This is a genomic window from Arsenophonus nasoniae DSM 15247 (assembly GCF_000429565.1).
GTDB lineage: Bacteria > Pseudomonadota > Gammaproteobacteria > Enterobacterales > Enterobacteriaceae > Arsenophonus > Arsenophonus nasoniae.
Genome location: NZ_AUCC01000008.1, coordinates 1 through 57,052 on the forward strand (window position 1 = coordinate 1; position 57,052 = coordinate 57,052).

63 protein-coding genes (1 of these 63 cut by a window edge) are annotated in these 57,052 nt (G+C 39.2%); 42 read left to right on the forward strand and 21 right to left on the reverse strand.

The genetic code is table 11. From position 1 onward, the window contains the following. Positions 1 to 371: 371 nt before the first annotated feature. A complete protein-coding gene (locus G468_RS0103215; RefSeq protein WP_026821882.1) occupies positions 372 to 1,139 on the forward strand; it encodes a DNA adenine methylase in 768 nt (255 codons plus the stop codon). Between the two features lie 32 nt (positions 1,140 to 1,171). Here G468_RS0103215 and G468_RS24435 read toward each other — a convergent pair whose 3' ends face one another. After that, positions 1,172 to 2,302: a helix-turn-helix domain-containing protein gene (locus tag G468_RS24435; protein ID WP_051296930.1), complete on the reverse strand. Its 1,131-nt coding sequence runs from the start codon at positions 2,300 to 2,302 to the stop codon at positions 1,172 to 1,174. Between the two features lie 45 nt (positions 2,303 to 2,347). Here G468_RS24435 and G468_RS0103230 point away from each other — a divergent pair, with 45 nt between their 5' ends. The 13 genes from G468_RS0103230 to G468_RS0103290 all read left to right on the forward strand — a co-directional run bounded on the left by G468_RS0103230 (position 2,348) and on the right by G468_RS0103290 (position 9,507). After that, complete coding sequence (locus G468_RS0103230) at positions 2,348 to 2,581, forward strand: helix-turn-helix domain-containing protein (RefSeq protein WP_026821883.1); 234 nt, start codon at positions 2,348 to 2,350, stop codon at positions 2,579 to 2,581. A gap of 57 nt (positions 2,582 to 2,638) precedes the next feature. Next, complete coding sequence (locus tag G468_RS0103235) at positions 2,639 to 2,959, forward strand: helix-turn-helix domain-containing protein (RefSeq protein WP_026821884.1); 321 nt, start codon at positions 2,639 to 2,641, stop codon at positions 2,957 to 2,959. Between the two features lie 12 nt (positions 2,960 to 2,971). Continuing rightward, on the forward strand, positions 2,972 to 3,925 hold the full coding sequence (locus tag G468_RS19575) for a hypothetical protein (protein ID WP_051296931.1): 954 nt from the start codon (positions 2,972 to 2,974) through the stop codon (positions 3,923 to 3,925). Then, positions 3,922 to 5,709, forward strand: a complete 1,788-nt coding sequence (locus G468_RS0103245) for an integrase catalytic domain-containing protein (RefSeq protein WP_026821885.1) — start codon at positions 3,922 to 3,924, stop codon at positions 5,707 to 5,709. The genes G468_RS19575 and G468_RS0103245 overlap by 4 nt, the downstream gene beginning before the upstream one ends. A 12-nt stretch (positions 5,710 to 5,721) precedes the next feature. Next, positions 5,722 to 6,876 (forward strand): AAA family ATPase, encoded by a 1,155-nt coding sequence (locus G468_RS0103250; protein ID WP_026821886.1) that lies wholly within the window; start codon positions 5,722 to 5,724, stop codon positions 6,874 to 6,876. 11 nt (positions 6,877 to 6,887) lie between these two features. After that, positions 6,888 to 7,190, forward strand: a complete 303-nt coding sequence (locus G468_RS0103255; protein WP_246067330.1) for a hypothetical protein — start codon at positions 6,888 to 6,890, stop codon at positions 7,188 to 7,190. Between the two features lie 2 nt (positions 7,191 to 7,192). Then, a complete protein-coding gene (locus G468_RS0103260; RefSeq protein WP_026821888.1) occupies positions 7,193 to 7,423 on the forward strand; it encodes a hypothetical protein in 231 nt (76 codons plus the stop codon). Positions 7,424 to 7,456: 33 nt separating this feature from the next. Then, the gene (locus G468_RS0103265; protein WP_026821889.1) at positions 7,457 to 7,987 is read left to right on the forward strand and encodes a host-nuclease inhibitor Gam family protein; all 531 of its coding nucleotides are present in this window, start codon (positions 7,457 to 7,459) and stop codon (positions 7,985 to 7,987) included. Then, positions 7,984 to 8,154, forward strand: a complete 171-nt coding sequence (locus G468_RS24380) for a hypothetical protein (RefSeq protein ID WP_167876654.1) — start codon at positions 7,984 to 7,986, stop codon at positions 8,152 to 8,154. The genes G468_RS0103265 and G468_RS24380 overlap by 4 nt, the downstream gene beginning before the upstream one ends. Then, the gene (locus G468_RS0103275; protein WP_026821890.1) at positions 8,151 to 8,384 is read left to right on the forward strand and encodes a hypothetical protein; all 234 of its coding nucleotides are present in this window, start codon (positions 8,151 to 8,153) and stop codon (positions 8,382 to 8,384) included. The genes G468_RS24380 and G468_RS0103275 overlap by 4 nt, the downstream gene beginning before the upstream one ends. A 16-nt stretch (positions 8,385 to 8,400) precedes the next feature. After that, the gene (locus G468_RS0103280; protein WP_026821891.1) at positions 8,401 to 8,580 is read left to right on the forward strand and encodes a hypothetical protein; all 180 of its coding nucleotides are present in this window, start codon (positions 8,401 to 8,403) and stop codon (positions 8,578 to 8,580) included. Between the two features lie 136 nt (positions 8,581 to 8,716). Next, positions 8,717 to 9,139, forward strand: a complete 423-nt coding sequence (locus G468_RS0103285; protein ID WP_026821892.1) for a gp16 family protein — start codon at positions 8,717 to 8,719, stop codon at positions 9,137 to 9,139. Further along, positions 9,133 to 9,507: a Mor transcription activator family protein gene (locus G468_RS0103290; protein ID WP_026821893.1), complete on the forward strand. Its 375-nt coding sequence runs from the start codon at positions 9,133 to 9,135 to the stop codon at positions 9,505 to 9,507. Before G468_RS0103285 ends, G468_RS0103290 begins: the two co-directional genes overlap by 7 nt. Before the next feature lie 117 nt (positions 9,508 to 9,624). On the opposite strand, the gene G468_RS24440 is transcribed toward G468_RS0103290, so the two are convergent. From G468_RS24440 to greB, 5 genes are all read right to left on the reverse strand, one after another. Continuing rightward, entirely contained in the window at positions 9,625 to 9,843 is a 219-nt protein-coding gene (locus G468_RS24440) for a hypothetical protein (RefSeq protein WP_155846971.1), read from the reverse strand. After that, positions 9,795 to 10,304 carry a DUF2441 domain-containing protein gene (locus G468_RS0103300; protein ID WP_248604871.1) on the reverse strand — a complete coding sequence of 170 codons (510 nt, stop codon included), beginning with the start codon at positions 10,302 to 10,304 and terminating at the stop codon, positions 9,795 to 9,797. Before G468_RS0103300 ends, G468_RS24440 begins: the two co-directional genes overlap by 49 nt. 617 nt (positions 10,305 to 10,921) lie before the next feature. Beyond that, positions 10,922 to 12,247, reverse strand: coding sequence for a two-component system sensor histidine kinase EnvZ (gene envZ / locus G468_RS0103310; RefSeq protein ID WP_026821895.1), 1,326 nt, complete (start codon positions 12,245 to 12,247; stop codon positions 10,922 to 10,924). Further along, positions 12,244 to 12,963, reverse strand: a complete 720-nt coding sequence (ompR, locus tag G468_RS0103315; RefSeq protein WP_026821896.1) for an osmolarity response regulator transcription factor OmpR — start codon at positions 12,961 to 12,963, stop codon at positions 12,244 to 12,246. The genes envZ and ompR overlap by 4 nt, the downstream gene beginning before the upstream one ends. A 142-nt stretch (positions 12,964 to 13,105) precedes the next feature. Continuing rightward, positions 13,106 to 13,591: a transcription elongation factor GreB gene (gene greB / locus G468_RS0103320; protein ID WP_026821897.1), complete on the reverse strand. Its 486-nt coding sequence runs from the start codon at positions 13,589 to 13,591 to the stop codon at positions 13,106 to 13,108. Between the two features lie 188 nt (positions 13,592 to 13,779). On the opposite strand from greB, the gene G468_RS0103325 reads away from it, so the two are divergent. The 4 genes from G468_RS0103325 (at position 13,780) to G468_RS0103340 (ending at position 19,273) form a co-directional block, all read left to right on the forward strand. Continuing rightward, positions 13,780 to 16,101, forward strand: a complete 2,322-nt coding sequence (locus tag G468_RS0103325) for a Tex family protein (RefSeq protein WP_026821898.1) — start codon at positions 13,780 to 13,782, stop codon at positions 16,099 to 16,101. Between the two features lie 311 nt (positions 16,102 to 16,412). Beyond that, positions 16,413 to 16,640 carry a ferrous iron transporter A gene (gene feoA, locus G468_RS0103330; protein ID WP_026821899.1) on the forward strand — a complete coding sequence of 76 codons (228 nt, stop codon included), beginning with the start codon at positions 16,413 to 16,415 and terminating at the stop codon, positions 16,638 to 16,640. 67 nt (positions 16,641 to 16,707) lie between these two features. Continuing rightward, complete coding sequence (feoB, locus tag G468_RS0103335) at positions 16,708 to 19,023, forward strand: Fe(2+) transporter permease subunit FeoB (RefSeq protein ID WP_026821900.1); 2,316 nt, start codon at positions 16,708 to 16,710, stop codon at positions 19,021 to 19,023. A 10-nt stretch (positions 19,024 to 19,033) separates the two neighbouring features. Beyond that, the gene (locus tag G468_RS0103340) at positions 19,034 to 19,273 is read left to right on the forward strand and encodes a FeoC-like transcriptional regulator (RefSeq protein WP_026821901.1); all 240 of its coding nucleotides are present in this window, start codon (positions 19,034 to 19,036) and stop codon (positions 19,271 to 19,273) included. A 90-nt stretch (positions 19,274 to 19,363) separates the two neighbouring features. Here G468_RS0103340 and bioH read toward each other — a convergent pair whose 3' ends face one another. Next, positions 19,364 to 20,140, reverse strand: coding sequence for a pimeloyl-ACP methyl ester esterase BioH (gene bioH / locus G468_RS0103345; protein WP_026821902.1), 777 nt, complete (start codon positions 20,138 to 20,140; stop codon positions 19,364 to 19,366). A gap of 39 nt (positions 20,141 to 20,179) precedes the next feature. On the opposite strand from bioH, the gene gntX reads away from it, so the two are divergent. From gntX to glpD, 6 genes are all read left to right on the forward strand, one after another. Next, positions 20,180 to 20,863 (forward strand): DNA utilization protein GntX, encoded by a 684-nt coding sequence (gntX, locus tag G468_RS0103350; protein ID WP_026821903.1) that lies wholly within the window; start codon positions 20,180 to 20,182, stop codon positions 20,861 to 20,863. Between the two features lie 58 nt (positions 20,864 to 20,921). Then, positions 20,922 to 21,500, forward strand: coding sequence for a Fe-S biogenesis protein NfuA (gene nfuA, locus G468_RS0103355; protein WP_026821904.1), 579 nt, complete (start codon positions 20,922 to 20,924; stop codon positions 21,498 to 21,500). 94 nt (positions 21,501 to 21,594) lie between these two features. Continuing rightward, on the forward strand, positions 21,595 to 21,921 hold the full coding sequence (gene glpE / locus G468_RS0103360; protein ID WP_026821905.1) for a thiosulfate sulfurtransferase GlpE: 327 nt from the start codon (positions 21,595 to 21,597) through the stop codon (positions 21,919 to 21,921). Positions 21,922 to 21,936: 15 nt separating this feature from the next. Then, the gene (gene glpG / locus G468_RS0103365; protein WP_026821906.1) at positions 21,937 to 22,791 is read left to right on the forward strand and encodes a rhomboid family intramembrane serine protease GlpG; all 855 of its coding nucleotides are present in this window, start codon (positions 21,937 to 21,939) and stop codon (positions 22,789 to 22,791) included. 17 nt (positions 22,792 to 22,808) lie between these two features. Continuing rightward, entirely contained in the window at positions 22,809 to 23,567 is a 759-nt protein-coding gene (locus tag G468_RS0103370; RefSeq protein ID WP_026821907.1) for a DeoR/GlpR family transcriptional regulator, read from the forward strand. A 259-nt stretch (positions 23,568 to 23,826) separates the two neighbouring features. Continuing rightward, on the forward strand, positions 23,827 to 25,323 hold the full coding sequence (gene glpD, locus G468_RS0103375) for a glycerol-3-phosphate dehydrogenase (protein ID WP_026821908.1): 1,497 nt from the start codon (positions 23,827 to 23,829) through the stop codon (positions 25,321 to 25,323). Positions 25,324 to 25,398: 75 nt separating this feature from the next. Here the strand turns inward: glpD and pfkA are convergent, their stop codons facing one another. After that, positions 25,399 to 26,376, reverse strand: a complete 978-nt coding sequence (gene pfkA, locus G468_RS0103380; protein WP_026821909.1) for a 6-phosphofructokinase — start codon at positions 26,374 to 26,376, stop codon at positions 25,399 to 25,401. A gap of 637 nt (positions 26,377 to 27,013) precedes the next feature. On the opposite strand from pfkA, the gene G468_RS0103385 reads away from it, so the two are divergent. After that, positions 27,014 to 27,676 carry an acyl-homoserine-lactone synthase gene (locus tag G468_RS0103385; RefSeq protein WP_026821910.1) on the forward strand — a complete coding sequence of 221 codons (663 nt, stop codon included), beginning with the start codon at positions 27,014 to 27,016 and terminating at the stop codon, positions 27,674 to 27,676. Here the strand turns inward: G468_RS0103385 and G468_RS0103390 are convergent. The 3 genes from G468_RS0103390 to G468_RS0103400 form a co-directional block, all read right to left on the reverse strand. After that, entirely contained in the window at positions 27,647 to 28,384 is a 738-nt protein-coding gene (locus tag G468_RS0103390; RefSeq protein ID WP_026821911.1) for a helix-turn-helix transcriptional regulator, read from the reverse strand. The two genes, G468_RS0103385 and G468_RS0103390, sit on opposite strands and share 30 nt — an antisense overlap. Positions 28,385 to 29,268: 884 nt before the next feature. Beyond that, the gene (locus tag G468_RS25045; protein WP_276324655.1) at positions 29,269 to 29,394 is read right to left on the reverse strand and encodes a hypothetical protein; all 126 of its coding nucleotides are present in this window, start codon (positions 29,392 to 29,394) and stop codon (positions 29,269 to 29,271) included. A gap of 513 nt (positions 29,395 to 29,907) precedes the next feature. Beyond that, on the reverse strand, positions 29,908 to 30,771 hold the full coding sequence (locus tag G468_RS0103400; RefSeq protein WP_026821913.1) for a YicC/YloC family endoribonuclease: 864 nt from the start codon (positions 30,769 to 30,771) through the stop codon (positions 29,908 to 29,910). Positions 30,772 to 30,889: 118 nt separating this feature from the next. Here G468_RS0103400 and rph point away from each other — a divergent pair, with 118 nt between their 5' ends. Next, positions 30,890 to 31,603, forward strand: coding sequence for a ribonuclease PH (gene rph / locus G468_RS0103405; RefSeq protein WP_026821914.1), 714 nt, complete (start codon positions 30,890 to 30,892; stop codon positions 31,601 to 31,603). A gap of 72 nt (positions 31,604 to 31,675) precedes the next feature. Then, positions 31,676 to 32,332 carry an orotate phosphoribosyltransferase gene (pyrE, locus tag G468_RS0103410; RefSeq protein WP_026821915.1) on the forward strand — a complete coding sequence of 219 codons (657 nt, stop codon included), beginning with the start codon at positions 31,676 to 31,678 and terminating at the stop codon, positions 32,330 to 32,332. A gap of 77 nt (positions 32,333 to 32,409) precedes the next feature. Here the strand turns inward: pyrE and slmA are convergent, their stop codons facing one another. The 3 genes from slmA to coaBC all read right to left on the reverse strand — a co-directional run bounded on the left by slmA (position 32,410) and on the right by coaBC (position 34,773). After that, a complete protein-coding gene (gene slmA, locus G468_RS0103415) occupies positions 32,410 to 33,009 on the reverse strand; it encodes a nucleoid occlusion factor SlmA (RefSeq protein ID WP_026821916.1) in 600 nt (199 codons plus the stop codon). A gap of 113 nt (positions 33,010 to 33,122) precedes the next feature. Continuing rightward, a complete protein-coding gene (dut, locus tag G468_RS0103420) occupies positions 33,123 to 33,581 on the reverse strand; it encodes a dUTP diphosphatase (protein ID WP_026821917.1) in 459 nt (152 codons plus the stop codon). Next, complete coding sequence (gene coaBC, locus G468_RS0103425; protein WP_026821918.1) at positions 33,559 to 34,773, reverse strand: bifunctional phosphopantothenoylcysteine decarboxylase/phosphopantothenate--cysteine ligase CoaBC; 1,215 nt, start codon at positions 34,771 to 34,773, stop codon at positions 33,559 to 33,561. Before coaBC ends, dut begins: the two co-directional genes overlap by 23 nt. 193 nt (positions 34,774 to 34,966) lie before the next feature. Here coaBC and radC point away from each other — a divergent pair, with 193 nt between their 5' ends. The 8 genes from radC (at position 34,967) to G468_RS0103465 (ending at position 42,824) form a co-directional block, all read left to right on the forward strand. Continuing rightward, complete coding sequence (gene radC / locus G468_RS0103430; RefSeq protein WP_026821919.1) at positions 34,967 to 35,635, forward strand: RadC family protein; 669 nt, start codon at positions 34,967 to 34,969, stop codon at positions 35,633 to 35,635. A gap of 246 nt (positions 35,636 to 35,881) precedes the next feature. Then, complete coding sequence (gene rpmB / locus G468_RS0103435; RefSeq protein WP_026821920.1) at positions 35,882 to 36,118, forward strand: 50S ribosomal protein L28; 237 nt, start codon at positions 35,882 to 35,884, stop codon at positions 36,116 to 36,118. An 11-nt stretch (positions 36,119 to 36,129) separates the two neighbouring features. Next, a complete protein-coding gene (gene rpmG, locus G468_RS0103440) occupies positions 36,130 to 36,297 on the forward strand; it encodes a 50S ribosomal protein L33 (protein WP_026821921.1) in 168 nt (55 codons plus the stop codon). A 1,442-nt stretch (positions 36,298 to 37,739) separates the two neighbouring features. After that, on the forward strand, positions 37,740 to 38,810 hold the full coding sequence (gene rfaQ, locus G468_RS0103445; protein ID WP_026821922.1) for a lipopolysaccharide core heptosyltransferase RfaQ: 1,071 nt from the start codon (positions 37,740 to 37,742) through the stop codon (positions 38,808 to 38,810). 4 nt (positions 38,811 to 38,814) lie between these two features. Next, on the forward strand, positions 38,815 to 39,939 hold the full coding sequence (locus G468_RS0103450) for a glycosyltransferase family 4 protein (RefSeq protein WP_026821923.1): 1,125 nt from the start codon (positions 38,815 to 38,817) through the stop codon (positions 39,937 to 39,939). Next, complete coding sequence (rfaP, locus tag G468_RS0103455) at positions 39,932 to 40,729, forward strand: lipopolysaccharide core heptose(I) kinase RfaP (RefSeq protein ID WP_026821924.1); 798 nt, start codon at positions 39,932 to 39,934, stop codon at positions 40,727 to 40,729. Before G468_RS0103450 ends, rfaP begins: the two co-directional genes overlap by 8 nt. Before the next feature lie 50 nt (positions 40,730 to 40,779). Next, positions 40,780 to 41,823, forward strand: a complete 1,044-nt coding sequence (gene waaO, locus G468_RS19580) for a lipopolysaccharide 3-alpha-galactosyltransferase (RefSeq protein ID WP_051296932.1) — start codon at positions 40,780 to 40,782, stop codon at positions 41,821 to 41,823. Continuing rightward, positions 41,820 to 42,824, forward strand: coding sequence for a glycosyltransferase family 8 protein (locus G468_RS0103465; RefSeq protein WP_026821925.1), 1,005 nt, complete (start codon positions 41,820 to 41,822; stop codon positions 42,822 to 42,824). The genes waaO and G468_RS0103465 overlap by 4 nt, the downstream gene beginning before the upstream one ends. A gap of 36 nt (positions 42,825 to 42,860) precedes the next feature. Here G468_RS0103465 and rfaL read toward each other — a convergent pair whose 3' ends face one another. Next, positions 42,861 to 44,075, reverse strand: coding sequence for an O-antigen ligase RfaL (gene rfaL, locus G468_RS0103470; protein WP_034249249.1), 1,215 nt, complete (start codon positions 44,073 to 44,075; stop codon positions 42,861 to 42,863). A 106-nt stretch (positions 44,076 to 44,181) separates the two neighbouring features. Here rfaL and mutM point away from each other — a divergent pair, with 106 nt between their 5' ends. After that, positions 44,182 to 44,991 carry a bifunctional DNA-formamidopyrimidine glycosylase/DNA-(apurinic or apyrimidinic site) lyase gene (gene mutM, locus G468_RS0103475; RefSeq protein WP_026821927.1) on the forward strand — a complete coding sequence of 270 codons (810 nt, stop codon included), beginning with the start codon at positions 44,182 to 44,184 and terminating at the stop codon, positions 44,989 to 44,991. A gap of 19 nt (positions 44,992 to 45,010) precedes the next feature. Here mutM and coaD read toward each other — a convergent pair whose 3' ends face one another. Continuing rightward, positions 45,011 to 45,493, reverse strand: a complete 483-nt coding sequence (gene coaD, locus G468_RS0103480) for a pantetheine-phosphate adenylyltransferase (RefSeq protein ID WP_026821928.1) — start codon at positions 45,491 to 45,493, stop codon at positions 45,011 to 45,013. A 302-nt stretch (positions 45,494 to 45,795) separates the two neighbouring features. Between coaD and waaA the strand changes: the two genes are divergently transcribed. Both waaA and G468_RS0103490 read left to right on the forward strand, forming a co-directional pair. After that, positions 45,796 to 47,073 carry a lipid IV(A) 3-deoxy-D-manno-octulosonic acid transferase gene (gene waaA, locus G468_RS0103485; RefSeq protein WP_026821929.1) on the forward strand — a complete coding sequence of 426 codons (1,278 nt, stop codon included), beginning with the start codon at positions 45,796 to 45,798 and terminating at the stop codon, positions 47,071 to 47,073. 192 nt (positions 47,074 to 47,265) lie between these two features. Beyond that, positions 47,266 to 48,732 (forward strand): ArnT family glycosyltransferase, encoded by a 1,467-nt coding sequence (locus G468_RS0103490; RefSeq protein ID WP_026821930.1) that lies wholly within the window; start codon positions 47,266 to 47,268, stop codon positions 48,730 to 48,732. Between the two features lie 164 nt (positions 48,733 to 48,896). On the opposite strand, the gene rfaC is transcribed toward G468_RS0103490, so the two are convergent. From rfaC to envC, 5 genes are all read right to left on the reverse strand, one after another. Further along, entirely contained in the window at positions 48,897 to 49,871 is a 975-nt protein-coding gene (rfaC, locus tag G468_RS0103495; RefSeq protein ID WP_026821931.1) for a lipopolysaccharide heptosyltransferase RfaC, read from the reverse strand. A 2-nt stretch (positions 49,872 to 49,873) separates the two neighbouring features. Continuing rightward, a complete protein-coding gene (gene rfaF, locus G468_RS0103500; RefSeq protein WP_026821932.1) occupies positions 49,874 to 50,920 on the reverse strand; it encodes an ADP-heptose--LPS heptosyltransferase RfaF in 1,047 nt (348 codons plus the stop codon). An 11-nt stretch (positions 50,921 to 50,931) separates the two neighbouring features. Continuing rightward, a complete protein-coding gene (rfaD, locus tag G468_RS0103505) occupies positions 50,932 to 51,870 on the reverse strand; it encodes an ADP-glyceromanno-heptose 6-epimerase (protein WP_026821933.1) in 939 nt (312 codons plus the stop codon). A gap of 301 nt (positions 51,871 to 52,171) precedes the next feature. Further along, the gene (locus G468_RS0103510) at positions 52,172 to 53,104 is read right to left on the reverse strand and encodes a divergent polysaccharide deacetylase family protein (protein WP_071846846.1); all 933 of its coding nucleotides are present in this window, start codon (positions 53,102 to 53,104) and stop codon (positions 52,172 to 52,174) included. Positions 53,105 to 53,133: 29 nt separating this feature from the next. After that, positions 53,134 to 54,423: a murein hydrolase activator EnvC gene (envC, locus tag G468_RS0103515; protein WP_026821935.1), complete on the reverse strand. Its 1,290-nt coding sequence runs from the start codon at positions 54,421 to 54,423 to the stop codon at positions 53,134 to 53,136. Between the two features lie 341 nt (positions 54,424 to 54,764). On the opposite strand from envC, the gene G468_RS0103520 reads away from it, so the two are divergent. From G468_RS0103520 to cysE, 4 genes are all read left to right on the forward strand, one after another. Further along, positions 54,765 to 55,202 (forward strand): rhodanese-like domain-containing protein, encoded by a 438-nt coding sequence (locus G468_RS0103520; RefSeq protein WP_026821936.1) that lies wholly within the window; start codon positions 54,765 to 54,767, stop codon positions 55,200 to 55,202. Between the two features lie 72 nt (positions 55,203 to 55,274). Beyond that, the gene (gene secB, locus G468_RS0103525) at positions 55,275 to 55,751 is read left to right on the forward strand and encodes a protein-export chaperone SecB (RefSeq protein WP_026821937.1); all 477 of its coding nucleotides are present in this window, start codon (positions 55,275 to 55,277) and stop codon (positions 55,749 to 55,751) included. Further along, a complete protein-coding gene (gene gpsA / locus G468_RS0103530; protein WP_026821938.1) occupies positions 55,751 to 56,773 on the forward strand; it encodes an NAD(P)H-dependent glycerol-3-phosphate dehydrogenase in 1,023 nt (340 codons plus the stop codon). Before secB ends, gpsA begins: the two co-directional genes overlap by 1 nt. 24 nt (positions 56,774 to 56,797) lie before the next feature. After that, positions 56,798 to 57,052 carry the 5' end (the start) of a serine O-acetyltransferase gene (gene cysE, locus G468_RS0103535; RefSeq protein WP_026821939.1) on the forward strand. It continues 561 nt past the right edge of the window, so the window shows 255 of its 816 coding nt (coding positions 1–255); the start codon lies at positions 56,798 to 56,800; its stop codon lies beyond the right edge, outside the window.

Consider the following 57,052-nt stretch of genomic DNA (forward strand, 5'->3'; position numbering starts at 1 on the left):
CAATCACCAGCAACAGACCAGCAGCGGTGAGCAACCAGCCGCTTAATCGCGGGGTTTTAAATGGGGGCAAGGTCAATTTTTTTCGCGTTTTCATCACCATCTCCCTGAGAATCAGGCAGACAGTGTGACAAGGCAGGGCGCTAAACGCTTTTAAAGCGGTTTACTAGTGGGAGGATGGGTGAACGGTTAGGTTAGGCGCAGTGATTAGCCCCGAGCGGGGCAAGGGAAAAAGCGCGACCTACCCAGTGCACGAACACCGGACAGGCCGTCAACACACAGAGTTCGCCTGTGAGTCAACCGTGGCGCTTTCCGTTCTCGAGAACAGGAAAGAGTCTACACGAATTTCCATTAGTGAAAAAGGCTTACAGACAATGCAGCAACATTTTTTACCCATACTGCCCTGGATAGGCGGTAAACGGCGGCTGGCCAAACAGATTTTACCGCGCTTCCCGGCGCATATCTGCTACGTGGAACCGTTTTGTGGCGCGGCGGCGCTCTTTTTTATGAAGTCACCCAGCAAAGCAGAAGTGATTAACGATATCAACGGCGAGCTGGTCAATCTCTATCGGGTGCTGAAACACCATCTGGAAGAGTTTATGCGCCAGTTTAAATGGGCGCTGGTCAGCCGGGCGATGTATCAATGGTTAAACATCACGCCGACCGAGACCTTAACCGATATCCAGCGCGCAGCCCGTTTCTATTACCTGCAAAAGCAGGCGTTCGGCGGCAAGGTGGCGGAGCACACCTTTGGCGTGACCACTACCAGTGGGCCACGCTTGAACCTGCTACGCATGGAAGAAGAGCTGTCGCTCGCCCATCTGCGATTATCACGCACCACCATTGAACACCTGGATTGGGCCAGCTGTATTGCCCGTTATGACCGTCCGCACACGCTGTTTTACTGCGACCCGCCGTATTGGGGAACGGAAGGCTATGGGGTGGATTTTGGTCTGGATCAATATGAAAAACTGGCGGGAATGGGACGAGACCTGACGGGGATGATGATTATTTCGGTCAATGATATTCCTGAAATGCGGGAAGTGTTTCAGGGGTTCGAGATGGAGAGCGTCCCGATTCGTTATAGCCTCAATAGCAATCAGCCCACCCAACGGCGTGAGCTGATTATCACTGTCAAATAACCCTCTTTCGCGGCAACGAATGCAGGGAAGACTTAAGCGCGGTGACGAGTGGCTTTTTTCTCTGCCATTGCCGTCAAGGTACGTTTGGCCACTTCGCGTGTTTCGCCGGGAATATGGCGAAAGGCCGTTAACACCTCAGCCTCTTCTTCATCCCTCACCACATCGAGCGCACTGGCTTCATCGTGGCGCTCACCGGTCATCACATAATTAAGATCGACTCCTAACGCTTTCGCGGCGATTAAGTAGCCCGCATCAGGATGCCGCTCACTTTTTTCATAGTTGTACTGAGTGAGCTTTTTAACCCCGCACCGTTCGGCAAAGATCTCCTGGCTAAGTCCCAATCGCAGTCGCTCAGATTTGAGACGGTCTCCCACTCCTTCTAGTGTTAGTGTCACCCACTGCTGGGTATCGAGTGAGGCCTGTTCATTGCTTGTAGTCGCTGTAGAGGTCTTTCCAGTCAGTTGCTGGCTTAACTGTTGTAACTGCTTCTCTTTTTCGGCTACCAGTTGCTGGCTGCGTTTAAGCGCCGCTTCATCTTTACGTAATGCTGCCCGTAATTCCCGTACCGACATCCGGTCAACTTCGTCGAGGGTCAGACCTGCGATAGTGCCGCCTTCGGCGAGTTCAGCGAGGTCTTCATCGTCTTCCAACATCAGCTCATAGAGTTTTGCCTTGCCGAGAGCCGCAAACGTCTGCGCTTTTCCACCTAATTGAGGTGATAAATATTTTAGAGATGCCTTCATCATAATTTGAGCGGTTCTTTCAGCTAGCCCTAACTGGCTTGTTACGATATTTACAAACTCTCCATGCGGCTCATTCTCTTTCAGAATAATCAACCGCTTTCCCGCCTCCAGCATGGCTTCGGCACTCTGTGCCATATAGAAGCGCGCTTCATGCACAATCCTCTCCCGTTCATAGGGCAGCCCATCGCCAAAACGTGCCATCACCTCCTGCTGGGCACTGTTTGCTGCATTTTTTTCAGGATATGCAATTGCCTCCCCCCCCCCGCAATCGTGATATTGTCCGCGGTAGTTACAGGCAGGCTGGTTGCCGCTTTTTTCTTTGCCATACAGGTCTCCTTTAGGCCGATAACAGCCCGTGCTTTTTAATAGTGATAAGGAATATACAAAAACAAACAAAAAAGACTTTACATCATTTTGCATATCAATGTATATTTATTTTTAACTTTTTATGACGGAGATAAAACAATGTCACTGCAACATCCAGCCGACTTTAAGCGCAATTTTTATGACCGTGTCTATCAGAACTACCCGACGGTGGCGGCGTGGGCGCGCCAATCCGGCTTCAAACCCTATCAGGTTTATATGTTGCTTGATGGCTCCTGCCAGGGCTGGCGCGGGGAAGCACGCAAAATCAAACAGGCGATTGAACAGATAATGGGTTCCCCCATGCCATCGGGCAAAAAGCGCCATAAAAAATAACATTCGCCTGTTTCGCTGACGGTATCACAATTTCCATTAATGAAAAAGAGGCATCCGATGAAAAACACCTTATTACTGCACCCATCTTCACGTACACGACGGGCGCTGCGTATTTTAAAAGCCATGAAGGGGCATTACCGAGACGGCTTGTCCAATAAAGCCCTGGCGGCGCTTATCAATGACTCCCCGGCCAATATCAGTCGTACTCTGCCATTTTTAGTCGAAGAGGGCATGGTTGAGCAGCGCTTCAATGGGAACTACGCCCTCAGCGAGGAATTGATACAGATTGCGCTAGCCTTTTTCGATGAAACCGAACGGGCGCAAATCAAGATGGCAGAAAAACGTGGCCGCTGCATAGCCTCACCGTCAAAATTGTAAGAGAGAAAAATAATGGGTAGAAAAGCGTTACCGATGACGGCTGAAATCACCCCCGAACAGCCTTTGGCACCGGATTTAATGAATAACCTTAACGCGCTAGCTGAACATCAGCAGGCCATTATGGACAAGTACGGCGAGGGCCTACCCTATGAACGGGAAAGGATTGTGCATGAGGCACGTTTCTATATGGCACAAAGTGCGGAAGCCATGCTGGAGGCGGGAAAGCGGTTGATTATTCTGAAAGAGAATGAGCCGCATGGAGAGTTTGTAAATATCGTAACAAGCCAGTTAGGGCTAGCTGAAAGAACCACTCAAATTATGATGAAGGCATCTCTAAAATATTTATCACCTCAATTAGGTGGAAAAGCGCAGACGTTTGCGGCTCTCGGCAAGGCAAAACTCTATGAACTGATGTTAGAAGACGATGAAGACCTCGCCGAACTCGCCGAAGGCGGCACCATCGCGGGCTTGACGCTCGATGAGGTTGATCGCATGTCGGTACGTGAACTAAAGGCAAAACTGCGCGAAACCCGTGATAGCTTGGAAGCCAGCCGCCGCCTAGCCAACGAAAAAGACCAAAAAATCAATGAGCTGAGTGAAAACCGCCTGCTTAATCAGCATCGCCCGTTAGGGGAAGAAGGCATACGCCAGCTCCGTGAAGAAATCGGCCTGGTGGGCTTTGATGTTAAAGCCATATTGATGGGGCGCTTTCGGGAAGGGTTGGAAAAATTGCATAGCCACAGTGGCGATATGACGTCTCACGCCGACTATTTAGCAGGCTTGCTTAATGATATTGAGTTTGAAATCAATGTCTTACGTAACGACTTTGCGTTACCCTACCACGCGGTGTCAGAGGCGGTACCTGACTGGGTAAAGGCGGATGCCGAGGCCGAAGACGCGGATTTTCAGTTACCTGAACATTTACGCGGTACCGGACAGGATAGCGGCGAGGAGGGGGTGTTATGAACGCCATCCTGACCGAACGCGTACTGGCGATTGCCCAGGCCGCCGAAAAAGCCGGACATGGCGGCAAAGACGCGGTTTATCAAACAGGTTGCCAGGCACTCGGCATTTCCAAAGCCACGCTACTGCGAAAAATCAAACAGGTAAGCTATAAACCGCCGCGCAAGCAACGGGTGGATTGTGGCACCAGCGCCCTGACCCGTGAGGAAGCGCTGCAAATATCCGGCGTGATGATGGCCTCGCATCGCAAGAACGGCAAGCGCCTTTACAGCCTGGAGCAGGCGGTTAATGACCTGCGGGTGAACAACCTAATTAATGCTGGGTATATTGATAACGAGACCGGCGAGTGGTTCCCCCTGTCGGTCGATGCCATCAGTCGGGCGTTGTACCAATATCGCCTGCACCCCAACCAGTTACGGGCACCAGCCCCGTGCGTCCAGTTAAAAACCGAGCATCCCAATCATGTCTGGCAACTGGATGCGTCGCTGTGTGTACTCTATTACCTGAAAAATCCCGCCCAAGGGCACACCACGCGCGATAGTGGCCTGCGCATGATGAGTGAGGCGGAGTTTAACAAGAACAAGCCAAAAAATCTGGCGCGGGTGATTAACGACCGCGTCTGGTCATTTGAGCTGACCGACCATACCAGCGGCTGGATTTATGCCGAGTACCGCTTTGGCGGCGAAACGACACAAAACTTTACCGATGTGCTGATTAACGCCATGCAAGAACGCGGTGGGGCCGACGTCCTGCATGGCGTGCCGCGCATCCTTTATACCGACCCCGGTTGCGCGCTGGTCTCGTCCACCCTGCGCAACCTGTGTAAAACCCTTGGTATTCAACTTATCGCACACAAAGCCCGTAATGCCCGCGCCACCGGCTCAGTGGAAAAAGCGCGCGACATTCTCGAGTGCCATTTTGAATCCGGGCTGCGGTTTGTGCAAGTCAATCATATTGATGAACTGAACCGCCTGGTTGGATTGTGGCGTAAAAAGTATAACCGCACCGCGCTGCATCGCCGTACCGGCATGACTCGCACCGACTGCTGGCTGCATATTACCCCTGGACAGTTAATCAAGGCACCGCCTGTTGACGTATGCCGTGAGCTGGCGGTGAGCCAGCCGGAAAACCGTAAGGTTAGCACCCACCTTCGCGTGTCGTTCAGGGGGAGTGAATACGATGTACGGCAAGTCCCCGGCGTTTGCGTGGGCGACACCGTACAGATAGTGCGTAACCCCTGGCGTGACAGTGAGGCGCAGGTGGTCGTGATTAATGAGGACGGACTGGAAGTCTTTTGCCGGGTGCCGGAAGTGGCGAAAGACGACTACGGTTTTGCCCTCAACAGCCCGACACTCGGCGAATCGTTCAAGGCATTACCCCACACCCCGGCGCAACACCATCTGTCGGAAGTCGAGCAGACCCTGTATGGCACCACCACGCCGGGGGAAACCGCCGCCGCGCAAAAAGCCAATGCCTTACCCTTTGGTGGGCGCTTTAACCCTTATCTGGAAAATGAACGCGATACCCCACCGATTTATCTCCCTAAACAAGGGCAGGCCTCCCCGGTTTGCGCGCCGCGTTTTGAAGAGCGCTTAAACCCGGTCGTGGTGGTGCAACAGTTGCGGGCGCGTTTTCAGGCGGCGGGTAAGACCTGGCGCAGTGAATTTTACACCACACTAACCCAGCGCTTCCCGGACGGCATTCCCGCCGACCAGGTCGACGCGCTGGGTGATGAATTAATGGCGCAGACGGGCGATGTGGTGGTCAGCCTGGCCAGTCACGGTTAACGGGAGGCCATCATGCTGAAACTGAAAACCCTGTTACAACAACACAACCTGACGCAAGCGGCACTGGCCCGCGCGCTTGACCTTTCCGAGGCGACGCTGGCGCAGATAGTCAATCACCACCAGTGGCCAAAACAGGACACCGACACGCTAAAACACCGTATCCGTGCCTGGTTACGTGACCAGGGTATCGCGGCGGACGACTGTTTTGACGGGGTCACGTCCGGCGGAAAGGAAAAACGCCCACTACCTAGCAATGAGGAAGACACCATGTTACTGAAAAAACAGGTATTACTGCCTGCCACCAAAAAACATTTTGGGCTGTTTCGCGCTCCATTTGATGACAACGCAGTACAAGGTCATGACGATGTGTTTTTAACCCCGGAAAGCCGTTATGTGCGTGAGGCGTTGTACCAGACCGCCCGCTATGGTGGCTTTATCGCCGTTATCGGTGAATCCGGCTCGGGTAAAAGCACGCTGCGACGTGACCTGACGGACCGCATTTATCGGGAAAACGCCCCCGTGGTGGTGATTGAACCCTACGTGCTGGCGATGGAAGACAACGACCATCAGGGCAAGACCCTGAAAGCCGCCAGCCTTGCCGAGGCTATTGTCCATACCCTAGCCCCACTGGAAAAGCTCAAACGCTCGCCGGAGGCCCGCTTCCGTCAGTTACACCGACTATTAAAAGACAGCAGCCGCGCCGGGTACAGCCATGTGCTGGTGATTGAAGAAGCCCATTCTCTGCCCATCCCGACCTTAAAGCACCTCAAACGCTTCTTTGAGTTGGAAGACGGCTTTAAAAAACTGCTGTCCATCGTCCTGCTGGGACAACCCGAACTGGGTGACAAGTTATCTGAACGCCTGCTGGCGGTCAGGGAAGTGGTGCAGCGCTGCGAGGTGATTGACCTGCCGCCGCTGGATGACCACCTGGCTGACTTTCTTGATTTCAAGTTTAAACGCGTCGGCGGCGACCTTGGCAACGTCCTCGGCCCGGATGCGATACCGGCACTGCGTCAACGCCTAAGCTGGCTGCGCCCGAAAAAAGACACCCCGGTCAGCCTGCTTTATCCCCTGGCTATCGGCAATCTGGTGACCGCTGCCATGAACCTGGCCGCACAAAACGCCATCCCGGTTATCGATGCCAATATTATTCACAGTGTGCATTAAAGGAGGCTTTTATGCTCAACCCCGCCGTGACCATTAAAAACCCGTCAGCGATGACCTACCAGGCCATCCAGCAGCAGTTCAGGCAATGTCTGTCGGTGATGGAGAAACTCAACCAGGAAGGTTTTATCGTCAGTCAGTTTACTGTTGATGGCTATAGCCGTCCGACCCTTACCCTGCTGCATGACCGACGGTGTGATGCGTTACATAAAAAGGGGCATGCCGTTCGCTATGCCCTGGGTACCGACCGTCAGGGCCGCTGGGAAAAATACCAGTTCCTGCAAGATAACTGCCGAATCACCTGGGAGGTACGTTAATCATGACAACACGACCTGTCCGTATTACCGCTCGCCAATCGGTTTATCTGGAAAAAACCGTCGATATTACCGAGCAGGACTATGAAACCTATTTATCGATTTGCGAAAACTGCCGTGATGTTGATGAACAAGACCAGCGTCTTGGTGAAATCGCGGCCCGATATAACATGAATTTATTTGAGCATATTCAACACAGTGACGCCCTTGAAGACATTATTTTCGAGCGCGTTTAATTCCCGACGTTGTTAATTAAAAGGTAAAAAAAGATGGCAAAGAAAATAACGCGGCTTAAAGCCGCGGCGGGTGCCTGCACGCCGCAAACCCGTGAACAGGTGATGGACGATATAAAACGGATGGGTGATATCCAGCGGGAAATGACCCGACTAGAGACACAGATTAATGATGAAATCGCACGGTTAACGCATCAGCATGCGGCTGATATTGAGGCCATGAAAGCCCGGATAACCCTGTTACAAAAAGGTATCCAGACCTGGTGCGACGCCAACCGAGAGGGGCTGACCCAAAACGGAAAAACCAAAACCGTTAACCTGATAACCGGCGAGGTGTCGTGGCGAAACCGCCCGCCGTCCGTGTCCCTCAAAGGGATGGACGATATCTTGCAGGCACTGGAAGAAAACGGGCAACACCACTGCATTATTCGCAAGGCGCAGGTGGATAAAAATGCCCTGCTAAAAAATCAGGATACCATCAGGCACCTTAATATTCGCGGCATTACCTTTCATCACCAGCTTGAGGATTTCATTATTACGCCCTTCGAGCAGGAGGTGACCTCATGAGCTATCAGGAAATAAAACCTCTGCGCCGTCAGATTGAAAGGCACATAAACCGCGCCATGCATCACCTGCGGGCAGACCATTCCGCCGCTGCGTATTGTGAATTTCAAAATGCCTTCGAGATATTGGCCGAACTCATCGTCGACTTAGATAAGGAAAACCCGTTATGAGTATTACCTGCATCAGCTGCCATCAGGCAACCCGACGCCTGAATCCTACCCAGGCAGACATTATCCAACAACCGGAAAGCGGCGAGTGGGGAATTGACCTGCTACTGGCCTGCCCACACTGCGGACAGTCGTATAGCGCCTGGGTACTTAACTGGGATGTCGTGCCACTAAAAGGTATCACGGCAAATTCGCCATCAACGCCACACACTCACCATAAACCCGCCGATTAACGAGGAGGACATCACCATGTGGATATTAATTTTGGCCATGTACGCCAGTCCTTATAGCGATAATGCCTTTTCCACTCTGCATACACAGGAATTTGACACGGAAACCGCCTGTCAACAGGCCGCCAGACTGTTTGCGAAAAAATTTGAAACCTTCAAGGATATTGATGCCAGGGCAATTTGCGTGAAGAAGTCATAGCGGAAAAGCGGCATGTAAATCATTCAATTGTATAATAACGCTATTCATTTTATAATCCTTCAAAACCCGAAGGATTATTTTTTGCTCACTGCATAAGGAACCCTGACCCCGACCACAACGATAAAGGAAGCCTCCGATGACCCGACAAAAGTACCTGCAGTTAATCCATATTGGCGCCCACAATCTCAAGCTGGACGACACGACTTACCGCCAGATGCTGCACAGGCTAACCGGGAAAACATCGGCAAAAGCCCTGAATATCGGTCAACTGGCTCAGGTGTTAAACGCCCTGAAAGCCAAAGGCTTCCGCATCCAACCCCATCACGCCAATACAAAAAAGCAGACTGACCGTCCGCAAATCCAAAAAATACAGGCCCTGTGGCAGGCAATGGCTCACGAGGGCATTGTCCGTGATGGGTCAGCAACAGCCCTGGCCCACTTTGTTAAACGGGAAACCGTCTGTGATTCGCCTTACTGGCTAGATAACCAACAGGCCAGCCAGGTTATCGAGAAACTCAAGCAGTGGCAAAAACGCGTGGCGAGGGCAACATCATGCTAGAGAATACCTTTCGTAGCAAAGGGCCGGAGTTACTGGTTGAGCTGGCCGAACACACCGCCCAGACCGTCAGGCAGATTATCGACGTTGACCCCGCCGTTGCCAGCCAGATAGGCGATGCCGTCGCCAGTCAGATGATGGCGGTCTGGGGTGGGCAAAACGTCTATTTTCCGATGGGCCTGATATGGAAAGTCAGCCAGCGTGACCGGGAGATATTTGCCGACTTCAACGGTCATAACCACCACGCGCTGGCGCGTAAATACAAAGTCTCGCTACAGTGGATTTATTCCGTGGTGAAGCGGGTAAAAAAAGAAGAACTGGCCCGCATCCAGGGCAATCTGTTTGAAGATGAAGATAAGCCGCCTCGATGACTGTTTCTTGTTTCACACAATGAAACATGAGGAAAGCAGAATGACTAACACGATATCATCCACCTGTAAACCAGGTTTTCTTTTTGGGATTGATGACGTCGGAGAGAAAAACATAATCTATACACTGAGCGTGTATGCCGGCAGCCCCTCTGAAGCGATAACAGATTTAAAAGTGGCACTGCTTGCTTTGGAAGAGAGGAGAAGCCATTTCTCTGAAGGCGAAAATAATACGATGATGATCGGCAATGTGGCCGCAACATCACGATACAAACGCCGCCAAAAGCGTGCTACCATGGCATCTGCTGACCAATCAAGGCTGGAAGGGGAATTAGACATTCCCAGAACGGTTTTTCCCCTTTCTTAAGAGGACTGGCCTCTCCAGACCAGTAAAGATGTGCCCGGCGATACAGCTCCAGAACCGGGCAATTACTGTTCAATAGTCTCATATCACCACGATGAACTATTCCCTCAGTAATAACCTCATATATTGATGCTGTTCTTATTTCATCATCATCTTTCTCATCTGCCAGTAATTCCCTGAATTGCTTAACCTCACTGATTTGCTGACAAGCAAATAATGATTGATAGCGGGGTGGTTTCTCTGGAAAATAGCTGCGTCGCACCAGTTCAAATACCAAGCCAATCAGAAAAGTTTGGCTCAGATCGGTGTGAGCTCCCATCATGATGCTAGGGTTACAGAGATTGATGTAGCCGTGTTTTGACAGGCCTTCGGGATGTATTTGATTGAGAAAAGCGGCTAGTTCAGCTTCTTTAGGCGTATAGTGATATAACTCCACCTCGCAAAACTGAAACAGACCCTTTGCAGAATCAACAGTGTAATACACTTCCATTCAGGGAAGCGTCTTTATGAATAGTAACGCGCAACCACATACTTTGATTGTTCTTTTTTGCATACGAAACATAGCAGTCTCCAACAGTGGTAGTCATAGTGATTGAGAGGTGGATTGTAATTCAGGCGAGGAGATTATTGCAACAACAGAGGATTTGAGTACTGATTTCTGTTTCACTATGTGTAACTTAATCACCCTGACTTGTCCCAGATAGATCCAGTTTGTCCCAGGTAGATCCACATTTATCGCACGTTTCCCTTTTAAATATCTCACGTCCTATCAGCATCAATTTCATAATCCCTCCTATTTGGGATGAAAGAGAAACAAATTACTCTGTTAATTGTAGCGAGTTAAAAAAATACGAGGAAAAAAATAGGTTAGTTAGATGACAGAAAGATGTATTATTTATGACAGTTTTATGACTGTTAAATTAATATCCAATTTATTTAAAAATATAGCTTTTAAAATAGATATAATAAATTTTTAAAATCAAAGAATTATATGATTTCATAAAATATAATAAAATTTTCCGTTAAATTACGGCTAAATAAAAATATAAATTTCTATTTTTCCATTAATGGTAAAGTTGCCCGTATAGATAATCCTCCCCGTTTACTTTTATCTATAATAATTTCACCATCATGAGCATCAATAATTCGGCGAATAATTGCTAATCCTAGTCCTGTGCCACCATTACTTCTTGCTCTTTCACCTTGCACAAAAGGTTGAAAAAGATGTTGAATACTCTCTTTTTTAATTCCTGCACCATCATCCTCAACCTGAAACCAAGCATGATCTTTTATTACACCACTACTGACTTTTACCCAACCATTGCCATAGCGGAAAGCGTTAACCAGCATATTGGTTACTGCTCGTTTAATAGCAATTACATTAGCATTAATAATGATAGGTGATGAACTAATCTGCGTCTCAATATTAGGCAGGAAACTACTCTCAGCATTAACAGCTTCAAGTAGGACTTTGTTCAAGTCACAAAACTCCATATTCATTTCTCGGCCTGTACGTATATAGTCCATGAATTGCTCAATGATAGCATCACACTCTTCAATATCTTTGTTAATTGATTCTGCAAGATACTGATCCTTTTCATTCATCATTTCTGTCGCTAACCGAATCCGTGTTAACGGCGTTCTCAAATCATGGCTCACGCCGGCCATTAATATCGTTCTATCATTTTCCAGCATTTTTATCCCTGATGACATACGATTAAAAGCGCGGATGACATAACGTATTTCTAATGAACCTTCTTCCTTGATTGCTGGAACCATGACACCTTTTCCCATTTGCTTGGCATAGTTTTCTAACACAAATAATGGCCTACTCTGATAACGTATATAAAGCCATGTAATAGCAAAAATAGTTAAAAAAATAGCCAGTGTATAACGAAATACAACTGCAAACTGATTCTGTCCTATTTCAGTTAAAGGCAGTCGTATCCATACATTTGGGGCAAGATAAGAATTTAACCATAGAAAAGGATGTTCTTTGGCGATTTCAAGACGAACATCCGCCTTGCCACCCATATATTCCGCCATCTGTTGGCTTAATTCCTCATAATGTCTCGCCCAACGTAAGCCTTTATCCATAGCAAGTGACTTGGTATAAAAATTAATACCTAGCTCTTTATAGATTTTCTTCTTAAATGATAGAGGCATCAAAATTGCATTTCCATCTTGTAATTCAATTTTCTCTGTTAATAACGTATGCACTTCATAAGCTAAGACTTTATTGAGCTGCTGAAGACTCGGCATCACAACAAAATTAAGTACAACCAAATAGCTGGTGACTAAACTAGCAAACAGTAAAGTAACAATAACAAATAATGAACGAGAAAACGTGTTACGTCTGGAAAAACGCAATCGTTTCATGCTTTACTACCATCCGGCACAAATACATAACCCAATCCCCAAACCGTTTGAATATAACGTGGGTGAGTCGGATCATCCTCAATCATTCGACGTAGACGTGAAATTTGCACATCTATCGAACGCTCCATCGCACTATATTCACGCCCGCGAGCAAGACTCATCAGTTTGTCGCGTGATAGAGGCTCACGTGGATAAGAGACCAGTACTTTTAAAACAGCAAACTCACCACTCGTTAATGGCATAGACTCATCATCTTGAAACATTTCCCTTGTTCCTAGATTTAATTTAAATTTACCAAACCGAATTACCGCCTCATCCTGTGCCGGCGCACCCGGCAGCTCATTTGCCTGACGTCGCAATACGGCACGAATACGAGCCAATAATTCTCTAGGATTAAATGGCTTAGGTATATAATCATCCGCCCCAATCTCTAGTCCAACAATCCGATCTACCTCTTCACCTTTTGCTGTTACCATAATAATCGGAATAGGATTATTTTGACTTCTTAAACGACGGCAAATAGATAAGCCATCTTCACCAGGTAACATCAAATCCAGTACAATTAAATGAATAGATTCACGCGTCAAAATACGATCCATTTGTTCCGCATTAGCAGTACTACGTACTTGAAAACCTTGTTCAGTTAAATAACGCTCTAGTAAAGAGCGCAAACGCATATCATCATCCACAACAAGAATTTTATAATTTTCTTGCATTTTTTGACTCCATAAATATTTTTAAGATCCCTATATATAGTGCCTTAATAACAAATAAGACCATATAATAATATAACTAATTCCTATTAGACTTTTTTAGATTAATATTTACATTTTATTGATCTTTTTAATTTTATATCATTTACAACTCAATCCCTTGATAATTAATTTCCAGAATCCAGTAAGTAATAATACCATTTGGCGTATTCACCGTAACTTCATCATCAATTTGTTTACCTAATAATTCCCTTGCCACGGGTGAGTTAATAGAAATCCATTTTTTAATCGGATTAAATTCATCGGCTCCAACTAAGCGAAAAACTTTAATAACACCATTTTCATCTTGTACTTTTACCCAAGCACCAAAATAAACTCTACCTTCCTGCCGAGGATCGGGATCAACTATCTTTAATATTTCAAGACGTTTAGATAAAAATCGAATACGTCGATCAATTTCTCGTAATCGTTTTTTACCATAAATATACTCGGCATTCTCTGAGCGATCACCAAGCGCCGCGGCCTCTGATACAGCTTGGGTGACTTTCGGACGCTCCTCTCGCCAAAGAAACTTCAACTCTTTTTCAAGCTTGTTCCAGCCTTCACGAGTAATATAATTATTTTTCACAATAAAAACTCAGTATGATTAACCTTAATTTAAACTAATTACTATATATAATTCAAAAAAAGTTTTTGTTGACTACATCAGGTTCTAATATCCAAATATAATGTTAACTGGAAATTATTGTTTTCAACACGTATAAATGTGCATATAAGCAGTTAATTGCGTCCTATTTAAGTATTGAAGAAACTAAAATGATGAATAAATCCTTAAGCAAAATTATTGCACATGAATTAGATACAACGCCAGCGCAAGTACTTTCAGCTATTACATTACTTGATGAAGGAAATACCGTTCCTTTCATAGCCCGCTATCGTAAAGAAGTCACAGGCGGGCTCGATGATAACCACCTGCGTAAACTTGAAACGCGTTTAAGTTACTTACGTGAATTAAACGAGCGCCGCCAAACTATTCTAAAGTCGATTAATGAACAAGGAAAGCTTACCGCTGAGCTTGCTGAAGCGATTAATAACACTTTTAGTAAAACTGAGCTCGAAGATCTCTATTTACCATATAAACCCAAACGACGTACACGAGGCCAAATAGCAATTGAAGCAGGCTTAGCACCACTCGCGGAGCAATTATGGAATGACCCCCAGCAGATACCAGAACAAATAGCCGAAACCTTTATTGATCCACAAAAAAATATTAATGACACTAAAGCTGCACTTGATGGTGCCCGTTATATTCTAATGGAACGCTTTGCTGAAGATGCAAATTTACTTAGCAAAATTCGTGATTATTTGTGGAAAAATGCCCACTTAACAGCCAAAGTTATCGAAGGTAAAGAAACAGTAGGGGCAAAATTTAGCGATTATTTTGATCACCATGAGCTTATTGCGCATATCCCATCCCACCGAGCACTTGCCATGTTTCGTGGCCGTAACGAGGGTATTTTACAATTATCACTTAATGCCGATCCACAATTTGAACCATCGCCAAAAGAAAGTTATTGTGAAGAAATTATTACTCGCCACTTTGGCTTACATCTAAATAATGCACCAGCAGATAAGTGGCGAAAAGCCGTTATTAGTTGGACATGGCGAGTCAAAATTCTGTTACACCTTGAAACAGAATTGATGGGTACCTTGCGGGAAAAAGCAGAAGAAGAAGCGATTCATGTTTTCGCACGTAATCTACATGACCTTTTAATGGCAGCGCCTGCCGGTATGCATACCACTATGGGATTAGATCCTGGTTTACGTACAGGCGTTAAAGTTGCCATTGTTGATGGGACTGGCAAACTCATTACTACAGACACTATTTATCCTCACACCGGACAAGCAACAAAATCTGCAGCAACTATTGCATCTTTATGCGAGAAATATAAAGTTGCCTTGGTCGCTATTGGTAATGGTACTGCTTCGCGTGAAACTGAACGCTTTTTTACCGCAGTTAAAAAACAGTACCCCGAAATTACCGCCCAAAAAGTGATTGTTAGTGAATCTGGCGCTTCAGTTTACTCGGCCTCTGAGTTAGCGGCTCAAGAATTTCCCAATCTCGATGTTTCTTTACGTGGAGCAGTCTCTATTGCTCGCCGTTTACAAGACCCGTTAGCGGAATTAGTAAAAATCGATCCTAAATCAATTGGTGTTGGTCAATACCAACATGATGTTAACCAAACCTTACTCGCTAAAAAATTAACAACGGTAGTCGAAGATTGTGTAAACGCAGTTGGTGTCGATCTCAATACCGCCTCTGTTGCTCTTCTTTCACATGTTGCAGGGCTAAATAAAACAATTGCCCAAAATGTCGTTAATTGGCGTAATGAACACGGACGTTTTAATGACCGCAAACAACTATTGAAAGTCACGCGTCTTGGTACAAAAGCTTTTGAGCAGTGTGCAGGTTTTTTACGCATCATGGCAGGGAATAATCCTCTCGATGCCTCAACAGTTCATCCTGAGGCTTATCCGATCGTAGAAAAAATTTTATTAACCACTAAGCAACCCTTGAAAACGATTATGGGTAACACGAGCGTGCTCAATAATCTCAAACCAGAACAGTTTACTACTGACAAATTTGGTATTCCGACGGTAAATGATATTTTAAAACAATTAGAAAAGCCTGGACGAGACCCACGACCAGAATTTAAAACAGCCTCTTTTGTCGATGGCATTGAAACAATGGAAGATCTTAAAGTAGGCATGATATTAGAAGGTTCGGTAACCAATGTGACCAATTTTGGTGCATTTGTGGATATTGGCGTTCACCAGGATGGCTTGGTACACATCTCCTCCCTGTCCGATAAATTTATTAAAGATCCGCATTCTTTAGTCAAAGCAGGAGATATTATCACCGTTAAAGTCATCGATATTGATTTAAACCGTAAACGAATTGCGCTAACTATGCGCCTAGATGAGAAAACAGCAGATACATCACGACATCGTCATAAACAACAAACAGGCAGAAATACCCCCTCAGCCAGTTCAACTAAAACATCCCAACCAAACAATACGCCATTAGGTAATAGTGTTATGAGTGATGCGCTGGCGGCAGCACTCAATAAAAAGCGCTAATAGAAAATATTTATATAGCTAATAGTCTGATCTTGCATCAGGCTATTACCCTATTCAATTTTAGAAAATCGTTTTTTTAATAAAAATAATGAATTAACACTAATTTTGATGCCAATAGCTCACTCACTAGGGAACTATTGATCAATATCAATTGCTGTCATTTAAAAAAAGCGCTAAATTAATTCGAGTAGCACATAATTATGATTATCATTATTAATGTGATAATGATAATATTTCCTATTAAATTTGCTATTCGTCTGGTACCCATTTACGGTATCTTTGTTTTTTTGGGCTTTATAGTGGAAGTGTCTATGTCAATTCTTCCTAATCACCGATACAAAATTGTCGGATTTTCAACAGAAATAAATCCAGCTTACCGTCAGAAGTTACTCTCTTTAGGCATGTTACCTGGATCTTTTTTTAGCGTTATTCGTATAGCACCGCTCGGTGATCCTATTCAAATAGAAACTCGCCGTATGAACTTGATCTTAAGAAAAAAAGATCTTGCACTATTAAATTTAGACGATGCCGGCAACTAAGCGGTATAAAAATATTTTTATGATAATTAAATAGCCTATTGCTTATTACTCATCTGACCCCAGAACTATGAAATCATTAACTATTGGCCTTATTGGCAACCCTAACGCTGGTAAAACAACACTCTTTAATCAATTAACAGGCGCGCGCCAACGTGTTGGAAATTGGGCTGGTGTCACCGTTGAACGAAAAGTTGGCCGCTTTGCAACCTCGGAATACGATATTGAATTAGTTGATTTGCCTGGCACCTATTCATTAACCACGATTTCAGAACAAACCTCACTCGATGAACAAATTGCCTGTCATTTCATCCTAAGTGGCGAAGCGGATATGTTGATCAATGTTATCGATGCCGCTAACCTCGAACGAAATCTTTATCTAACAATACAACTTATTGAATTAGGTATACCTTGTATCGTCGCACTGAATATGTTGGATATTGCTGAAAACCAAAATATTCACATTAATATTGATGAACTACAAACACGCCTAGGTTGCCCTGTTATCCCTCTCGTATCGACTCGCGCGAAAGGTATTAGCAAATTAAAACAAGCTATTGATCAACATAGTAATAATCTTATTGCAACCCTCATCCACTATCCCGATATTTTGCTCACTGAAGTAGAAAAATTAACTCAAATTATCGACCATAATAAATTCAGTCATCAACAGCGCCGTTGGTTAGCACTACAAATATTAGAAGGCGATATATATAGCCTCGAACGTACCGCTATTCCCACTGATAAATTAGGTAAAATTAAAGCACATTTGCAGTCCAAACAACCTGAAGAGCCTGAACTTATCATCGCTGATGCACGCTATCAAACTATTGCAACCATTTGCGAAGCAGTCATTAATACTGAAACGGCAAAACCGAATACCTTAACGCAATTTATTGACAAGATTGTCCTTAATCGCTGGCTTGGGCTGCCTACATTTCTTTTTATCATGTATTTAATGTTTATACTTGCTATCAATATTGGTGGTGCATTACAACCCCTGTTTGAAGGTGGCTCAGAAGCCATTTTCATTCATGGAATTCAATGGATTGGCCATACTTTTAATTTACCACAATGGCTGACGGTTTTCCTTGCCCAAGGGGTAGGCGGAGGTATCAACACGGTATTACCTTTAGTTCCTCAAATTGGTTTAATGTATCTATTCCTTTCTATATTGGAAGACTCAGGTTATATGGCTCGCGCGGCATTTGTCATGGATAGGCTAATGCAAGCACTAGGTCTGCCTGGTAAATCTTTTGTTCCTTTAATTGTCGGTTTTGGTTGTAATGTGCCAGCTATTATGGGAGCACGGACATTAGATACCCCGCGTGAACGATTAATCACCATTTTGATGGCGCCCTTTATGTCTTGCGGTGCAAGACTGGCTATCTTTGCTGTCTTTGCGGCCGCTTTTTTTGGCAAAAATGGGGCAAGTATTGTTTTTTCTCTTTATTTATTAGGTATCATTATTGCTATCCTAACCGGATTGTTATTGAAATATACTATTGCACGGGGGGCTTCTTCGCCTTTTATCATGGAATTACCGGTCTACCATGTACCCCACGTAAAAACATTACTATTACAAACTTGGCAAAGACTGAAAGGTTTTGTGTTAAGAGCGGGAAAAGTAATTATTATTGCTAGTATGATTATCGGTGCACTTAATAGTTTTTCTTTATCCGGTAAGGTTGTTGATAACATTAACCAATCAGCATTAGCGTCAGTAAGTAAAACCGTTACCCCGCTATTAAAACCTATTGGCATCAACGATGATAATTGGCAAGCAACCGTTGGGCTTATTACGGGCGCATTAGCAAAAGAAGTTGTTATCGGAACATTGAACACACTGTACACTGCCGAAAATATTACCCAAGCACCTTTTGATGCCGAGCAATTTAATTTATTAGATGAATTAAAGGATGCCGTGAATGAAACTTGGGATAGCCTGAAAGAAACATTTAGTTTAAGTGTCTTATCCAATCCTATTGAAGCAAGTAAAGGTGATGGTGACATGGACAGCAGTACAATGGGTGCCATGGCGGCACGATTCGGATCGACTTTATCAGCCTATAGCTATCTAATCTTTGTGCTACTTTATGTTCCTTGCATTTCTGTATTAGGTGCCATTGCTCGCGAAACAAATCGAAGCTGGATGACGTTTTCTATTCTATGGGGCTTGAATGTCGCTTATTCGGTCTCTGCCTTGTTCTACCAAATAGCCACTTTCTCACAACACCCACAGTATAGTGCTGTGGTTATTGGCTTGCTCGTCGCCTTTAACCTGCTGCTAATCACACTGTTACGCCATTCACGTAAACGCATAACACTAAAACTTAATCATAATGTCCAAAAATGTAACCACCGTGAACGTGGTTCATGTCATTAGGAGGAACGATATGATCAGTTTATTGCAAGTTAGAGATATGGTTGCGCTGTATGGTAGAACGGATGCTTACCAAATTAGTCAGAAATGCTCTGCATCCTTACCTATGATTGAAGCTATGTTAGATAAATTAACCGCTATGGGAAAATTAGAACAAATTGATCAATCATCCTGTTTGACAGGTCATAGTTGTAAGTTTTGCCCTGAGACAAAAAAGTGTAACCTAAAAATTTATCAAGTGACTACTGTCTGATTTATGCAAGTAAGCGTTAATTTTTTGATAAATTAACGCTTACTTTATTAGCATAAGAAACGTTTTTAATTCTATTCTGACTCACCATATTTATTTCTCCAATTGGCTAGAAAAATTTACTAACAGTTGAATAAACTGCTTAGGATGGGAAATAAAAGGGGCATGGGCAGCATGTTTTATTATCACTGAGGGCGAATTTGGTAACCATCCATCTATTATTGGTACGACTTTTCTGGGCACTAAACCATCAAGATCACCATAAATGCGCAAAAAAGGCTTATTCAGTGTTAATAAAGATTGCCGTAAATCAGTTGTCCGCAAAATTTCTAAACCTGCGTTTAACACAGCTACGGAAGGTAACGGCTGTTTCAGTAACACTGTTTTTAATAAACGTATATCTTCATGTGCTGTTTTAGTGCCCAATGTTTGCAATGCCAAAAAACGTTCTACTGTACGATGAAAATTAGCCTGTAATTGTTGTTCAAAGCCTGTAAGCACCATAGGTTTAATACCTGGCCAGTTTTCTTGCTGACTAAAACATGGCGTCGAAGCCACAGTTATTAAACCCGCAATTTCAACTTGATGGTTAAGAGCAATGATACTGGCAATTAATCCGCCTAACGACCAGCCTAACCAAATAGCCTGCTTTGGCGCCTTTTGCCAAATGACTTCTGCCATTTGTTGTAACGACATCGGCGGGAAAAGATGACTACGACCATAGCCAGGTAAGTCAACAAGATGCAGACGAAAATGGGAACCACATCCCACTTCAATGGTACGCCAAACTTCTGCATTTAATCCCCATCCGTGCAATAGCACAATATCTTGTTTTCCTTTACCCGACTGCTGCCAAAACAGTGTTGTCATAGTTATTCTCTCTTTATACTTATAAAAAAGGACATCATTATGTTAACAATGGTTGGATACTGTTGGCTATGCCACCAAACACTAAAATATCGCTTTCATGGCATTTGTCGCTACTGTTTAAAACATTTACCTTATCTAAGACAAGTTTGTCATCACTGTGCTTTACCCATCGAACAACTCACCCTTACTTGTGGTCGCTGCTTACAAACGCCACCCTATTGGCACAATCTTGTTGCCATTACTCCCTACATACCACCATTAAGTAAGCTAATACAGCAGTACAAATTTAAAAAAATTCCCCAAATTGCCTTTATTCTTGCACGCTTATTTCTACTTTATTGGCAACAAGGATATCGTCAGCAACGCTGGCGCAAACCCGATATCATAATAGCAATACCGCTTCATCATGGTAAACATTGGCAACGTGGATTTAATCAAGCTAGTTTAATGGCAACACAGCTAGCTTATTGGTTAGGATGCCAATATCAAATTAATTCAATTACTCGTACTCGTGCTACACTACCACAAACTCAACTTTCTGCTAAAAAACGCATCCAAAATCTGAGTAACGCTTTTAGGATAAAAAAAACGTTTCAAGATTGCCATATTGCTGTACTTGACGATGTCATAACAACAGGAACAACAATGAACGAAGTGGCTAAATTGCTCATTAGTGCTGGTGCAAATTCAGTACAAGCCTGGGCAATATGCAGAACCTTGTAGAAAGTAATGAAAAGAGCGTATGATAAACATACTAAAATGATAAAGTTGAGCATCGACGATGATTAATATTACTGAAGCAGCACAAGCTCATTTTGCCAAATTATTGGCAAATCAAGAACCTGGTACACAAATTCGCGTATTTGTTATCAATCCTGGCACACCTTCTGCGGAATGTGGTGTCTCTTATTGCCCTCCTGATGCTATTGAATCGACTGATATTGAACTTAAATTTGCTAAACTATCAGCCTATGTTGATGAAATTAGTGCCCCTTTTCTGGAAGAAGCTGAAATTGATTTCGTAACGGATCAATTAGGCTCTCAACTTACTTTAAAAGCACCTAATGCTAAAATGCGAAAAGTTGCAGATGATGCGCCATTGATTGAACGAGTGGAATATGTTATTCAATCACAAATTAATCCACAGTTAGCTGGCCATGGAGGACGGGTTTCATTAATGGAAATCACTGATGATGGATATGCCATCCTACAATTTGGTGGGGGTTGTAATGGTTGTTCAATGGTCGACATCACTTTAAAAGAAGGTATTGAAAAGCAGTTGCTAAATATGTTTCCAGACGAATTGAAAGGCGTGAAAGATTTAACTGAACATCAGCGTGGTGATCACTCTTATTATTAAAATAATTACCCCTTTTTGCTAAAGATAGATACTCTTTAAGAGTATAGAGAGTATCTTATTTTTCCGAACATAAAATAATATAACACAGATTACTATGGATAATTTTCAATTACTTACAGTTGAACAAGCCTATAAACTTTGGCAAACAGATAATAGCATAGTGGTCGACATTCGTGACCGACAAAGTTTTCATTCAGCGCATATTACTGGTGCTTACCATCTTACAAATGAGACCTTGAATAACTTTATTACGCAAACAGACCTTGACACGGCGGTAATGGTAATATGTTACCATGGCCATAGTAGTCAAGGCGCAGCACAATATTTGGTTAATACGGGCTTCGAAACTGTTTATAGCATAAACGGCGGTTTTGAAGTATGGTCGAGAGAATATCCACACACTATCAATTCACTCTCTTAAGCGATATAACAGGCTATGATCCATTTAATTTCGATAGCAAATCCTAGATTAGCACAAGCATTTATTGATTATATGGCAATGCAAAACATTGTTATTGAAATACGCGCTGAACCCCAAGGGAAATTCTTTGATCTTTGGTTGCAGGATGAAAATAAGTTTGAGCAAGCACAACAAGAACTAAAACTGTTTATGCAAGATCCTCTTAACTCCCGTTATCAGGCGGCAAGTTGGCAAACTGGACATATTGATAAAAAATTTGGCTACCGTAATTATCTCACTTTCGATTATTTAAAAAAACAATCTGGACCACTAACCATTATCGTTTTCTTTTTAGCTATTTTTATTTATATTTGGATGTTAATTTCCGGTAATGACGCCGTAATGGCTTATCTTGCATGGCCATCAAGTATTCAATACACTGAAATCTGGCGAATATTCACTCCTGCCTTACTCCATTTTTCATTAATGCATATTTTATTTAATTTAATGTGGTGGTGGTATTTAGGTAGTCAAGTAGAACGCCAATTGGGTACAGGTAAGCTATTTGTCATTACTATCGTATCAGCTCTTTTTAGTAATTGGGGACAATCGCTCTTTAGTGGCTCTGCTTTTGGTGGCCTTTCCGGCGTGGTTTTCTCGTTAATAGGTTACGTTTGGTTAACCGGTGAACGTCACCCAGCAAAAGGTATTTCTATTCCTCGAGGGTTAATGATATTTGCTGTTTTATGGTTATTTCTTGGTTACTTTGACATTTTTGGTATGAAGATAGCTAACACGGCGCACACTGCCGGTCTAATTATCGGTTTATTAATGGGATTATGGGATAATAGACATAAACCAGATAATACAAAACATAACCAATATATATAGTGATACTTGAGGTTTTTGTGAAGCAAACTCAACGCCATGATGCCATTATCGAACTTGCCCGTATTCAAGGCTATGTAAGTACTGAAAAGTTAGTTGAATATTTCAATGTCAGCCCACAAACTATTCGTCGTGATCTCAATGAACTGGCGGAAAAAAATAAAATTCAGCGTCATCACGGAGGTGCCGCGCTTCCTTCAAGTTCTGTTAATACGGCTTACCATGATCGTAAAATGATGTGGTCGAACGAAAAAGAACGGATTGCCCAACATGTTGCACGCCAAATTCCTAATGGGGCTACATTATTTATCGATATCGGTACCACACCAGAAGCTGTCGCCTTTGCTTTGCTAAATCATAAAAATTTAAGGATCGTAACTAATAATCTTAATGTTGCAATCCTACTTATGCCCAAAGAAGATTTTCGTTTGATCTTAGCAGGAGGAGAAGTTCGTAGCCGTGATGGAGGAATTGTTGGTGAGGCAACCTTAGATTTTATATCTCAATTCCGTCTTGACTTTGGTATTTTAGGCATTAGTGGTATCGATGAGGATGGTTCATTACTCGAGTTTGACTACCATGAAGTACGGACAAAAAAAGCAATTATTGAAAATTCTCGTTGCGTTATGCTGGTCACTGACCACTCAAAATTTGGTCGCAATGCAATGGTCAACCTAGGCAGTATGGAGATGATTGATTATCTCTTTACTGACAAAGCACCTCCTGCAAACATCCACAAAATGATTGAGCATCATAATGTAACCCTTGAAATATGCTAATGTTCGTCTTATCGCAGGAAATTTTCTCATTTCCTGCTCTATTCTGTAGCTATACTTCTTTATAAGCTCATATTCTCTCCAAATTAAATACTCATTTTCTAAATTAGTTTGCTATTTTGGTCTATTTTTCCATCAAATGATAAATGGCATTAATTTTATGGTTTTTTCCGCTTAATAATAGTTGGCTTTCGAATCTAATTTGATTAAAATTGTGAGCGAAAACGAACATATTTGAGCAATCTCGAACATTGGGGGACGCATGGAAATAAAAGATTTAATTGTGCTAGGTGGTGGTATAAATGGTGCAGGTATTGCCGCTGATGCTGCTGGTCGAGGATTATCAGTATTACTACTAGAAGCTCAAGATCTTGCTAGCGCAACTTCTTCTGCTAGCTCCAAACTGATCCATGGCGGATTGCGCTATTTAGAACATTATGAATTTCGTTTAGTCAGTGAAGCCCTTGCCGAGCGTGAAGTTTTGCTTAAGCTTGCTCCCCATATCGCTTTTCCTATGCGTTTTCGCCTACCTCATCAACCTCATCTTCGCCCTGCCTGGATGATCCGTGCTGGCCTTTTCCTTTATGATCATCTAGGTAAACGTACCAGTCTACCTAGCAGTAAAGGGCTAAAATTTGGTAAAAACTCTGTCTTGAAATCAGAATTAACAAAAGGTTTTGAATATTCAGATTGTTGGGTAGATGATGCACGCTTAGTCGTCCTCAATGCACAAGAAGTTCTTAGACATAAAGGTGAAGTTCGAACTCGTACTAAAGCGACGAGAGCCTGGCGTGAGAACGGGCTCTGGGTCGTGGAAGCAGAAGACCTACGTACGGGTAAAAAAGAAACTTGGCAAGCAAAAGGATTAGTAAACGCAACTGGACCTTGGGTTAAATCTTTCTTTGATGAAGGGTTACAATTAAAATCTCCCTACGGTATCCGACTAATTAAAGGTAGCCATATTGTTGTACCTCGTGTCCACGACGGATCACAAGCTTATATTTTACAAAATGAAGATCACCGTATTGTCTTTGTTATTCCTTGGATGGACGAGTTTTCTATTATAGGTACTACTGATGTCGAATACCAAGGTGATCCAAAAAATGTCCACATCGATAATAATGAAATCAATTACTTATTAAAAGTTTATAACGATCATTTCAAAAAACAGTTAACACAGCAAGATATTGTCTGGACTTACTCTGGGGTACGTCCATTATGTGATGATGAATCTGATTCACCTCAAGCCATTACACGTGATTACACACTTGACATCCATGATGAACAAGGAAAAGCACCTCTATTATCTGTTTTTGGTGGGAAATTAACCACATATCGTAAACTTGCCGAACATGCGGTCGATAAATTAGCGCATTACTACCCTAATACTGGCAAAGCATGGACTAAAGAAGCAACACTACCTGGTGGTGATATTGAAGGTTATGATCGTGATGGTTATGCTCAACTATTACGTAAACGCTATCCATGGTTACCAGAAGGAATTGCATTGCGATATGCCCGTACTTACGGTAGTAACAGCAATTTGATCTTAAACCAAGCACAATCGTTATCAGATCTAGGTGAAGCTTTTGGGCATAATTTATATGAAGCTGAATTACGTTATTTAGTCGAAAATGAGTGGGTTACAGAGTTAGATGATGCCATCTGGCGTAGAACTAAATTAGGCATGTGGCTCAATGACGATGAGAAGCAACGCATAACACAATGGCTAACTAAACTTACAACCATTACGCAATAAAACCATATAAGCCTCATAAATTTATGAGGCTTATATCGCAACTTTACCGCTTACAATCCAATCCGTTCAAGAAAGTCAATAAAGTTTCTTCGCCGTATCTAACCAATCCTGCTTAAACTTACGTTGCATGTTTTCAACTGCATCAATAATATCATGATGAACAAGTTTATCATTTTGGATACCAACACAGCGACCACCATACCCTTGTAAAAGTAACTGAATAGAGTAAGCGCCCATACGGGATGCCAGAACACGATCACTCGCTACTGGGCTACCACCCCGCTGAATATGACCTAAAACAGTTGCCCGTGTCTCATGACCCGTTGCTTTTTCAATATATTTCGCCAATTCATTAACATCACAAATATGTTCAGTAATAGCAACAATCGCATGACGTTTACCTCTTGCTAAGCCAGATTTAATTTCTGTTAGTAACTCTTCCTTATCAAAAGGTATTTCGGGCAATATCACAAACTCACAGCCTCCAGCAATCGCCGCAGATAAAGTCAAATCACCGCAGTGGCGCCCCATTATTTCAACTATCGAAATACGTTTATGGGAAGTTGAGGTATCACGTAAACGATCAATTGCCTCAACAATGGTATCCAAAGCGGTGAAATAACCAATCGTATAATCAGTACCAGCAACATCATTATCAATCGTTCCAGGTACACCGATACAAGGGAAGCCCGCTTCAGTGATCCTCTTTGCGCCGCGATAAGAACCATCTCCACCAATGACAACCAAGGCATCAATATTATGTTTTTTCATATTATCAATAGCTTGGGCTCTTACCTTCTCACTATCACGAAATTCAGGAAAACGGGCAGAACCTAAGAAAGTACCGCCACGATTAATAATATCCGAAACACTAAAACGGTTAAGTTCTTTTATTCGATTTTCATAAAGCCCCATATAACCATCAAAAATACCATAAACTTCTAAACCTTCAGAGAGTCCCATTCGCACAACACTACGAATAGCAGCATTCATTCCTGGCGCATCACCACCACTGGTTAAAACGCCAACTCTTTTTATTCCTTTTTTATTCATGGTGACCTCTGATTTAATATATCGCCATAAGTATAAAAACCATATCATTTATTTTACTTATGACCCTGACGGGCTGTATTGATTCGGCTTACTACATTATACGATAAAACTTTTACCGTGTGCTTTAATTATTAACTTTCTTTGATAAAGGTGAAATTTATTATAAATATTGCAAATACTCTCATTAAAATAATTAAATAAAAAATTTTCAATGATTATGTTAATAAAATATATTTTTAGCGGATAATTCAGTTATCTTAATAAATACTTTAATTTTTTATACTATAAATATATGGATTACTTTCTTAAAACCAACGCTATCAATAAAACGCTTTTTATGTCTTTTTAGTATAGCTAACTTCATCTATAAAAATTTTTAACTTTTAATTAAAAACTGTCTGATTAATTTACACCTCCGACTTACACTTCAACTAAAATATTCCTTATAAGTCAGTTAGTTCCATCTCAAAACTCACATATAAACTTAACACCACTAGTGTACAAAAAATTATAGAGAAGGCAAAATATAATAGGCATTGTTACCCATAGTGGAAATCGAAAAATAGTATCGCTAGATAGAAATATTTTAGTAATTTTAAATATAGGATCTGCGAGTAAATGAAATAATGGAGAAAAAATGTTAGAAATATTCGATGTGAACTATAACCTTTTGACTGAAAAAAAATCAAAAGAATTATTTACGTTAAGAAAAGAAACATTTAAAGATCGGCTTAACTGGGCAGTAAATTGTATTAATGGCATGGAGTTTGATGAATATGATAATGACAAGACTAACTATCTATTTGGCGTAAGAAATAACACCATCATCTGTAGTGTCAGATTTATTGAAATGCAATTTCCTAACATGATTACAGGCACATTTGCACCTTTTTTCAAACATCTCAATCTCCCTAAAGGAAACTATATTGAATCAAGCCGTTTTTTTGTGGCCAAGGACCGAACAAAAGAACTAAATTGCGACAAATATCCCGTCTTTTTTATACTATGTCTAGCAATGATTAATTATGCGCAAAAAGGCGATTATGATGGGATTCTTACTATTATCAGCCATGCTATGTTAAAAGTAGTAGAGCGATCAGGTTGGGAAGTTTCAATCATCGAACAAGGTTTATCAGAAAAAAATGAAAAAGTGTATCTACTGCTTTTGCCTATAGATTCTAGAAATCAAAATAAGTTAATTGGAAGGATAAGGAGCCATTATGACAGCCTAGTTAATAATAATTTAAAAAAATGGCCATTGATATATCCATCATTTGGAGACAGGTTTAATGAGTTGTAATTCGACACCAAGTCTTATTGCATGCTTAGCATTCATAACGCCTAATTTTTTCACAACACTGCCAATATGAAATTTTACTGTACCCAATTTTATGCCTAGTATGGTTGCAATTTCCGAGTAGGTTTTTCCCATACTAGCCCAATATAAAATTTCATTTTCGCGTGGTGAAAAACACTCTTTTCCACTTGCTGGGTTCTGATAGTTTTGTCTAATCATCTCTCGATACAGAGAGGTGATTTTTTCATGAACATCAAGAAGAAGCATATGCAAATCATTTTTATGCTCTTTTATCTTCTTTTTTATTTCCACAACTTCCGAACTCACCATCATAATTGATAACATAGCAAGGCGATTGTTATAATCGTGTAATACAAAAGTGTAGCCATTTACAACATTATAATCTTTCGAAATATCAAAAATTTTGGAGAAATCAACATTAGAATTAATAGACAAACTTTCGTCCCACTCAAAAGGAGAAACTCTATTCAGAGCAAAGATAACAACGGGATCAATTTGTTGATAATTCCTTTCCTTATATATTTCAACCCACTGATCTGGATAATTTGTTATCGCAAACAATTCCGCTGGATTTCTTTTATTCAGAATAATATATGCATATCTAAATTCCCCAAAAACCGCTAATTCTCTATCTAAGTAGTTTTTTATTACATTATTTATCGTATCATTATCAAAAAAAGCCTTTGACATCCAGCTACTCCCCCAAAAATACATAACAACTTCCATGTAAGAACAAAAGTATAGTGCAAAACTAGACTTAAGTCTAACTACAATCGAAGCATAAAAAAAGGTAAAGTCACTATTAGATTTATATAAAAACAATAAAAAAACCTGACCTCATCTAAGGTCAGGCTGCCAAGTTAGCCAACACCATGGAAATTTATTTCTTAATATCATAAAGCCATATCGTCAGTAGAAGCAAGATGTCTCTACTGGCTTTATAGCTTTTTTTCATCATAATTTACTATTAGTAATTCTTTTTTCTTACTTAAAAATTTAATTTTTACTTATATATCAATATATTAACCTTAACAAAGAAATAAACTTTTGCTTACAAATTTATTTATAATAAAATCAACATATCGGCTAATTAGCCATATTTCATTCTAAAAATCTATTTAAACTACATATCAATTGCGCTGTAAACTTCTCTCGGTTATATATTGAACATTCTACACATTCAAATTATCTAAGAATTTTACGATACAAAAACATTATGAGTAGTTTAATCTTCATGAAAATAAATGTGCTAAATAAGTAACATTTTTCTGATAGACGCTTTTCATAATTAAATTTTTCAATACAATGTCACTAATTAGCATTTTTTTACAAAAATAACATCATAGCACTACAAGTGTGTTATTTAACCATGCTAACAATTTTAGAAAATACCCTTAACTTAATAAACTACTATGATTTTGAATACTGAATAGCGTCTTAGCAATATTATTTGATTATATTTTGCTAAGCTAATTTTTGATTAATTGTCTGATTTGACTAACGACATGCAACGCAAGGATTATTCAACCAATTAAATCAATACAATTTATGTACCCACGTAACTACCGTGCCAACTATTCAACAGTTTTTGCTCCCATAGCCGCTTCTTCTATTAAGTTTTCCAACGTATTATCATGGATAACCATTGCTGTCGAGAAAAGTGATGGTAACAAAAAATACTGAGTGCTTTTTTCCGTCATTAGAGATGTCCTCAAGTAATAACAAGTCAGTATTACACGCTTTAATTTTCTTTGTACACTTGAGCCAATATTGACCATATCGAGAATATCTTCTAAATGGTCTTCAAGATTGTGTCCTATATGTATGGGACCAGTCATCTTTCGCTCATTCTAAAACAGGCGTAAATAACGGTATTCCGAATATTCTAGCTGCTTAGAAAGCGCTTTAACCGACCAAATTACTACCAGATTCATCAATTCTTTTTATTTCTTCAAATGGCTGGTGGTATTGAACCATGTATCGAACCTCTTATATTTATTAGTGGTATAGATTGATAATATAGACAGCTTACCGTAGTGTAATTCAAATACTGTTTATGCCATCCAAGAATAACCTGCTCGTCCCCCCCATAACGATTAAACTGTAATGATCAACTAGAATTGTGTTTCTTTCTACCATGCTGCGATAGTAAAAAAGCCAGTCAATACAAGGTATCTTCTGGCTTATAATTTGTTGTGAATCGTTATGAAATACTACTCAATATTTTGGATCTGCTCACGCATTTGTTCTATTAATACTTTTAATTCAACAGCAGAATTAGTCACTTGGCTATTAATAGACTTAGAGGCCAAGGTATTTGCTTCACGATTAAATTCCTGCATCATAAAATCCAACCGACGGCCGACAGCTTCTTGCTTTTTGAGAATATTACGTGTTTCTTTAACATGGGCATCCAGCCTATCAAGTTCTTCTGCAACATCAATACGTTGGGCTAACATGATTAGTTCTTGTTCTAATCGATTATTATCTATCTGAATTTCTGCCTCTTCTAATTTTGTTTGTAAGCGCTCACGCTGCCATTTTAAAATTTCAGGCATTTGACGACGAATGTCTTGAATTTGTTGACAAACAGCATCTAGCCGTTGCTCAATCATTATCTTTAGCATCTTACCTTCTCTTTCCCGACTGAGAATTAAATCATCTAAAGCAATTTCTAATTCTTTAAGTAAATGCGTACAAATAACATCCAAATTTTGCTCCTGAGCTGACATAACCCCAGGCCAGCGAAGAATTTCTAATGGATTAATTTCGCCTTCACCACTACTCTTTTTTATCCAGTTAGCAGCGCTGATCAATTGGTTAGCTAACTCTTCATTCAGGACTAATTCGCTCTGCTGATGTGAGCTAAGTTCAAAACGTAAACTACACTCTACTTTCCCTCGTGTTAATCTGGCACGTAGACGCTCACGAATAACCGGTTCCAGACTTCTAAATTGTTCCGGTAAGCGAATATAAGTTTCAAGATAACGTTGGTTAACGGAACGCAGCTCCCAAGCCGCATTTCCCCATTCACTTTTTATATCTCGTCGTGCGAAAGCGGTCATACTATGGATCATATTTCGTTCCTATAAATAAAAATTAGATTATAACCTTGAGTGAAAGCATAGGATAGGCATTCAATGTCGAAGAACGTATAATGCGCCACCAACATTATTTAACTAAGGAGATAACACCATGCGTCCAGAGAATAGAGAAGCTGATCAGGTGCGCCCTATAAAAATCACCCGCCAATATACTAAACATGCCGAAGGTTCTGTTTTAATTGAATTTGGTGATACCAAAGTATTATGTAACGCCACAATTGATGAAGGCGTTCCCCGTTTTTTAAAAGGCCAATCACAAGGATGGATAACAGCAGAATACGGTATGTTACCTCGGGCAACAAATTCGCGTAATATACGCGAAGCGGCAAAAGGCAAACAAACAGGTCGCACCATGGAGATACAACGCCTTATCGCACGTTCTCTACGCGCTGCTGTTGATTTAAAACAATTAGGTGAATATACCATTACACTAGATTGTGATGTCATCCAGGCTGATGGAGGCACTCGTACCGCTGCAATTTCTGGTGCCTGTGTCGCTTTAACTGATGCATTAAATAAAATGGTCGCAGAAGGAAAATTAAAACAAAGTCCGCTTAAATCGATGGTTGCGGCAGTTTCTGTCGGCATAGTGGATGGCAAACCTATTTGTGATCTAGAATATAGTGAAGACTCTGTGGCAGAAACAGATATGAATGTTGTCATGATGGATAATGGTAAAATGATTGAAATTCAAGGTACTGCCGAAGGTGAACCATTTAGCCATGAGGAGCTGCTATCGCTACTTTCTTTAGCAAAAAATGGCTTACAAACCATTTTTACCGCACAGAAAGAAGCATTAGAATAATAAACTGTTACATCTTACTAGCTGTCTTTATAGCTGTTAAATTAAAAGAAAATAATTAAAGAGGAAAATTTAATGAAAGGCTATCAGCGCGAATTTATTAAACTCGCCATGAAAAAAAAAGCATTGGAATTTGGTGAATTTACGTTGAAATCTGGTCGCAAGAGCCCCTATTTTTTCAATGCTGGCCTCTTTAATACAGGGAAAGATTTAGCTGCACTAGGTCATTTTTATGCCCAAGCATTTATGGATCATAATCCTGCTTGTGACATTATTTTTGGTCCAGCCTATAAAGGTATTCCGATCGTAACAACAATGGTGGTTGCACTATCTGAACATTATCACTTTGATAAACCTTATTGTTTCAACCGTAAAGAGGTTAAAAAACATGGAGAAGGTGGAGAATTAGTCGGTAGTCCATTAAAAGGAAATGTTGTGATCGTTGACGACGTTATTACAGCAGGAACGGCAATTAAAGAATCTGCAGAAATAATTAAACGACATAAAGCTAAACTTAGCGCAGTTATATTAAGTCTAGATCGTCAGGAAAAAGGTGAAAAGAACCTATCAGCCGTGCAAGAAATCGAAAAAAAATTTAAATGCCAAGTATTTTCTATTATCACTTTGAATGATTTAATTGATTATTTAAGTGAAAATCCGAATATGTCAACCCATTTGCCTATGATGAAAACTTATCGTGAGAACTATGGTACCACTCCTCTTACCAAATAAAAAATTAGTAATTTTTAACCCACTAGTACAAAAAAAAACTCCGCCCAAATATCAGGCGGAGTGAGTAGTACAATTAATTATTGTAGCTGCGCCAAAATCATAGGCCAGCGTGCATCAAATTCTTTAGTTGGGTAATAACGAAATTCTGAACGCACAAATCGTGATAACATACCCTCACAAAATACTAATAATTGAGATGCTAATAAACTCTCATCATAACTAAAACTTTGCTTATCACGTATTTTTCTTTCCTTTAAAACCTGTCTAAATTGCGCTTCGATACGTTCAAATAATTGGCTAATCCTATCTTGTAACTGAACCTGCTCAAACATCAACGCATGTGCCGTCATTATTCGTGTTAATCCAGGATTTTTCTCCGCAAAACCGAGGATCAACATTAAAATCAACCGAATACGCCTAATGGTGTCTTTCTCATCTTGCAGAATCAGATTAATACGCGAAATTAAAGAATTTTCAATAAATTCAATAAGACTATCAAACATTTTTCCCTTACTCGGAAAATGCCGGTAAAGTGCTGCCTCAGATACACCAACATGACTTGCCAACTTAGCTGTGGTAATGCGCTGGCTGCCATCACTCGTTTCCAACATTTGCGCAAGCGCCTGCAAGATTTCCTCACGCCTGTTTTTCTTCTTTGCTATCTCTTTTCCTGCCATGGCTAAACAAGCCCCCTGATAAAACAACAAAACAGACCATGCAATCCTTGCTTTTCATCATTTATAAAGCAAAAAAATTAACAAATTGATAATATTTCATAAATAACAAGATATTATTGGCGGCCTGAATGACCAAAACCACCACTACCACGTTTTGTGGTTTCAAAATCTTGCACAAGCTCAAACTCGGCTTGAACAATTGGTACAAAAACCATTTGTGCTATACGCTCACCCGGTTCAATAGTGAAACTTCTATCACCACGATTCCAGACCGAAACCATCAATTCACCTTGATAATCAGAATCAATTAAACCGACTAAATTTCCCAACACGACACCATGCTTATGTCCTAAACCTGAGCGAGGAAGAATAACCGCTGCCAATTGTTGATCTGCAATATGTACTGCTAATCCTGTAGGTAATAGCTCAGTTTGTCCTGGTCCTAATTGAATAGCCTGATCTAAGCAAGCTCGCAGATCTAATCCAGCAGATCCTTCTGTCGCATAAGTGGGCAAAGGAAATTCATTTCCTACACGAGGATCAAGAATTTTAATGTCTATTTTTTTCTTCATAATGTTGAAGTATCTCATCGAGTAAACGGTGGCCAAGCTCTAATTTATGACTATGTGGTAAATATATCTCTTTATCTTCCCAAAATAAATTCAGAGCATTGCTTTCTGAATTAAATCCGTGATCAGCTAATGAAACATCATTTGCACAAATAAGATCCAGATTTTTTTGCATACGTTTATTACGAGCATATTCTTCCATATTTTGTGTCTCTGCTGCAAATCCAACAACATAAGGACGATTTTTAGTCAATTTACCAACACTTGCCACAATATCAGGATTTTTTACCAATGTCAGAGTAATTTCATCTGCCTGCTTTTTAATTTTTTCTTTTGCAAACGCTTTAGGTCGATAGTCAGCAACTGCAGCACATCCAATAAAAATTTCTTGTTTATCAATTATATTATGTACTTGGTTATACATCTCCAACGCACTAACAACATTAATACGTTTAACGCCTACTGGCGTTGATAAATTAACTGGACCGGTAATAAGTGTTACATTAGCGCCTCGCTCTGCAGCCGCTTGTGCTATCGCGAAACCCATTTTTCCCGAACTATGATTAGTAACAAAACGAACGGGATCGATTTCCTCTTGGGTTGGCCCCGCCGTAATTGCTAAATGCAGGTTTACCATATCTTGCTTATGCTGAAAACTATTCTCAGCTAACTCGACAATAGCTAACGGCTCTAGCATTCTACCAGGGCCAATATCACCACAAGCTTGACTACCTTCATCAGGACCCCAAATTAAAACATGGCGCTCTTTAAGTAGTGTAATATTTTGCTGAGTAATATTAGCGCGATACATCTGCTGATTCATTGCTGGCACAACAGCTATTTTTGCCTCTGAAGCTAAACAGACCGTTGTTAATAAATCGTTAGCCATACCAACAGATAAACGAGCAAGCAAATCTGCAGTTGCTGGCGCTAAAATAATTAAATCTGCCCATTTAGCTAATTCAATATGACCCATTGCCGCCTCTGCGGCAGGATCCAAGAAATCATCAGCAACTGGATAGCCCGAAACAGCCTGTAGTGTCAACGGTGTAATGAAAGATTTGGCAGCATTCGTCATGACCACACGTACAATTGCACCATGATCACGCAAACGACGAACTAATTCCGGAGTTTTATAAGCTGCAATACCACCACTAACGCCAAGTACAATATTTTTACCTGTAAGTTCTGCCATCATATCTATCCAAATTCAAATGATGAATTTACTGATATTACCATAAGCTGAAGTTTAGGTGAGAATAGCATCAATTTTTATCCATAAAAAAACTTTTTTGCAAAACGCTACGCAACTACGCTAGAAAATTTTGGCGCATATTTTGGCATACTGTAACCTGTTAAAGCGACAGGGAAATAGATAGGAAAAATATATGGACGAAATAAATTATGCACTTCAACCTAGAGAAAAGCTTTTAGCTTATGGGGCATCATCATTAAGTGACAAAGAGCTTTTGGCCATTTTTCTTCGCACAGGGTTGCCTGGATTTCCGGTTTTAATGTTAGCAGAAAACTTATTAAAAGAGTTTGGTTCGCTTCACAAACTATTAACGGCTGATTATCAACAATTTTCAGCACATAAAGGGCTAGGGGTTTGTAAGTATTCACAATTACAAGCGATTGGTGAAGTAGCTAAACGATTTTTCACACAACAACTTATTAATCAAAGTATTATGAGAAGCCCTAAGCACTTGAAAAAATATCTACTTGATTTTTATCTTGGACAAGATAGAGAAATTTTTATTGTATTATTCTTAAACAACCAAAATCAAATTATCTGCTACGAAGAGATGTTTAAAGGTACCATAAATCGAGTAGAGGTACATCCAAGAGAAATTTTAAGACAGGCCGTTAAGGTAAATGCAGTATCCATTATTCTAGCGCATAATCATCCATCAGGTAATCCAGAGCCCAGTTTAGCGGATAAAGTTGTCACTGAAAGAATCGCCAATGCTTGCCGTTTGATAGACATAAAATTACTTGACCATTTTGTCATCACCCATAAGAAATGCCTTTCATTTGTTGAGCTTGACCTACTCTAGTACTATTTTTTGACTAATAAATAGCAACTTTATTAGTTCTGGGCTTGAGTGAAAGCGCTAGAGGGCGTATACTACGCCACCTTTTAGGATCTCGGGTTTGACAAGAAGGGCCTATCTCAGTAAATTTTTACTGAAGTTAAGTTGTTTTTTATATTAAGAAAATTTGCTGAGATAGGCTCCCAAGTCTGACGAGGCAGTCATTCCCGACATAGAGCTCGAGCTGATTAGATTTTTGGAGAAATAGACATGTCACGAGTCTGTCAAGTTACTGGTAAGCGCCCGATGAGTGGTAATAACCGCTCACACGCAATGAATGCAACTAAACGCCGCTTTCTGCCAAACCTGCACTCTCACCGTTTCTGGGTTGAGTCTGAGAAACGTTTCGTAAAACTTCGTGTGTCAGCAAAAGGCATGCGTATAATCGATAAAAAAGGGATCGACGCAGTTCTTGCTGAACTTCGCGCCCGTGGTGAGAAATACTAAGGAGCTTAAAAATGGCTAAGGGTATTCGCGATAAAATTAAACTAGTTTCTTCTGAAGGTACAGGCCACTTCTATACTACAACGAAGAACAAACGCACTATGCCTGAAAAATTGGAAATGAAAAAATTCGATCCAGTTGTTCGTAAGCATGTGATTTATAAAGAAGCCAAAATTAAATAACTTCTTTAATAAAAAACCCAGCTTGCGCTGGGTTTTTTATATAGAAGCCTTGGTGTATAGAAGAGAGTTTTATATTATTCACATTTTATTCATTCTGTTCTGTTCACAGCAAGATCTTCGCCCTCATTTGAGAAATTTACATCTCACTTTTAATATTTTTTACTTCTTTTTAATCAAGAAATAAACTGTTAATGGTTTAAAATACATAATAAGTTATTTTCACTGACTAAAAGTATGCTACCTAACAAAATCTGTCCTATAGATCCATTATTAAAAATATTAAGACATTTTAGCCTTTGGGTTAGTCATGATTTAAGTAAGCTTAAATTCTCAGCTTTCTCTGATATCAGCTATTTATTAATTTATCGATAGTAATTGTTACTACTGTAGGTAGCAAAATAGTAATAGTCTAATGTATTTTTTTATAATTAGGATATAAACGACCAAGACAAGATCGTATCATCGCTAATGAAAGATCATCGATAACCAAATTGCTGATTAATAGATGTCTAATCGATTATATAGAAAACAGCCGACCGAAACATTTTATCATGTGTTTACATCAGTAAAGAGAAAAGTAACTACCAGGCGTATTTTCGGTATTTCACGACAGGAATACAGACTGAGTGCCAAAGAATGCGATGAACAATATGAATCACAATATAATTTTAATTAATACTTCAGTAGTAAATATCTCTTTTGACTTTGTATTAAAATCAATTAAAAAATTTTTCGTTAATATAATAAATAACCTTTTGAAAAACTTAGCGAATATAAATAATTATCAAAAAAGAAAAAATTCTATTATTTTATTTATTAAATTTGAGCTCATATATTCATATAATTTTTCTTTGAATAAAACATCATTTAGACGCTAGAGAATCACAATTTTTCGGGATAATAAAATAACCATCCAAAATTTTTATCTAAAATGAGATAATCAGTAACTTTAAAAATTATTACTAAAATTATTCAAACTGTTAACAAAAGGCTTAAGAATAACAAAAATCATTCAATTTTTATTGTTATAATAAACTAAATTACGCCATCGACTTATCTTACTTTTATACTAACCAGATATTATAATCTCTCACCACTATCGATTCAAACATACTAAAATATTTTGTGATATTTGTTTTTAAAAATAGTCGCATACCATTATGTGTAGAAAAAATAACATAGAGTAAATTACAAATCAGTAATCTTATTGTTAATTCATTGATAGTATTTAAAATCCTTAACTTTGTACAACTTCAAATTTTTATTATTTTTTCAAATCTACTAAAAATTTTTAAAACAAAGGTTATTTCTAAGACTAAAAGGTAACCCTTTAGATTATTCTAATAAAATTAACTATCTTAAATTTGTTGAATTTATAGAGATAACATCGGTCAAAAATCAGATAAACTTATAAACAAACAATTCAAGAGTGACTGCAGCAAGTGGATAAACAATTTAAAAAAATTCTGATCATTAAAATGCGATTTCATGGAGATATGTTGTTGACAACACCGGTCATTAGCACACTCAAAAAAAATTATCCAGCCGCTAAAATTGATATTCTTCTCTATCAAGATACAATACCTATCTTGTCTGAAAATAAAGAAATTCATGCACTTTATGGCATAAAAAACAAAAAAAATAACAATATAGCCAAATTAGTTAATTTTATTATATTAATCAATAAATTAAGAAAAAATCATTATGATTTAATTATAAATTTAGCCGATCAATGGATTGTGCCTTTTTTAGTAAGATGTATTCCTGCCAAGATAAAAATTTCTCATCAATTCAACCATAGAGATACAAACTATTGGTCTGGAAGTTTTACACATATTGTTAAACCAACGGGAAAACATGTTGTTGAGCAAAATCTCTCTATATTAGAACCTCTTCAACTTAATACTTTGTATTCCAGTACAACAATGGCTTACCAACCAACTGATTGGGAAAAAATTAATCATCAATTAATTTCTCTAGGTGTACATAGTAGTTATGTTGTTATCCAACCAACAGCTAGACAAAAATTTAAGTGCTGGGATGATGAAAAATTTGCGGAAGTGATTGATAATCTACAATCTAGAGGATATCGAGTTATACTAACATCAGGTCCCAGTAAAGATGATCTAACCTGTGTGGCTAATATTGCACAACAATGTCGTCAATCACCCGTTACAGAATTTGCAGGAAAAACAACATTTTCAGAATTAGGTGCTCTAATTAGTCATGCCGCTTTATTTATCGGTGTAGATTCAGCACCAATGCACATTGCGGCAGCATTAGAAACCCCAATTATTTGCTTATTCGGTGCTACAGATCATCAATATTGGAAACCATGGAGTAAAAACGTTATTCAAATTTGGGCTGGCAATTATGAAAAAATGCCAGAACGACATGAGCGTGATCGTAATAAAAAGTATCTATCAATAATTCCCGCTAAAGATATTATCGCCGCTACAAAAAAAATGTTACCAATGGATATACAAACCATTAAATCTGAGATAGAGATATAACTCCATGGAAATTGCATTTTTTTTATATAAATATTTCCCTTTTGGTGGACTACAAAGAGATTTCATCCAGATCCTTTCTGCTTGCCAAAAACGCGGACATCAAATACGTGTTTACACAATGGTATGGGATGGTGAAATTCCTGCTCATATTAACGTTATCATCATCCCAGTTAAAGCACATACAAATCATGGGCGTAATGAAGCATTCTATCATGAGGTCAAAATACATTTAACCCAACATCCTGCTGATGTTATTGTTGGTTTTAATAAAATGCCAGGATTAGATATTTATTATGCAGCAGATGTTTGTTATGCAGAAAAAGTTGAAAAAGAAAAAGGCTTTTTTTATAAACTGACCAAACGGTACAAGCATTATATCGCTTATGAAAAAGCGGTCTTTGATGTAAACAGTCACACTAAATTATTAATGTTGACCCAACATCAAATTGATGACTTTAAAAAACATTACAAAACACCTGACGCACGTTTTTATCTGTTACCACCGGGCATTGATCTCAGTAGAAAATATGACCAGCAAATTGCTAACGCTAAACAGATATATCGTAAAAAAAATGCCATCTCCAAAGATCAATTTCTTTTATTGCAAGTTGGTTCAGATTTTAAACGTAAAGGTGTAGATAGAACACTTAAATCAATAGCTTCCTTGCCTAACAGCATAAAAAATAAAACTATGTTAATGGTGGTAGGGCAAGACTCACCTACCCGCTATCAACGATTAGCAAAAAAACTGGCTATAGATAAGCAAGTTTTATTTTTTCATGGGCGTAATGATATAGCCGAATTGATGGCTGCTGCTGATGTATTAATTCATCCTGCCTATCAAGAAGCTGCCGGCATAGTATTAATCGAAGCTATTGCAGCGGGTTTACCCGTCATTACAACCGAGATTTGTGGCTATGCGCCCTATATCAAACACGCCGATTGTGGCATAGTAATAAATGAACCTTATAGACAAAAAAATCTTAATAATGCTTTGGCGACAAGTTTAGCTAATGAGTCTCTATTAAATCAATGGGCGAAATCTGCACGCCACTTTGCTGATACTCAAGACTTATATAGTTTGCCTGAAAAAGCTGCAGATATTATTTTGGGATGCCAGCATGCTTGAACTGAAACAACCTTTTAAAAACTTATGGCAAGATAAAGATCCTTTTATTGAAATAGAAAAATTAGATGGTAAAATTTTTCGTCAATTAGAGACACGCAAAACATTATGCTTTACGCTTAATGCAAAGAGTTATTTTCTCAAAATTCATTATGGCACTACGTTAAAAGAAATACTAAAAAACCTATTTTCTTTACGAACACCAGTATTAGGCGCCGATAGAGAATGGAAAGCCATTCATCGTTTAACTGAGGCCGGCATTAATACGATGCATGGTAAAGCTTTCGGCCAAAAAGGAATTAATCCTTTATGCCGTAAGTCATTCATTATTACCGAAGCGCTTATTCCAACCATTAGCTTAGAAGAGTACTGCGTAAATTGGAAAAATTCAGCCCCAAAATTTAGTACTAAAAAAACATTAATTTGTCGAATGGCTGAAATAGTGCGTAAAATGCATGCATGTGGTGTCAATCATCGCGATTGCTATATTTGCCATTTTTTATTACATTTGCCTTTTGACGGCGATGAAAAAAAATTAAAAATTTCAATCATTGACTTACATCGCGCCCAAATACGGCAACGTGTACCAAAACGTTGGAAAGATAAGGATTTGATTGGGTTATATTTTTCTTCACTAAATATTGGGTTAACCCAACGAGATATTTTTCGTTTTATGCAAATTTATTTTTGTGATAGTTTAAGAAATATCCTCAATAATGAACAAAAATTAATATTCAGCGCTAATATTAAAGCAGAAAAAATAAAAGAAAGAACCGTTAGGAGAGGACTATAACTCTAAACGTTTTGTTTTTATAAAAGATTCTATAAAGATGGGTATAGTACATGTATTTTGACAAGCACAAAGTTATTACACAAAAACTCTGCTTAACGCAAAATATGCATGCTGATTGTCACCCTAAATTCCATATTGCATATGGAGTAGATAAAAATTTTTTATACGGTTGCGGAATTTCAATAACATCAATTGCGCTACATAATTCTGATATTAATTACTGTTTCCATATATTTACCGATTATTTTGATCATGAGCAAGAAGCGCTATTCGACACCCTTGCACGGCAATATAAAATTGAAATAAATATTTATTTAGTTAACGATCAAAGCTTAAAATCATTGCCCAGCACTAGAAACTGGTCCTATGCCACCTACTTTAGATTCATCATTGCGGACTATTTTACAAATAAAATAGACAAAATTTTATACTTAGATGCAGATATCATATGTAATAATAATTTAGATAGATTACAGAAAATTCAATTCAATAATAATGAAATTGCTGCAGTTGTAACAGAAAAAGATGAAAAATGGTGGCAAAAAAGAGCATCCGAATTAGAAGTGGCAAATATTTCACAAGGATATTTTAATGCTGGATTTTTACTCATTAATCTTATTCGCTGGGCAGAAGAAGACATTTCAACACAGGCAATGCAACTGCTTAAAAATAATGCGTTAAGAAATAAACTCTCTTTTCTAGACCAAGATGTTTTAAATATTCTGTTAACAAATAAAGTAATCTATTTGGCAAAAAAATATAATACTCAATACAGTATAAATTATGGTCTGCAAAGTGTTAAACATGATACTTTTGCTCTTGATACTATTTTTATTCACTATATTGGCTCGACCAAGCCATGGCATGAATGGGCTATATCTCCCTTTTCACAACCCTTTATAAAAGCAAAAAATGCCTCTCCCTGGCAAAATAAACCGCTATTAAAAGCAGAAAGCGCACATCTTTTAAGATATTGCGCTAAACATAAATTCAAACAAAAAAAATACCACGAAGGTTTAAAGAATTATACGCACTACTATTTAGCAAAATTTAGAATTCTCTTTAAAAGAGTTAAAGGGCTATGTTTATCATGAGGCATTTTATAAAACAAAAATTTAATATTGCAGGGGAAAAAAAGCTTACTGAAAATAATAAAAATTTTAACATTGCTTATGGTGTCGATAAAAATTTTCTACTTGGTGCAGCGATATCAATTAATTCCGTATTAATTAATAATACTGATACAGATTTCAATTTTCATCTATTCACTGATTATATTGATGACGGGTATATACAACGTTTTCAAACAATGATAGCAAAATATAATTCTAATATAATTATCTACCTATTAGATGCTGCAGAATTAAAACAACTATCAACCTCAGACTTCTGGTCTTACGCCACCTATTTTAGGCTAATCGCTTTTGAATATTTGAGTACTAACATACACGCTATTTTATATCTAGATGCTGATGTTATTTGCAAAGGCAGCCTAAAAGAAATATTTCAGCTAAATTTAGCTGATTCTTTTGCCGCTGTTGTACTCGATGTTGATAGCATGCAGCAATCAAGTGCTACTCGACTAAATTTAGCCGATTTAAATGGCAAATATTTTAATGCCGGCGTAATCTATGTGAATTTACAGAAATGGATCGAAAATGATTTTTCCAAAAAATCATTGGAGCTGGTACGAGGAAAAACAAATTTCGGTAAATTAAAATATCTCGATCAAGATGCCCTAAATATATTATTTCAGACGCAAAATATCTATTTATCTCGCGATTATAACTGTATATATAAGTTGAAAAATGAATTGGCTTATCACGATTTGTCCAAATACAAAAATACCATTACAGATAGCACCATTCTTATCCACTATACTGGCGTTACAAAACCCTGGCATACTTGGGGTATTAATTACCCTGCCAGTCAATTTTTTTTCAATTCATATATTCACTCACCGTGGAAAGATCAGCCATTAAAAATGGCAGAAAAGAGAACGGAGCTGCAAGAGAAATACAAGCATCTATTTTTACAACATAAATATATGCAAGGTTTCTTATGCTTAATTAAATATAAACTATTAAAAAAATAATCTTAAAGCACCTCATAGATAGGTGCTTTAGTTTAGCTAATTAATCAATTTTTCATCACTATTCAGTGCTAATGCTATTCCTATTATAATAGCCATATTTGAAACATTTACCGTTTCAAATAAACCTCTGACAATTATATCGCCAATGAATATTAACATCAGGATCAAAAAACCGTCTTTTACCGTATTATTACGATATCCATTAAATAAGTGTATAAAAATCGAAACAAAAAGATAGAGGATAGCTATTAGTCCAAATATTCCAGCGGCAAACCAAATTGACAAAACTGTATTATGAGGCCCAATCGATTGTTTAAAAATCCAGTCAGGATAATCGATTACTCTTTCATTATAAATTTTATAAAATAATTGCTCGCCATAGCCATAACCTGTTATTGGATTCTCTTTAATAAGAACTAAGGCTGAATCCTGAGTACCATTACTATATCGATGACTGCTATTTGTCTGTCCTAATTTATAAAATAATTTATCAAACTGACCTTGATTAATCATTGCCAAATAGGATAACAAGACACCTATGCCAATAACAGCAAGGCTGGGTAACTTAATCTGTTTTTTTACTACACACCAGATAAAAAATATTACCGCAATCGATAACCAAGTACCTCGTTGTAATGTCCCGATTGTAATAGCAACAAAAGTAACCGAAAGCAAGAAAAATAAGATTTTATTTTTAACGCCTTTATAAAACCAAAAAGAGAGTAAAGCGGGTAGAATGAAAATTAACCAATCGGAAATATATCGATGTTCAAATGCTGATAACGGCAGGATGCCCTGATGATATTCGTCAATATATTGCAGAATTTCCTTAATGGCTAATGGCAAAATAGATAAAATTAAAGAAAAAATCAATAGCTTGGTTATATGCTCTTTTTTCTCTTGATAGAGCACGATAGCAATCGCTACTGAGGTAATAAATAATTTTTCAATAACACCTTTATTAATAGCTTTTAATGAAATGTTAATATCTTTAGAGATAATTAATGAATAAAGCATTGCTATAACAAAAAACACTAAAGACAAAAATAAATTATTCTTAAATATACTGAAAACGCGCTTTCTATCTTTAATTAAATAGATAATCGCAGTAAAGTAAATTAATCCTGCTAAGCCATGCTTATAACGCGTAACACCATCGAGAAAATAAATAGCAATAAAAAAAAATACTACCCCTAAATTCCAATAAGAGCAGTAATTAAATCGTTTATTAATTATAGGGATAACCTTCATTTCTACTCCAGATAACACATTAATGCATTCTATTCTATCGACTAAGCAACACAATATACAGTAGTATGTATTAAGATTAACGACTAGTTACATAATTAAGGAAACTATGCCAGAACTACCTGAAGTTGAAACCAGCCGACGTGGAATTGAACCCTATTTGGTTGGTAATAAAATACAATATAGCATAGTACGCAATAGTCAATTACGCTGGCCGGTAGCGACAGAAATTTTACATATCGCCAACGAATCAGTCTTAAGTGTTAAACGGCGTGCTAAATACTTACTCATCCAACTCCAGCATGGCTGGATAATTATTCACTTAGGTATGTCAGGTAGTATACGCATTTTAGCCAAAGAGCAATTAGCCGAAAAACACGATCATATCGACTTGGTTCTAGCCGATGGCAAAACATTGCGTTATACCGATCCCAGACGTTTTGGCGCCTGGTTATGGACTAATGACCTGGATAATTGTCCGGTTCTTTTCCATTTAGGACCGGAACCCCTTTCTACCGACTTTAATGCAGATTATCTTTACCAACGAGCAAAAAATAAAAAAACCGCCATCAAGCCTTGGTTAATGGATAATAAGATAGTGGTTGGAGTGGGTAATATTTATGCCAATGAAGCGCTATTTGCAGCCAAAATTCTGCCAACCAGGGCCGCCCATTCACTAACAAGAAAAGAGATAGATAATTTAGTTATCCAGATCAAACAGATACTTCAGTGTTCAATAAAGCAAGGTGGGATAACATTGAAAGATTTTTTACAGTCAGATGGAAAACCAGGTTATTTTGCTCAACAGCTGTTTGTTTATGGTAAAAAAGGTGAAGCTTGTTCACACTGCGGTCAACTGATTGAATCAATAAAACTAGGGCAACGCAGTACTTTTTTCTGCTATAACTGCCAAAAATAATCTTAAGTGTAATTCGTTTTTATTGTTCAATTTTTTGCAACATAGCTTTAGCTATTGGTTCTGGTAAAAAAGATGAAATATCACCACCATGTCTGGCGACATCTTTAATCAAAGAAGAAGAAACAAACGATAACTTCGGTGAAGGTAATAAAAAGATAGTTTCCAGATCAGCCATTAGATGACTATTCATATGCGCCAACTGGCATTCATATTCAAAATCTGACACAGATCGCACACCTCTAATCAAAATATTAGCTTGGTGTTTTTGCGCAAAATTTACCGTGAGCTCACAAAACCCAGTTACTTCAACATTAGTTAAATGCTTTGTCTGTTTTTTAGCAAAGACAATACGTTCATCGAGGGTAAACATCGGATTTTTACGTGAACTATCTGCGATAGCCAATATTACCTGCTCAAATATTAAGGCAGCACGTTCTATAATATCCAAGTGACCGTAAGTTATAGGATCAAAAGTACCAGGGTAAATTGCTTTGTTTTTCATAAAGTTCTTTTCACTAATAACGGGCAATTGAACATATATTATCTTATTATTTAAGCATATTGAACAATTATGCTGACAAAATAAATCCTTATCATTGATAAGAATAGCTATAAATTATTATCTTTTGAAAATAAATGATAATTACTATTATATTTTTAGTTAATCACTAGTTTAATTTAAATTAATTAACAAAATTTTATCTTTAATGATGAATAAAAACGCTATTTAAATAGATATTCATTGCACTTTCCTATGTGCAATATGCTACTATAGTGCTAATCTCAATCAGTCAATGTGATAGAATGTTATTACGTCTATATCAAATACTTATTTACGTTATTCAACCTATTATTTGGTTACGTTTATTATGGCGTAGTCGCAAATCCCCCGCTTATCGCAAACGTTGGAGTGAACGATATGGCTTTTGTAATGGTAAGGTAATTCCCGGCGGGATATTATTACATTCTGTTTCAGTAGGAGAAACGTTAGCAGCTGTTCCGTTAGTTAGAGCATTACGCCATCATTATCCAACACTACCAATTACCGTTACTACCATGACCCCAACTGGTTCAGAACGTGTTTTATCAGCATTTGGTGATGATGTTCAACATGTATATTTACCCTATGATTTAGCGGGTTCTGTACGCCGTTTTCTTAATCATGCCGATCCTAAATTAACCATTATTATGGAAACAGAACTATGGCCAAATCTTATTCTTCAATTAAAACAACGTAAAATTCCATTAATTATTGCTAACGCCCGTCTATCTGAACGTTCAGCGGCACGTTATCAAAAATTGGGTTATTTTATCGAAAAGCTATTGCAAAAAATCACCTTAATTGCGGCACAAAACCAAGAAGATGGCGAACGTTTTATTAAGCTGGGTTTAGCAAGAAAAAATTTGTATGTTACAGGTAGTCTAAAGTTTGATATTTCTGTCACCCCGGAATTAGCCGTAAAAGCTATAACATTACGTCGACAATGGGCTCCTCATCGTCCAGTTTGGATTGCTACCAGTACTCATGAAGGAGAAGAGTCAATTATTTTACAGGCTCATACTAAACTATTAAGACAATTTCCCGACTTATTACTGATTCTTGTTCCTCGCCATCCGGAACGCTTTGCAAAGGCAAAAGAGTTAACCCAAAAAGCTAAATTTCGCTATATTTGCCGTAGTGAAAACCTCGTTCCTAATACGGATACTCAAGTTATTATTGGCGATACCATGGGTGAACTCATGTTACTCTATGGTATTGCAGATCTCGCTTTTGTTGGAGGTAGTTTAGTCAAAAAAGGTGGGCATAATCCTTTAGAGGCAGCCGCACATGCTCTGCCGGTTTTAATGGGACCTTACACTTTCAATTTTAAAGATATTTGTACCAAACTAAAACAAGCAGATGGCCTTATTACAGTTAATGATAGTAAATCCTTAATTCTTACTGTTTCTCATTTGCTTAAGGATGAAGATTACCGTCTATATCATGGTCGTCAAGCAGCAGAAGTTTTACATGAGAATCAAGGGGCATTGCAAAAATTACTTAAGCTACTGGAACCCTACCTGCCACCAGTAACCCATTAAATACGAGTATCATTAATATATTGAATATCGCTCAATCCCATAGCGAAATAGCGTTTATGATAACTAACTAAACAGTAATAACTTAATAAATACTACATATTTTATTTTTTCTTTATTATAGTGTTACTGGTTTAATCCAAATAAATGGGATTTTTTACCCCACCAATTTTACAACTGACGATGAAAAATAATATGCCTTTATTTAGCACAAACTCAAAAATATTGCTTTACTTGTGGGTGTCAGTTTATGCAATTTTATGGATTTGTGGAAGTTATTCATTAGATCCAACTGTACCTTACGATGCTGTTGAAGCGGTTAACTGGGGAATGAATGGCGAATGGGGTTCCCCCAAAAACCCTTGGTTTGTTGGTGCCGTTATGTGGCCCGCCATCTACTTAAATTTTTCCTACAGTTTTTATTGGTATTTTATTCACTTTGTTGGTATAGCGATTGGTATGATAGGCGTATGGCAGTTGGCTTACCGCCTTAGCCACAAAATTGAATTAGCTTGGTTTGCATTATTGATACTCAATTTATCAGGCATCATCAATTTTGATATCATCCCATACAATGATAACTATATTCTGGTCACGCTATGGCCCTGGGTGCTGCTCTTTTTCCTACGTGCTGTCTATGATCATCCAAAATGGTGGCTTGCCTTTGCACTGGTGTCTGGCTTAGCGACAATGGGTAAATATTCAACCTTGGCCCTTATTGGTACTGTTTTTTTATTAACCCTTTTTGTGCCTAAGGTGCGAAAAAGTTATCAACAACCACTTTTTTATATTGCCATTGCACTTTGGTTGGCCTTAATCTTACCTAATCTATTCTGGTTAATAGAAAATGATTTTTCCGCCTTTAAATGGGTTGATTCACAGATCGAACAAGGGTTCAACCTCCATGTTGTTAGTTCAACATTATCTGTTTTCTATCCGTTAATTATTGCTACTATTATTCTCTATCTATTAGGCGGTAAAATCAGCTGGCCTAAAGAGCAACCTAATCAATTGGTTAACATTATTTTGTTACTTCCGTTAGCCGTAATTTTTGGTTGGTTTTTGTTTCATGATGGTGGGAGAATGACAGAATGGTTACAACCATTTATGATGATTGCGGCCCCATTGTTAATTGGTTCTATTTCCGCTCAACCGAAGAAATCATTACGAAAAACATTTTTTGGCTTGATTATTATTGGCGGCCTGATCTTTTTAGGTTACTGCCTAGTGTTAAATTATAATATTCGTGGTGCTGGCCAGAAAATGATCGGCATTAAAGCACTCACAGCAGAAGGACAACAGCGCTGGCGGCAAAAGTATGGCCAACCATTAAAATATGTTGGTGGCGAAGATAATCTTTATCAATGGTTTATTATCTATGCTTCTGATAGGCCGCACACTATTCAGCCTTGGGATACCAGTGAAGCTCAGCCACCAAATGTTTATTATCGCGATATTACGGCAGAAACAATCAAAAAACATGGTGCTTTACTATTAGGGCGAAAAGGTAAAGATTGCAGCCAAGAAAATTTTACTCGGATGTCAAAATATTGGCCACAATTTACGATTGAAAAAGAAACCATTATTTACCAGTCAGAACCAAGCGCTGATCCGCAATCCATGTGCTTAGGATTTATTGCGCCAGAGAAAAACAATTATTAAAAACCGCGTGACAATGAAATAGGAAAAACATTTTCATTGTCACATCATTTCTACCGACATTGGCCTCAACCAGACAATTTTGCCAAAGCTAGCTTCAATTTAATCGATAAAGCTCCCTATATTTGATTAAATTTAATTCTTCAACAAATAAATAAGCATTTTCACTATTTATTATCAATTTTTAAAATTAATTGTTGATAGACATCATTAGGTTCAATTGTTGCCATATTGCCATCAGCTGAAATAATGGCTTGTTGTGCTTCACCATAACCGCCAATTAATCCCGGATCGGTCGGGCCATAGAGAGTAATATTCGGTTTGCTCAGTGCCGCTGTTAAATGGCTTAAACCTGTATCAACGGAGACGACTGCTTTGGCTGCGACAATTTGTTGAGCTAATTCGTTTAATGAAAGCTTGGGTAAAACTTCCACATGCTTAAAACCGGCGGCAAGTCTTAGAGCACGTTGATGTTCCAGAGCCGTTGCCCACGGTAATTTAACCGTTAATCCTTTAGCTTGTATAGCGGTGATCAATTGTCGCCAATGAGATTCAGGCCAATGCTTTTCGTCACGTGTGGTGGCATGGAAGAAAATAATATCAGCAGCGTTTTCCTTTGCCAAAACCAGTGGTGAAAAATAGGGGGCAATACCATAATCACCGGCAATAGTCGGTTTATTATAATGTAAACTCTTGGCAAATAATTGTCGGATACGTTCAACGGCATGTTGCTGTTTATTGACACGATAGCGATAGTCATAAAATAGACTTGCTAGCGGTTCACGAGCGCTTTTCCAATCATAACCATGACTTACACCACGAGCTATGCGTGTGATTAAAAAGGCACTTTTCAACAATCCTTGTGCATCGATCACCGCATCGTATTTTTGCTGTTGTAATTGAGCCCGGAAAACTGCTCTTTGCTGTCTGACAGATTTTGCCAACCAGTTTTTTCGCCAGCGACGAATAGCTACCGGAATGACTCGCTTAACGGCAGAATGCCAGTATGGAATTTCGGCGAAATTCTCTTCAATAACCCAATCAAACTGGATATCAGGATAGTATCTGACTGCATCAGTCAGTGCAGGTAAAGTATGTAATACATCACCCATCGATGAGGTTTTAACGATCAACACTTTCATTGTTACTGACTCTCCGCCAATAACTTAGTTAATGCGGTCATCACGCGTTCAGGTTTTATATCAATCAAACTTTGATGATAACCACTCTCTGCACTCCCTGTCCTAACCTTATGATAGCCGGTTATTAAACGGATAACTTCTACCCGATTTGTCAAGGGCGGCGTAAAATCAGGGCTACTTGGCCCATAAAGCGCCACCAGCGGTCGATTTAAAGCTGCTGCAATATGCATTAAACCTGAATCATTACTAACCACCGCTCGACAAGATGCCAATAGATTAACCGCCTGCTCAAGGGTTGTTTTACCGGCTAGATTAAAACAATGTTGCTGACAATCGACGGAAAGCGATTGTCGAATATCTTCACCGATATGACGATCTTTTTGCGAACCAAAGATTAAAATTTGATAACCGTGAACAGCAACCAATAATTGTGCCAACTCAGCATAATGATAAGCAGGCCAGCGTTTAGCTGGACCAAATTCTGCACCTGGGCAAAAGCCAATAATAGGTAGCTGAGCTGGAATATGAAAAATGCGTTTACTCTGGCTAATTTCCCTTTCTGTCACGGAAAGTTGCGGCCATAAAATCGGTTTAGGCAGCTCATCGGCGTTATTAACTGAATCTTTTTTATAAGCCAAAGCAACATAACGCTGAACCATTTGCGGAAAAGCGGCTTTGTCTAATAGGCGAATATCATTCAGCAACCAATAACGCATCTCACCGCGCCACCCTGTACGTATAGGAATTTGAGCAAAAAAAGGCACCAGTGCAGATTTAAAAGAGTTGGGTAAAATATAGGCTTGATCATAACGTCGAGTACGTAACTGAATACCAAGCTGACGACGTAAACTGATAGCTAAACGGCCATGACCCAAAGGCATCGATATGGCCTGGTTGACTTCAGACATTTTATTTAATAGAGGCCGGCACCAATCAGGTGCCATAACATCAATTTCTGCCTCTGGGTGTAGAGTCTTCAAAGTACGGTAAAGACTCTGCGACATCATCATATCACCCACCCATGAAGGGCCAACGACCAATATCTTCATGCTATTTCCATTTAATCATCGCAATTTAACCATTGCATATAATCAGCAACCCCTTCCGCCACAGTTTTGAACGGTTTATCATAACCTGCAGCACGTAATTTGTTGAGATCTGCTTCGGTAAATGCCTGATAGCAACCTTTTAATTTATCTGGAAAGGCAATATATTCCACTGAGAGATTTTTTTCTTGATGAAAAGCGATTACCGCATCGGCTACCGCCTGAAAAGAATCAGCCTTACCGGTACCACAGTTAAATATGCCGGAGATTTTATTTTGCCAACACCATAAATTAACCGCCGCTACATCACTTACATGAATAAAATCGCGTTTGAATTTCTCACTACCCGCAAAAAGTTTTGGCTTTTGTCCTTGATTAATTTGGCTATTTAAATGGAAAGCGACGCTTGCCATATTCCCCTTATGACCTTCACGTGGACCATAAACATTAAAATAGCGAAATCCGCATACCTGTGATGTGATTTGCGGTAAAACTTTGCGGACATATTGATCAAATAAAAACTTGGAATAGCCATATACATTCAATGGCTTTTCATATTGCCGCTCTTCAATAAAATGCTCACTACGTCCACCATAAGTTGCAGCTGAAGAAGCATACAAAAACGCAATATCCCGTTCAATACAGTAATGAAGTAACTCTTTCGAATATTCATAGTTATTATTCATCATATACTGACCATTCCATTCAGTGGTTGATGAACAAGCACCTTCATGAAAAATCGCATCAACATCACCCAGATTATCACCAGCTATAATACTGGCGATAAAATCTTCTTTGTCGATATAATCTGCAATATCTAAATCGACTAAATTGACAAATTTAGCCCCATTTTTAAGATTATCGACCACCAAAATGTCACTACGTCCTATATCATTCAGTGCTTTAACAATATTGCTGCCAATAAAACCAGCACCACCTGTGACTATGATCATTGGATTTACCTCTATTCAATCGAGATCATTGTTGCTTATATTGATCTGATAATAACATTTATCCGGCGTTAACCACAGTAACTCATAGGATTTATCCAAACAGGATAACTAACCAGAGGTAATAAAACGGTTAAAATCCTCAATAAGTTTCTCAATTTTCTATGCTATTATACTAAAATAAATCACAGCAGAACGAGTCAGCGCAATTTCCTGTTATTTATTAAAGATACAGAAAAAAGCATTATGGCGCGTCTTTTCACACCAACAAAGTGATGTGTCATGGTTGTCAGGTATTATTTTATTAGGATGAGGAAATTTTTTTGCCAAACAGTGGCTTTCTCTGTTGAGTAAATAATTTTTTAAAGTCAGGATCATGATAAATAGCATCCACAATATATATCATTAAATCAATACCCGATAATGCTGTTGTTACTGGTGATATTTTGCAGTAACCGATAACAACTTGCGGTAATTGCACGGGTCGTGCTGGAACTTTCTCCGGCTCTTGTCCAACCGTTCGACTAGCTAATTTATCTTTTATCGTATTGTTAAGTAGTTTACTTACCGCCACGAGCTCAATATCGCTAGGTAACTCAAATAATGTTTGGTGTAATACTTGAATGGTAGCAGGATAGGGGTGGCCAATAACAATACTACTTCCCTGCTTACGGGCAAATGAAATAGCATGGGCAAACTGTTTACGAATTTGTGCTTCTGTTTTTACATCATCTAAAAAAACATTGCGACGCAAGGTTGGCAGCGCAAAAAATTTAGCTGCTTCATTGACCTTAGTGTTTGCTATTGTCACACTATCGAGAAAATAGAGATCGTAATGCGAGAGCACGTGCATAACATTTTTCATAGCCACTAAATTAGCCGTCATCGCACTACCCATATGATTATTCATACCTTTAGCATGAGGTACTTGCTTAATCGCAGCGATAATCTTCTGCTCTATTTCACTGGCACTCATCTGCGGCGTTAAAGTGTTTTTTTCAAGTGGTTGCTGGCTAATCGGTTTCATGGGCATATGAATTAAAATTTCTCGCCCTTGTTGATTGGCTTTTTCGGCCATTTCTCTGCCATAAGGAGAGTCTGGTAAAATGGCAATAGAAATTGCCACCGGCAAAGCTAATATCTGATTGTCTTCCTTTTTACGATAACCAATATCATCAATCACAATGGCCAATTTGCTAGCATTGACTTGTCCACTGACAAGTAACATGAGCGCCATGATTATCAAAACAATCCTTTTTAGCACGGTTATCTGCCTAACCAAGGCTGTGGATTAACGGTTTTACCTTGACGGCGGATCTCAAAATAAAGCGAGGAGCGCTGCTGTCCACCACTGCTACCCACTAACGCAACCGGCTGACCTGACCGAACTTGTTGACCCACGTTCACCAATGCACTCTGGTTATAACCATATAAACTCATATCTCCCTGACCATGATCAATAACCACCACTAAACCATAGCCTTGTAGCCAATCAGCAAGTAAAACACGGCCAGCAGAAATAGCTTTAACCTCTGTTCCTTCAGCGGCATTGATCACCATCCCTTTCCAGCGTAATTCATCGGAAATACTATCACCATAGTGATGTAGAATCTGGCCGTGAACTGGCCACAGAGCTTGACCAACAGGACGACCTAAACCGCCAGTACGCGCCATCAAAGCCCGTTCATCTTCGGTTGGACGATAAGTAGTGCCTTTTTGCTGTGCCTGCCGTTGTTTTGCTCGAATACGCGCCGCCTCTTTCGCTTCTCTTTGCGCCCTAACTTTTGCTTCTCGCTCGGCCTTGGCAATTTTACTTCGCAACAGTGTTTCGTTACGTTTCATCACCGCCAAACTCTTTTGATCCGCTTTTAACGTCGATTCCAACGATAACAGGGTTTTCTTTCGAGCATCCTGAGCCGAATCTAGCGTTTTCTTTTCCTGATCTTGCTTAGCTAAGTTTTTTTTCTGTGCCAATTGCTTTTGCTGTTTCTGTTGTTTCTGCTCAGCAAGTAAGGTCGTGGTTTGCTGCAATTTAATAATCGTTTGCTGTCTAGCTTCATTTAAGTAGCTATAATAGGCTAGAATACGCTCTTCTCGTTGCCCTTGTTCACCTTTAAATAATAATTCAATCCCTTTTTGCTGGCCTAATCGAAACGCGGCATCGAGCTGCTTAGCTAACAATGATTCATGAATCTGCTTTTGTTGTTGTAAACGGCTAATATTTTCATTTAATTGCGTCACTTCTTTTGCTAACTGCGAAAGTTTTTTACGTGTTTCATGTAATGCACGTCCAGCAGCAGCGATATTTTTTTCCTGACTTTTCAATTGATCGAGTAAATGGTTTCTCTCAGCTTGCTGCTGTTTAACACTTCTCTCTTTTTCGGCAATATTTGATAACAGATCTTTCAGTTTTACTTTATTGTCACTGATAGGATTGGCAATGGTAATTGATGGCCAGATAAAAAATAGCGAGACAAAGAGTAACGGCTTAACCACTACTCTCTTTAGTAGAGCCAAAAGGATTAGGACTAAACCATATCGGCTGGTATTGTTCATCTTAGTTCAGCATCCTGAAACAATATCACTTAAAATTATTGACAATTACTATAATTAGTAAACATTTCCGCTTCTTTTAGGATAATACTGAAAAAACTTAATTTCTTCATTTATACAACAAATCACAAAATAACTATAGGTTATTATCAATATTGCTTTCATTCAGCTACTTTTTAAGTGGTATCAATTAACTGATATCGATAGCAAATATCATCGGTATAAATCCTATTTGCAAAAAAACTCTAGCCAATTTATGCAAATTGGCTGTAATTGCGCAGCGACAAAGGTATACTTTGCAAACTAGATCTATCTATTATTAACTACGGGAGTAATTACCCCACATGATGCAAGAAATCATGCCATTTATTAGCCGGCATCCAATACTCAGTCTGGCCTGGATCGCTTTGTTGATCATTGTGATTATTTTAACCTTTAAGGGCTTGTTCGCCAAAACAAAAAACATCACCCGTGCCCAAGCGATACAACTGATTAATAAAGAAGAAGCAGTCACTATTGATTTACGTTCCCGTGATGATTTTCGTAAAGGACACATTATTGATTCAATTAACCTGACTCCATCAGAAATTAAAGACAATAATATCGGAGAATTGGAAAAACATAAGCAAAAACCCATTATTGTTGTCTCAACAAATGGCATGGAAGCATCTAAACCTGCTGAACAACTGGTGCAATATGGTTTTGAACGTGTCTTTATTCTAAAAGAAGGAATTACAGGCTGGTCTAGCGAAAATTTACCTCTGGCTCGCGGTAAAAAGTAATTCATCGGACACATCAGCAATTATATTTATAAAATTCAATATCATAAGGACATTTAAAAGGTAATTAACATTATGTCAGAACAAAGTCATGAAGAGATGGTATTCCAGATCCAGCGAATTTACACCAAAGATATTTCATTTGAAACACCAAGTGCCCCTAATATTTTTCAGCAAGAGTGGCAGCCTGAAGTCAAATTAGATCTAGACACCTCGTCTAGTGAATTGGCCGAGCATGTTTATGAAGTTATCTTACGCGTCACTGTTACCGCCACCGTCGCTGATGAAACTGCTTTCCTTTGCGAAGTGCAACAAGCTGGCATATTTTCTATCGATGGTATCGAACAAAGCCAAATGGCTCATTGTTTAGGCGCTTACTGCCCAAATATTTTATTTCCCTACGCGCGCGAATGTATTACCAATTTAGTTAGCCGTGGAACTTTTCCTCAACTAAATTTAGCACCTGTTAATTTTGAGGCCTTGTTTATGAACTATCTACAACAACAGCATACCGCCCAAACTGAAAATTCGGCAAATCATCAGGAAGCTTAATGAACACTGTTTCGATGACAGTTATCGGTGCCGGCTCTTATGGCACCGCATTAGCCATTACACTTGCCCGTAATGGCCACCGCGTTTTACTTTGGGGACATGATCCTCAGCACATTAAAAAATTACAACAAGAGCGCTGCAACCACGCATTTTTACCTGACGTTCCATTGCCAAACAATTTGTTACCTGAAGCTTGCCTGAAGACGGCAATAACCTCGAGTAACAATATATTGATCGTCGTCCCAAGCCATGTTTTTAATCAAGTTTTGCAAAATATCCAACCTTACTTGACGCCACACTCACGCATTATTTGGGCAACAAAAGGATTAGAACAGGGTACTGGACGTCTGTTACAAGACGTTGCCCGCGAAATACTCGGGGGCAAAATTCCACTCGCTGTCCTCTCCGGCCCAACCTTCGCCAAAGAATTAGCTGCCGGCTTACCGACAGCCATTGCGGTAGCCGCCTCTAATGCGGAATTTGGTGAAGAGCTACAGCAACTTTTCCATTGTGGTAAAATTTTTCGCGTCTATAAAAATCCAGATATGATCGGTGTTCAATTAGGAGGGGCGATCAAAAACGTCATTGCGATTGGTGCAGGTATGTCTGATGGTATGGGATATGGCGCCAATGCTCGCACAGCACTGATCACCCGAGGATTAGCTGAAATCAGCCGTTTAGGCATCGCTATGAGTGCCCAACCCTCTACATTTATGGGAATGGCTGGTTTAGGCGATCTGGTTTTAACATGTACCGACAATCAATCGCGTAATCGCCGCTTTGGCATGCTACTCGGCCAAGGCATGCAGATTGAAGAAGCAGAAAAACAGATTGGTCAAGTAGTTGAAGGCTACTTAAATACCAAAGAAGTCCGTGCATTAGCGCAACGCGTTGGCGTAGAAATGCCAATTACCGAGCAAATCTATCAAGTTCTATACGGTAATAAAAATGTACTCGAAGCGGCAAATACATTACTTAGCCGCGCAACTAAAGCTGAAATTAATGATACCGGTGTTTTTTAATTATTAAAATGTCAGAGTGTGAATATGTCGCGACAAGAACTTGAAGAGATTTGGACGACAATTAAACAAGAAGGTAAAACTTTTGCCAATTGTGAGCCAATATTAGCCAGTTTTTTTCATGCAACACTACTTAAACATGACAATCTTGGTGATTCGCTTAGCTATATACTAGCCAATAAATTAGCTACCCCGATTATGCCAGCGATTGCTGTTCGAGAGATCATTCAAGATGCCTATAAAAACGATAAACAAATGATCGCTTATGCAGCGCGTGATCTT

What these genes read in the sequence shown, in the direction of transcription:
- G468_RS0103215 (WP_026821882.1), top strand. Translation starts at nt 372, where the DNA reads ATGCAGCAACATTTTTTACCCATACTGCCCTGGATAGGCGGTAAACGG.
- G468_RS24435 (WP_051296930.1), bottom strand. Translation starts at nt 2,302, where the DNA reads ATGCAAAATGATGTAAAGTCTTTTTTGTTTGTTTTTGTATATTCCTTA.
- G468_RS0103230 (WP_026821883.1), top strand. Translation starts at nt 2,348, where the DNA reads ATGTCACTGCAACATCCAGCCGACTTTAAGCGCAATTTTTATGACCGT.
- G468_RS0103235 (WP_026821884.1), top strand. Translation starts at nt 2,639, where the DNA reads ATGAAAAACACCTTATTACTGCACCCATCTTCACGTACACGACGGGCG.
- G468_RS19575 (WP_051296931.1), top strand. Translation starts at nt 2,972, where the DNA reads ATGGGTAGAAAAGCGTTACCGATGACGGCTGAAATCACCCCCGAACAG.
- G468_RS0103245 (WP_026821885.1), top strand. Translation starts at nt 3,922, where the DNA reads ATGAACGCCATCCTGACCGAACGCGTACTGGCGATTGCCCAGGCCGCC.
- G468_RS0103250 (WP_026821886.1), top strand. Translation starts at nt 5,722, where the DNA reads ATGCTGAAACTGAAAACCCTGTTACAACAACACAACCTGACGCAAGCG.
- G468_RS0103255 (WP_246067330.1), top strand. Translation starts at nt 6,888, where the DNA reads ATGCTCAACCCCGCCGTGACCATTAAAAACCCGTCAGCGATGACCTAC.
- G468_RS0103260 (WP_026821888.1), top strand. Translation starts at nt 7,193, where the DNA reads ATGACAACACGACCTGTCCGTATTACCGCTCGCCAATCGGTTTATCTG.
- G468_RS0103265 (WP_026821889.1), top strand. Translation starts at nt 7,457, where the DNA reads ATGGCAAAGAAAATAACGCGGCTTAAAGCCGCGGCGGGTGCCTGCACG.
- G468_RS24380 (WP_167876654.1), top strand. Translation starts at nt 7,984, where the DNA reads ATGAGCTATCAGGAAATAAAACCTCTGCGCCGTCAGATTGAAAGGCAC.
- G468_RS0103275 (WP_026821890.1), top strand. Translation starts at nt 8,151, where the DNA reads ATGAGTATTACCTGCATCAGCTGCCATCAGGCAACCCGACGCCTGAAT.
- G468_RS0103280 (WP_026821891.1), top strand. Translation starts at nt 8,401, where the DNA reads ATGTGGATATTAATTTTGGCCATGTACGCCAGTCCTTATAGCGATAAT.
- G468_RS0103285 (WP_026821892.1), top strand. Translation starts at nt 8,717, where the DNA reads ATGACCCGACAAAAGTACCTGCAGTTAATCCATATTGGCGCCCACAAT.
- G468_RS0103290 (WP_026821893.1), top strand. Translation starts at nt 9,133, where the DNA reads ATGCTAGAGAATACCTTTCGTAGCAAAGGGCCGGAGTTACTGGTTGAG.
- G468_RS24440 (WP_155846971.1), bottom strand. Translation starts at nt 9,843, where the DNA reads ATGTCTAATTCCCCTTCCAGCCTTGATTGGTCAGCAGATGCCATGGTA.
- envZ (WP_026821895.1), bottom strand. Translation starts at nt 12,247, where the DNA reads ATGAAACGATTGCGTTTTTCCAGACGTAACACGTTTTCTCGTTCATTA.
- ompR (WP_026821896.1), bottom strand. Translation starts at nt 12,963, where the DNA reads ATGCAAGAAAATTATAAAATTCTTGTTGTGGATGATGATATGCGTTTG.
- G468_RS0103325 (WP_026821898.1), top strand. Translation starts at nt 13,780, where the DNA reads ATGAATAAATCCTTAAGCAAAATTATTGCACATGAATTAGATACAACG.
- feoA (WP_026821899.1), top strand. Translation starts at nt 16,413, where the DNA reads ATGTCAATTCTTCCTAATCACCGATACAAAATTGTCGGATTTTCAACA.
- feoB (WP_026821900.1), top strand. Translation starts at nt 16,708, where the DNA reads ATGAAATCATTAACTATTGGCCTTATTGGCAACCCTAACGCTGGTAAA.
- G468_RS0103340 (WP_026821901.1), top strand. Translation starts at nt 19,034, where the DNA reads ATGATCAGTTTATTGCAAGTTAGAGATATGGTTGCGCTGTATGGTAGA.
- bioH (WP_026821902.1), bottom strand. Translation starts at nt 20,140, where the DNA reads ATGACAACACTGTTTTGGCAGCAGTCGGGTAAAGGAAAACAAGATATT.
- gntX (WP_026821903.1), top strand. Translation starts at nt 20,180, where the DNA reads ATGTTAACAATGGTTGGATACTGTTGGCTATGCCACCAAACACTAAAA.
- nfuA (WP_026821904.1), top strand. Translation starts at nt 20,922, where the DNA reads ATGATTAATATTACTGAAGCAGCACAAGCTCATTTTGCCAAATTATTG.
- glpE (WP_026821905.1), top strand. Translation starts at nt 21,595, where the DNA reads ATGGATAATTTTCAATTACTTACAGTTGAACAAGCCTATAAACTTTGG.
- glpG (WP_026821906.1), top strand. Translation starts at nt 21,937, where the DNA reads ATGATCCATTTAATTTCGATAGCAAATCCTAGATTAGCACAAGCATTT.
- glpD (WP_026821908.1), top strand. Translation starts at nt 23,827, where the DNA reads ATGGAAATAAAAGATTTAATTGTGCTAGGTGGTGGTATAAATGGTGCA.
- pfkA (WP_026821909.1), bottom strand. Translation starts at nt 26,376, where the DNA reads ATGAATAAAAAAGGAATAAAAAGAGTTGGCGTTTTAACCAGTGGTGGT.
- G468_RS0103385 (WP_026821910.1), top strand. Translation starts at nt 27,014, where the DNA reads ATGTTAGAAATATTCGATGTGAACTATAACCTTTTGACTGAAAAAAAA.
- G468_RS0103390 (WP_026821911.1), bottom strand. Translation starts at nt 28,384, where the DNA reads ATGTCAAAGGCTTTTTTTGATAATGATACGATAAATAATGTAATAAAA.
- G468_RS25045 (WP_276324655.1), bottom strand. Translation starts at nt 29,394, where the DNA reads ATGACGGAAAAAAGCACTCAGTATTTTTTGTTACCATCACTTTTCTCG.
- G468_RS0103400 (WP_026821913.1), bottom strand. Translation starts at nt 30,771, where the DNA reads ATGATCCATAGTATGACCGCTTTCGCACGACGAGATATAAAAAGTGAA.
- rph (WP_026821914.1), top strand. Translation starts at nt 30,890, where the DNA reads ATGCGTCCAGAGAATAGAGAAGCTGATCAGGTGCGCCCTATAAAAATC.
- pyrE (WP_026821915.1), top strand. Translation starts at nt 31,676, where the DNA reads ATGAAAGGCTATCAGCGCGAATTTATTAAACTCGCCATGAAAAAAAAA.
- slmA (WP_026821916.1), bottom strand. Translation starts at nt 33,009, where the DNA reads ATGGCAGGAAAAGAGATAGCAAAGAAGAAAAACAGGCGTGAGGAAATC.
- dut (WP_026821917.1), bottom strand. Translation starts at nt 33,581, where the DNA reads ATGAAGAAAAAAATAGACATTAAAATTCTTGATCCTCGTGTAGGAAAT.
- coaBC (WP_026821918.1), bottom strand. Translation starts at nt 34,773, where the DNA reads ATGGCAGAACTTACAGGTAAAAATATTGTACTTGGCGTTAGTGGTGGT.
- radC (WP_026821919.1), top strand. Translation starts at nt 34,967, where the DNA reads ATGGACGAAATAAATTATGCACTTCAACCTAGAGAAAAGCTTTTAGCT.
- rpmB (WP_026821920.1), top strand. Translation starts at nt 35,882, where the DNA reads ATGTCACGAGTCTGTCAAGTTACTGGTAAGCGCCCGATGAGTGGTAAT.
- rpmG (WP_026821921.1), top strand. Translation starts at nt 36,130, where the DNA reads ATGGCTAAGGGTATTCGCGATAAAATTAAACTAGTTTCTTCTGAAGGT.
- G468_RS0103450 (WP_026821923.1), top strand. Translation starts at nt 38,815, where the DNA reads ATGGAAATTGCATTTTTTTTATATAAATATTTCCCTTTTGGTGGACTA.
- rfaP (WP_026821924.1), top strand. Translation starts at nt 39,932, where the DNA reads ATGCTTGAACTGAAACAACCTTTTAAAAACTTATGGCAAGATAAAGAT.
- waaO (WP_051296932.1), top strand. Translation starts at nt 40,780, where the DNA reads ATGTATTTTGACAAGCACAAAGTTATTACACAAAAACTCTGCTTAACG.
- G468_RS0103465 (WP_026821925.1), top strand. Translation starts at nt 41,820, where the DNA reads ATGAGGCATTTTATAAAACAAAAATTTAATATTGCAGGGGAAAAAAAG.
- rfaL (WP_034249249.1), bottom strand. Translation starts at nt 44,075, where the DNA reads ATGAAGGTTATCCCTATAATTAATAAACGATTTAATTACTGCTCTTAT.
- mutM (WP_026821927.1), top strand. Translation starts at nt 44,182, where the DNA reads ATGCCAGAACTACCTGAAGTTGAAACCAGCCGACGTGGAATTGAACCC.
- coaD (WP_026821928.1), bottom strand. Translation starts at nt 45,493, where the DNA reads ATGAAAAACAAAGCAATTTACCCTGGTACTTTTGATCCTATAACTTAC.
- waaA (WP_026821929.1), top strand. Translation starts at nt 45,796, where the DNA reads ATGTTATTACGTCTATATCAAATACTTATTTACGTTATTCAACCTATT.
- G468_RS0103490 (WP_026821930.1), top strand. Translation starts at nt 47,266, where the DNA reads ATGCCTTTATTTAGCACAAACTCAAAAATATTGCTTTACTTGTGGGTG.
- rfaC (WP_026821931.1), bottom strand. Translation starts at nt 49,871, where the DNA reads ATGAAAGTGTTGATCGTTAAAACCTCATCGATGGGTGATGTATTACAT.
- rfaF (WP_026821932.1), bottom strand. Translation starts at nt 50,920, where the DNA reads ATGAAGATATTGGTCGTTGGCCCTTCATGGGTGGGTGATATGATGATG.
- rfaD (WP_026821933.1), bottom strand. Translation starts at nt 51,870, where the DNA reads ATGATCATAGTCACAGGTGGTGCTGGTTTTATTGGCAGCAATATTGTT.
- G468_RS0103510 (WP_071846846.1), bottom strand. Translation starts at nt 53,104, where the DNA reads ATGGCGCTCATGTTACTTGTCAGTGGACAAGTCAATGCTAGCAAATTG.
- envC (WP_026821935.1), bottom strand. Translation starts at nt 54,423, where the DNA reads ATGAACAATACCAGCCGATATGGTTTAGTCCTAATCCTTTTGGCTCTA.
- G468_RS0103520 (WP_026821936.1), top strand. Translation starts at nt 54,765, where the DNA reads ATGATGCAAGAAATCATGCCATTTATTAGCCGGCATCCAATACTCAGT.
- secB (WP_026821937.1), top strand. Translation starts at nt 55,275, where the DNA reads ATGTCAGAACAAAGTCATGAAGAGATGGTATTCCAGATCCAGCGAATT.
- gpsA (WP_026821938.1), top strand. Translation starts at nt 55,751, where the DNA reads ATGAACACTGTTTCGATGACAGTTATCGGTGCCGGCTCTTATGGCACC.